At 45.0% G+C, this 56,836-nt stretch carries 55 protein-coding genes and 1 riboswitch; of the genes, 38 read left to right on the top strand and 17 right to left on the bottom strand.

Annotated elements, in window-relative coordinates; all coding sequences use genetic code 11:
* Nucleotides 1-311: 311 nt before the first annotated feature.
* Genes AB4133_RS14630 through hemC form a run of 4 tightly spaced genes read right to left on the bottom strand, consistent with a single transcriptional unit; the run spans nt 312 to nt 4,408 of the window.
* Complete coding sequence (locus AB4133_RS14630) at nt 312-1,493, bottom strand: heme biosynthesis protein HemY (RefSeq protein ID WP_017063752.1); 1,182 nt, start codon at nt 1,491-1,493, stop codon at nt 312-314.
* Nucleotides 1,493-2,719 (bottom strand): uroporphyrinogen-III C-methyltransferase, encoded by a 1,227-nt coding sequence (locus AB4133_RS14625; protein WP_372224871.1) that lies wholly within the window; start codon nt 2,717-2,719, stop codon nt 1,493-1,495. Before AB4133_RS14625 ends, AB4133_RS14630 begins: the two co-directional genes overlap by 1 nt.
* A 19-nt stretch (nt 2,720-2,738) precedes the next feature.
* Nucleotides 2,739-3,467 (bottom strand): uroporphyrinogen-III synthase, encoded by a 729-nt coding sequence (locus AB4133_RS14620; protein ID WP_017061007.1) that lies wholly within the window; start codon nt 3,465-3,467, stop codon nt 2,739-2,741.
* A gap of 2 nt (nt 3,468-3,469) precedes the next feature.
* Complete coding sequence (gene hemC / locus AB4133_RS14615) at nt 3,470-4,408, bottom strand: hydroxymethylbilane synthase (protein ID WP_017061008.1); 939 nt, start codon at nt 4,406-4,408, stop codon at nt 3,470-3,472.
* Between the two features lie 344 nt (nt 4,409-4,752).
* Here hemC and AB4133_RS14610 point away from each other — a divergent pair, with 344 nt between their 5' ends.
* The gene (locus AB4133_RS14610; RefSeq protein WP_017066755.1) at nt 4,753-7,281 is read left to right on the top strand and encodes a class I adenylate cyclase; all 2,529 of its coding nucleotides are present in this window, start codon (nt 4,753-4,755) and stop codon (nt 7,279-7,281) included.
* Between the two features lie 71 nt (nt 7,282-7,352).
* On the opposite strand, the gene cyaY is transcribed toward AB4133_RS14610, so the two are convergent.
* On the bottom strand, nt 7,353-7,667 hold the full coding sequence (cyaY, locus tag AB4133_RS14605) for an iron donor protein CyaY (RefSeq protein WP_017061010.1): 315 nt from the start codon (nt 7,665-7,667) through the stop codon (nt 7,353-7,355).
* 75 nt (nt 7,668-7,742) lie between these two features.
* Between cyaY and lptM the strand changes: the two genes are divergently transcribed.
* From lptM to AB4133_RS14565, 8 genes are all read left to right on the top strand, one after another.
* Nucleotides 7,743-7,859: an LPS translocon maturation chaperone LptM gene (gene lptM, locus AB4133_RS22090; protein ID WP_017063757.1), complete on the top strand. Its 117-nt coding sequence runs from the start codon at nt 7,743-7,745 to the stop codon at nt 7,857-7,859.
* Nucleotides 7,860-7,901: 42 nt separating this feature from the next.
* A complete protein-coding gene (gene lysA / locus AB4133_RS14595) occupies nt 7,902-9,155 on the top strand; it encodes a diaminopimelate decarboxylase (protein WP_372224869.1) in 1,254 nt (417 codons plus the stop codon).
* 11 nt (nt 9,156-9,166) lie between these two features.
* A complete protein-coding gene (gene dapF, locus AB4133_RS14590) occupies nt 9,167-9,997 on the top strand; it encodes a diaminopimelate epimerase (protein ID WP_017061013.1) in 831 nt (276 codons plus the stop codon).
* 44 nt (nt 9,998-10,041) lie between these two features.
* On the top strand, nt 10,042-10,740 hold the full coding sequence (locus AB4133_RS14585; RefSeq protein ID WP_017061014.1) for a DUF484 family protein: 699 nt from the start codon (nt 10,042-10,044) through the stop codon (nt 10,738-10,740).
* Entirely contained in the window at nt 10,709-11,641 is a 933-nt protein-coding gene (gene xerC, locus AB4133_RS14580; protein ID WP_372224867.1) for a tyrosine recombinase XerC, read from the top strand. Before AB4133_RS14585 ends, xerC begins: the two co-directional genes overlap by 32 nt.
* A gap of 15 nt (nt 11,642-11,656) precedes the next feature.
* Entirely contained in the window at nt 11,657-12,373 is a 717-nt protein-coding gene (yigB, locus tag AB4133_RS14575; RefSeq protein ID WP_017068593.1) for a 5-amino-6-(5-phospho-D-ribitylamino)uracil phosphatase YigB, read from the top strand.
* A gap of 168 nt (nt 12,374-12,541) precedes the next feature.
* Nucleotides 12,542-15,040 (top strand): EAL domain-containing protein, encoded by a 2,499-nt coding sequence (locus tag AB4133_RS14570; RefSeq protein WP_017071799.1) that lies wholly within the window; start codon nt 12,542-12,544, stop codon nt 15,038-15,040.
* A 192-nt stretch (nt 15,041-15,232) separates the two neighbouring features.
* Nucleotides 15,233-17,713, top strand: a complete 2,481-nt coding sequence (locus tag AB4133_RS14565) for an EAL domain-containing protein (RefSeq protein WP_372224865.1) — start codon at nt 15,233-15,235, stop codon at nt 17,711-17,713.
* Nucleotides 17,714-17,858: 145 nt separating this feature from the next.
* On the opposite strand, the gene AB4133_RS14560 is transcribed toward AB4133_RS14565, so the two are convergent.
* Both AB4133_RS14560 and AB4133_RS14555 read right to left on the bottom strand, forming a co-directional pair.
* A complete protein-coding gene (locus AB4133_RS14560) occupies nt 17,859-18,455 on the bottom strand; it encodes a tRNA-uridine aminocarboxypropyltransferase (RefSeq protein ID WP_372224864.1) in 597 nt (198 codons plus the stop codon).
* Nucleotides 18,456-18,457: 2 nt separating this feature from the next.
* On the bottom strand, nt 18,458-20,002 hold the full coding sequence (locus tag AB4133_RS14555; RefSeq protein WP_136974434.1) for a COG3650 family protein: 1,545 nt from the start codon (nt 20,000-20,002) through the stop codon (nt 18,458-18,460).
* Between the two features lie 39 nt (nt 20,003-20,041).
* Here AB4133_RS14555 and AB4133_RS14550 point away from each other — a divergent pair, with 39 nt between their 5' ends.
* A complete protein-coding gene (locus tag AB4133_RS14550; protein WP_372224862.1) occupies nt 20,042-20,509 on the top strand; it encodes an EVE domain-containing protein in 468 nt (155 codons plus the stop codon).
* An 87-nt stretch (nt 20,510-20,596) separates the two neighbouring features.
* On the opposite strand, the gene AB4133_RS14545 is transcribed toward AB4133_RS14550, so the two are convergent.
* Nucleotides 20,597-21,424, bottom strand: coding sequence for a Cof-type HAD-IIB family hydrolase (locus AB4133_RS14545; protein ID WP_372224860.1), 828 nt, complete (start codon nt 21,422-21,424; stop codon nt 20,597-20,599).
* A 182-nt stretch (nt 21,425-21,606) separates the two neighbouring features.
* On the bottom strand, nt 21,607-22,587 hold the full coding sequence (locus AB4133_RS14540; protein WP_017063762.1) for an alpha/beta fold hydrolase: 981 nt from the start codon (nt 22,585-22,587) through the stop codon (nt 21,607-21,609).
* Nucleotides 22,588-22,668: 81 nt separating this feature from the next.
* Here AB4133_RS14540 and rhtB point away from each other — a divergent pair, with 81 nt between their 5' ends.
* From rhtB to AB4133_RS14505, 7 genes are all read left to right on the top strand, one after another.
* Nucleotides 22,669-23,286 carry a homoserine/homoserine lactone efflux protein gene (gene rhtB / locus AB4133_RS14535; RefSeq protein ID WP_017061024.1) on the top strand — a complete coding sequence of 206 codons (618 nt, stop codon included), beginning with the start codon at nt 22,669-22,671 and terminating at the stop codon, nt 23,284-23,286.
* Nucleotides 23,287-23,331: 45 nt separating this feature from the next.
* Nucleotides 23,332-24,552 carry an EAL and HDOD domain-containing protein gene (locus tag AB4133_RS14530; protein WP_136974439.1) on the top strand — a complete coding sequence of 407 codons (1,221 nt, stop codon included), beginning with the start codon at nt 23,332-23,334 and terminating at the stop codon, nt 24,550-24,552.
* A gap of 99 nt (nt 24,553-24,651) precedes the next feature.
* Nucleotides 24,652-24,993, top strand: coding sequence for a metalloregulator ArsR/SmtB family transcription factor (locus AB4133_RS14525; RefSeq protein ID WP_017063763.1), 342 nt, complete (start codon nt 24,652-24,654; stop codon nt 24,991-24,993).
* A 173-nt stretch (nt 24,994-25,166) separates the two neighbouring features.
* Nucleotides 25,167-26,168 carry an ArsJ-associated glyceraldehyde-3-phosphate dehydrogenase gene (locus AB4133_RS14520; protein ID WP_372224857.1) on the top strand — a complete coding sequence of 334 codons (1,002 nt, stop codon included), beginning with the start codon at nt 25,167-25,169 and terminating at the stop codon, nt 26,166-26,168.
* A 21-nt stretch (nt 26,169-26,189) separates the two neighbouring features.
* Complete coding sequence (locus AB4133_RS14515; RefSeq protein WP_017061028.1) at nt 26,190-26,681, top strand: cyclin-dependent kinase inhibitor 3 family protein; 492 nt, start codon at nt 26,190-26,192, stop codon at nt 26,679-26,681.
* Between the two features lie 96 nt (nt 26,682-26,777).
* The gene (gene arsJ, locus AB4133_RS14510; RefSeq protein WP_372224855.1) at nt 26,778-27,998 is read left to right on the top strand and encodes an organoarsenical effux MFS transporter ArsJ; all 1,221 of its coding nucleotides are present in this window, start codon (nt 26,778-26,780) and stop codon (nt 27,996-27,998) included.
* A 169-nt stretch (nt 27,999-28,167) separates the two neighbouring features.
* Entirely contained in the window at nt 28,168-29,181 is a 1,014-nt protein-coding gene (locus AB4133_RS14505) for an acyltransferase (RefSeq protein ID WP_017061031.1), read from the top strand.
* Nucleotides 29,182-29,241: 60 nt separating this feature from the next.
* Here AB4133_RS14505 and AB4133_RS14500 read toward each other — a convergent pair whose 3' ends face one another.
* Nucleotides 29,242-29,571, bottom strand: coding sequence for a DUF2500 domain-containing protein (locus AB4133_RS14500; protein ID WP_017061032.1), 330 nt, complete (start codon nt 29,569-29,571; stop codon nt 29,242-29,244).
* Nucleotides 29,572-29,815: 244 nt separating this feature from the next.
* Here AB4133_RS14500 and AB4133_RS14495 point away from each other — a divergent pair, with 244 nt between their 5' ends.
* The 4 genes from AB4133_RS14495 to AB4133_RS14480 all read left to right on the top strand — a co-directional run bounded on the left by AB4133_RS14495 (nt 29,816) and on the right by AB4133_RS14480 (nt 32,872).
* Nucleotides 29,816-30,190: a hypothetical protein gene (locus AB4133_RS14495; protein WP_004736595.1), complete on the top strand. Its 375-nt coding sequence runs from the start codon at nt 29,816-29,818 to the stop codon at nt 30,188-30,190.
* 927 nt (nt 30,191-31,117) lie between these two features.
* Nucleotides 31,118-31,738: a lysoplasmalogenase gene (locus AB4133_RS14490; RefSeq protein ID WP_017061033.1), complete on the top strand. Its 621-nt coding sequence runs from the start codon at nt 31,118-31,120 to the stop codon at nt 31,736-31,738.
* 90 nt (nt 31,739-31,828) lie between these two features.
* Nucleotides 31,829-32,065 carry a YecH family metal-binding protein gene (locus AB4133_RS14485; RefSeq protein ID WP_017066763.1) on the top strand — a complete coding sequence of 79 codons (237 nt, stop codon included), beginning with the start codon at nt 31,829-31,831 and terminating at the stop codon, nt 32,063-32,065.
* Between the two features lie 222 nt (nt 32,066-32,287).
* On the top strand, nt 32,288-32,872 hold the full coding sequence (locus AB4133_RS14480) for a YhgN family NAAT transporter (RefSeq protein WP_017063768.1): 585 nt from the start codon (nt 32,288-32,290) through the stop codon (nt 32,870-32,872).
* Between the two features lie 117 nt (nt 32,873-32,989).
* On the opposite strand, the gene AB4133_RS14475 is transcribed toward AB4133_RS14480, so the two are convergent.
* Both AB4133_RS14475 and rsmD read right to left on the bottom strand, forming a co-directional pair.
* Complete coding sequence (locus tag AB4133_RS14475) at nt 32,990-33,256, bottom strand: DUF1145 domain-containing protein (protein ID WP_016784000.1); 267 nt, start codon at nt 33,254-33,256, stop codon at nt 32,990-32,992.
* Nucleotides 33,257-33,266: 10 nt separating this feature from the next.
* Nucleotides 33,267-33,869 (bottom strand): 16S rRNA (guanine(966)-N(2))-methyltransferase RsmD, encoded by a 603-nt coding sequence (gene rsmD / locus AB4133_RS14470; RefSeq protein WP_017066764.1) that lies wholly within the window; start codon nt 33,867-33,869, stop codon nt 33,267-33,269.
* A gap of 230 nt (nt 33,870-34,099) precedes the next feature.
* Here rsmD and ftsY point away from each other — a divergent pair, with 230 nt between their 5' ends.
* From ftsY to glpG, 6 genes are all read left to right on the top strand, one after another.
* The gene (gene ftsY / locus AB4133_RS14465) at nt 34,100-35,344 is read left to right on the top strand and encodes a signal recognition particle-docking protein FtsY (protein ID WP_102321184.1); all 1,245 of its coding nucleotides are present in this window, start codon (nt 34,100-34,102) and stop codon (nt 35,342-35,344) included.
* A 78-nt stretch (nt 35,345-35,422) separates the two neighbouring features.
* The gene (gene ftsE / locus AB4133_RS14460; RefSeq protein ID WP_004736585.1) at nt 35,423-36,100 is read left to right on the top strand and encodes a cell division ATP-binding protein FtsE; all 678 of its coding nucleotides are present in this window, start codon (nt 35,423-35,425) and stop codon (nt 36,098-36,100) included.
* A complete protein-coding gene (ftsX, locus tag AB4133_RS14455) occupies nt 36,087-37,055 on the top strand; it encodes a permease-like cell division protein FtsX (protein ID WP_372175573.1) in 969 nt (322 codons plus the stop codon). Before ftsE ends, ftsX begins: the two co-directional genes overlap by 14 nt.
* 177 nt (nt 37,056-37,232) lie before the next feature.
* A complete protein-coding gene (gene rpoH / locus AB4133_RS14450) occupies nt 37,233-38,090 on the top strand; it encodes an RNA polymerase sigma factor RpoH (protein WP_017055518.1) in 858 nt (285 codons plus the stop codon).
* Between the two features lie 440 nt (nt 38,091-38,530).
* Complete coding sequence (glpE, locus tag AB4133_RS14445) at nt 38,531-38,851, top strand: thiosulfate sulfurtransferase GlpE (RefSeq protein ID WP_017061039.1); 321 nt, start codon at nt 38,531-38,533, stop codon at nt 38,849-38,851.
* A 58-nt stretch (nt 38,852-38,909) separates the two neighbouring features.
* Nucleotides 38,910-39,752 (top strand): rhomboid family intramembrane serine protease GlpG, encoded by an 843-nt coding sequence (gene glpG, locus AB4133_RS14440; protein WP_017063770.1) that lies wholly within the window; start codon nt 38,910-38,912, stop codon nt 39,750-39,752.
* Nucleotides 39,753-39,839: 87 nt separating this feature from the next.
* Here glpG and AB4133_RS14435 read toward each other — a convergent pair whose 3' ends face one another.
* The gene (locus tag AB4133_RS14435; protein ID WP_017063771.1) at nt 39,840-40,247 is read right to left on the bottom strand and encodes a flagellar basal body-associated protein FliL; all 408 of its coding nucleotides are present in this window, start codon (nt 40,245-40,247) and stop codon (nt 39,840-39,842) included.
* 162 nt (nt 40,248-40,409) lie between these two features.
* On the opposite strand from AB4133_RS14435, the gene AB4133_RS14430 reads away from it, so the two are divergent.
* Both AB4133_RS14430 and ubiA read left to right on the top strand, forming a co-directional pair.
* The gene (locus tag AB4133_RS14430) at nt 40,410-40,952 is read left to right on the top strand and encodes a chorismate lyase (protein WP_170963311.1); all 543 of its coding nucleotides are present in this window, start codon (nt 40,410-40,412) and stop codon (nt 40,950-40,952) included.
* Nucleotides 40,953-41,807 (top strand): 4-hydroxybenzoate octaprenyltransferase, encoded by an 855-nt coding sequence (gene ubiA / locus AB4133_RS14425; RefSeq protein WP_017061043.1) that lies wholly within the window; start codon nt 40,953-40,955, stop codon nt 41,805-41,807.
* Between the two features lie 103 nt (nt 41,808-41,910).
* Here the strand turns inward: ubiA and plsB are convergent, their stop codons facing one another.
* Nucleotides 41,911-44,334: a glycerol-3-phosphate 1-O-acyltransferase PlsB gene (gene plsB / locus AB4133_RS14420; protein WP_372224852.1), complete on the bottom strand. Its 2,424-nt coding sequence runs from the start codon at nt 44,332-44,334 to the stop codon at nt 41,911-41,913.
* 220 nt (nt 44,335-44,554) lie between these two features.
* Here plsB and AB4133_RS14415 point away from each other — a divergent pair, with 220 nt between their 5' ends.
* The 4 genes from AB4133_RS14415 (at nt 44,555) to dinF (ending at nt 48,081) form a co-directional block, all read left to right on the top strand.
* Entirely contained in the window at nt 44,555-44,917 is a 363-nt protein-coding gene (locus tag AB4133_RS14415; protein ID WP_017061045.1) for a diacylglycerol kinase, read from the top strand.
* A 94-nt stretch (nt 44,918-45,011) separates the two neighbouring features.
* Complete coding sequence (lexA, locus tag AB4133_RS14410; RefSeq protein WP_019820514.1) at nt 45,012-45,632, top strand: transcriptional repressor LexA; 621 nt, start codon at nt 45,012-45,014, stop codon at nt 45,630-45,632.
* A 97-nt stretch (nt 45,633-45,729) separates the two neighbouring features.
* Complete coding sequence (locus tag AB4133_RS14405) at nt 45,730-46,608, top strand: class I SAM-dependent methyltransferase (RefSeq protein WP_136977766.1); 879 nt, start codon at nt 45,730-45,732, stop codon at nt 46,606-46,608.
* A gap of 117 nt (nt 46,609-46,725) precedes the next feature.
* Nucleotides 46,726-48,081 (top strand): MATE family efflux transporter DinF, encoded by a 1,356-nt coding sequence (gene dinF / locus AB4133_RS14400; RefSeq protein ID WP_017067882.1) that lies wholly within the window; start codon nt 46,726-46,728, stop codon nt 48,079-48,081.
* A 183-nt stretch (nt 48,082-48,264) separates the two neighbouring features.
* On the opposite strand, the gene sthA is transcribed toward dinF, so the two are convergent.
* Complete coding sequence (sthA, locus tag AB4133_RS14395; protein ID WP_017061048.1) at nt 48,265-49,665, bottom strand: Si-specific NAD(P)(+) transhydrogenase; 1,401 nt, start codon at nt 49,663-49,665, stop codon at nt 48,265-48,267.
* Nucleotides 49,666-49,992: 327 nt separating this feature from the next.
* Here sthA and fabR point away from each other — a divergent pair, with 327 nt between their 5' ends.
* Together fabR and AB4133_RS14385 are read left to right on the top strand one after the other, a co-directional pair.
* The gene (gene fabR / locus AB4133_RS14390; RefSeq protein WP_010438693.1) at nt 49,993-50,634 is read left to right on the top strand and encodes an HTH-type transcriptional repressor FabR; all 642 of its coding nucleotides are present in this window, start codon (nt 49,993-49,995) and stop codon (nt 50,632-50,634) included.
* On the top strand, nt 50,634-51,005 hold the full coding sequence (locus AB4133_RS14385) for a YijD family membrane protein (protein ID WP_017061049.1): 372 nt from the start codon (nt 50,634-50,636) through the stop codon (nt 51,003-51,005). The genes fabR and AB4133_RS14385 overlap by 1 nt, the downstream gene beginning before the upstream one ends.
* A gap of 80 nt (nt 51,006-51,085) precedes the next feature.
* Here AB4133_RS14385 and trmA read toward each other — a convergent pair whose 3' ends face one another.
* Entirely contained in the window at nt 51,086-52,195 is a 1,110-nt protein-coding gene (trmA, locus tag AB4133_RS14380) for a tRNA (uridine(54)-C5)-methyltransferase TrmA (protein ID WP_372098468.1), read from the bottom strand.
* A gap of 154 nt (nt 52,196-52,349) precedes the next feature.
* Nucleotides 52,350-52,554, top strand: a riboswitch (cobalamin riboswitch).
* Nucleotides 52,555-52,593: 39 nt separating this feature from the next.
* Here trmA and btuB point away from each other — a divergent pair.
* Genes btuB through murI form a run of 3 tightly spaced genes read left to right on the top strand, consistent with a single transcriptional unit; the run spans nt 52,594 to nt 55,992 of the window.
* Nucleotides 52,594-54,411, top strand: a complete 1,818-nt coding sequence (btuB, locus tag AB4133_RS14375) for a TonB-dependent vitamin B12 receptor (protein WP_017070283.1) — start codon at nt 52,594-52,596, stop codon at nt 54,409-54,411.
* Nucleotides 54,412-54,459: 48 nt separating this feature from the next.
* On the top strand, nt 54,460-55,125 hold the full coding sequence (locus AB4133_RS14370) for an ATPase (protein WP_017061052.1): 666 nt from the start codon (nt 54,460-54,462) through the stop codon (nt 55,123-55,125).
* A 60-nt stretch (nt 55,126-55,185) separates the two neighbouring features.
* Nucleotides 55,186-55,992 carry a glutamate racemase gene (murI, locus tag AB4133_RS14365; protein WP_017061053.1) on the top strand — a complete coding sequence of 269 codons (807 nt, stop codon included), beginning with the start codon at nt 55,186-55,188 and terminating at the stop codon, nt 55,990-55,992.
* Here the strand turns inward: murI and AB4133_RS14360 are convergent.
* Nucleotides 55,955-56,407 (bottom strand): RNA-binding protein, encoded by a 453-nt coding sequence (locus AB4133_RS14360; RefSeq protein ID WP_017061054.1) that lies wholly within the window; start codon nt 56,405-56,407, stop codon nt 55,955-55,957. The two genes, murI and AB4133_RS14360, sit on opposite strands and share 38 nt — an antisense overlap.
* Nucleotides 56,408-56,836: the final 429 nt, after the last annotated feature.

The raw sequence follows: 56,836 nt of genomic DNA, 5'->3' as shown, positions 1-56,836 counted from the left end.
AACGCCTTCTTTCAAGGTGAGACTCATTTAATCTTGGGCTTAAAGGTGTCACTTTTCTCTATGGCTCTTCCTGAGTCTCTTCTCTGGGGTTGTTTATAAGAATGGTAAAACTACGTACAGACATAATTAAAGTCGTTCTCCGTCTGTTTGAGAGGCCCGATTGAGCAATTTCATGATTAGTTGGTTTGGTAGCATTGGATGGGTAGGGTTCGAGGCGTTTGGTTTATAGGTATTGTAGAAGTTATCTAGGGTTAAATAGCAGATACAAAAAAGCCGATGCTAGACATCGGCTTAGTTTGAGTCGCTTAGAGTTAAGCGGGTTGAACTAGAGCGAGCGCTTTACGAGAAACCTCGTGAGCTGCTTTCGTTAAGTTTTGCTTCTCTAGGGCGTCAGATAGATATCCGTAATCTGAAACATTTGAGCGAAGTGCTAGGGCTTTTTCGAAGTGGCTTTGTGCTTCCGCCCACTTCTGCTCTCTTAAGTAGAACTGAGCCAGAGCGCTGTGTGCTTCGGCATTACCACTGTCTTTACTGATTGCACGTTCTAGCATGACCACTACTGGGTGGTGATCGGCTAGATTCAACTCTGGAAGCAACATGTAGAGCTCATTTGAACCACTCTTCGCAATGTTCTCTTTGATCACTGTGAACGCTTCTGAGTCAGCTTTGCGAGCGATCAGTTGCTTCACAAAGCAAGATACAAGGTGCGAACTTTGTTTCTGCTTTCTTGAAAGCTTGTTCCAATGGCTGATTAAACCTTCGCTACCTTGTTGTTGAGCTACATCATGAAGTAATCCACATTGTGCTTTCTGTTCTAATTCACGTTGCTCATCAGCTGTTAGAAGTTTGTTCTTAACTAATTTAGGCGTTAACTCTAGCAATGGCTGCCATAACTTCAGTTGCAAGTAAGTGGCTTTTAACAGGCCAAGTACAGCAGTGTTATTAGGGTATGTGCCTTTTAGGGTAGAAAGTGTATCGAATGCAGCTTCGTAGTTTGACTCGCTGATTTGCTGTTTAGCTTTAGTTAGCTCAACCGCCAGTAGAGAGTCGTCCTGTTGGCTAGCAAGCTCGATGTACTTATCACGCTCACTCGTATTACCTTGTTCGTGCGCCGCTTGAGAAGCGACTAAATAACAAAGTAGAGGCATGTCGTGATGGTTAGCCCAACGTGTTACCTTCTTCTCAGCGCCTTTCCAGTCACCTTCAAGCAGCTTGATGATGCCTTCATTGGTATAACGACGAGAGCGTTTCAATTTACGAACACTGAACCAATTCCAAGTTGTCGAGCTCGCGTACATAAGCTTTTTAAATAGGTACTCTAAGCCGAATAGAGCCGCTAGAAGAGCGATGACGAAGATAACCAGTGTTGTCACGCTCATCTCAATGGTCTTATTCGCAATTGAGATCAGAACGTAGCCTTGTTGACCAGAGAACTGAGTACCAACAATTAACCCAGCACCTAGAACGAGAAAAAGAAAAATCCAACGAATCATTATTTTTCCTCCGTGGTCATAACGGTGACTTCACGACGTAGGCGCTCACGTATCACATCTGACAACTCATTTTGAGACTCAAGCTTTACAGGGTATTTCACAGAGATGTTCTGTTCACTTAGCTGTTTAATCGCTTTCTCAAATTCAATCACTGAGTTGTTATCTTGGTTTAGATACGCTTTCGACCACTCGCTAGCGGTATTAAGAGCTGCGCTATAGAGTTCACCTTGTTCTTTGTAGACGGCGCGAATCGCGGTTTCTAATTTACCTTTGATGTTTTCACGCAGGTAGAAGTGTTGTTCAGGAGAGAGTAGAGGGATAACTTCGCCATCACGACTACGGAAGGTAATGAAGTTTTCTGAGAAGTCTTTCATCGACGTCATCAGGTTGTTCTTCCAATCATTAATATCTTGCGATACCGCTTTTTTCTCAACAACCGCAGCTTCCGGAAGAATCGCATTGGCAAGCGGCAGTGTATCGACTTGCTGTTGCAAGCTTGTGATACGCAGAACTAAGCCGTCACGGTCGATCAGAGGAATAGTGCGAAGCTTGGTAATGTCATTGGTCATTGATTGACGCAGTGACACTAAGCTCGGGTCATTCAGTGCTGCGATACGTTGATCGGCGCTTTCCATTAACTTGGTTGCGCTAACGGCATCATGCTCGAGGAACAGTTTACGTCCTGCTAGTTTCACAAGGTAATCGGCTTCGGCAAGTAACCAGTCATTCGGGCGGCGACCTTTCACGTCAGCCACTGCTAACTGCAGGCTTTGAATGCTCTTCTGCTGTTGAGATTGCACGACCTGAGTTTTCTCCACCGCGTGTGAGGCTTCTTGGATAGTCTCTTGCTTGATGGTTTGTAGGTCTTTATTTACCGCAGATTGGGTATTTTGAAGTTGTGCTTGAAGAGCGGCTATTTGAGCCGAGTATTCAGCGCTCTTTTGCTGCATTTGAAATGCGATACCGCCACTGAAGATAATTGAAATAGCGATCGCAATAGCGCCTAGTTTGACACCGCGCTTACCTTGCTTTTCTGCTTTCTCTATTTGCTCTTTATGCTCAGCTTGAGGCTGCTCATTTTTAGCGGTATTTGAAGCAGAGGCATCAAGCTTCTGTTCAGGTTGTTTTGTCTCTGTAGAGTCAGCTTTTTCGTTTTCAACAACTACTGGCTGAGTATCTTGTTTCTTTTCAGGTTCAATATGCTCATTATTTTTTTTGCTTGTCATGCTTATTTCCTGTTTCTAGCTAGGGCCGGAGAGCAGCCAGTAATATTTGGTTCGTAGCACTGTGAGTATTGGTCACATTCGAGAAGCCGAGTTGTTGTGCTCGTTCTACAATGCGCTGGCTTGGGACAAATAGATGTCTTGTTGAAAGCCAAGCCAAATACTCATCAGGGGTAATTGAGCAGAGATACTCCAATTGTTCCTGACTAGTGATGACAACTTTGGACGTTTTTTTGTTTATCCATGTTTGATAGGTATTGTGGTCGCTAATAGGAATATATTCTCTACGGTAGGTCTCACAATAAGAGACTTGTGCACCTCGATTGAGTAGAGAATCCCTAATGAGCTCACGCCCACCATTGCCACGTAGTATCAAAATGGACTTATTTTCTACGCCATTAAGTTCAGTAAGTTTAAGAAGATGTTCACTATCACTAACTTGAGGATAGTTTACTTTTTGTTTACAGACTTTGCTTAAAACGTGCGCAGTTTTTTGACCAACGCCAAGATAAAGCGGCGAAGTAGGCCAAATGGATGAGGTTTTTGAAAGGATGCTTTGGGCAGCCGCCACGGCGTGGTGACTGACTGCAATAATGATATCGCTGTTATTAAGCTGGGTGCTTAAATCCGCAGAGTTGGGATTATCCACGATACGAATCAGCGGATGATGGATTGCTTGAACCCCTTCATCCGCTAGTTGTTGGCAAAGCGATTGTCCCTCTGAACCGGGACGAGTCACCAACACTGTCATGATTATTCTTGGTCAACGTAGAGCTTGGTTAAGATTTCTCTCGCGCCATCATCCAGCAATTGATTTGCCAGAGTCACGCCAAGTGCTTCTGCATCTTTGCGAGGGCCAGAGATCTCACCACGAACCATCTTAGAACCGTCCGGTTCACCAACTAATGCACGTAGCCAGATGTTTTCGCCATCTAATAATGAGTAGCTGCCGATAGGAACCTGACAGCCACCTTCTAGGGTAAGGTTCATTGCACGTTCGCACAGTACACGATCAGCCGTGTCTTTATGATTCAGTGGTTCAAGGAGTTTAATCAGACGCTCGTCATCAAGGCGACACTCAATACCAACAGCGCCTTGGCCAACAGCAGGGAGAGACTGCTCTGGTTCGATGAAGCTACGAATACGCTCTTCTAGCTCTAGACGTTTAAGACCTGCAGCAGCCAGTACGATCGCATCGTATTGACCATCATCGAGTTTACCTAGACGAGTACCAACGTTGCCGCGCAGCTCTTTGATGATCAGATCTGGGCGGTATTCTAACAGTTGGCATTGGCGACGCAGACTGCACGTACCCACGACAGCACCTTGTGGGAGTTCGTCGATGTTGTTGTAAGTGTTTGATACGAAAGCGTCACGCGGATCTTCGCGCTCACAAATTGTTACCAGACCTAGACCTTCAGGGAAGTCGACAGGTACATCTTTCATTGAGTGAACCGCTAGGTCAGCACGACCTTCTAGCATGGCTACTTCAAGTTCTTTAACGAACAGTCCTTTACCACCCACTTTAGCAAGCGGAGTGTCTAGGATGATGTCACCTTTGGTCACCATAGTTACCAACTCAACCTCTAAACCAGGGTGAGCAGCTTGCAGTGCATCCCTTACAAAGTATGCCTGCCAAAGGGCAAGAGGGCTTTTTCTGGTCGCGATACGGATTGGTGCTGAATTTGTCATGGTGTTTCCGATATAGGTTCTGTAATAGCCTAATCCTACCATTATGAGGCGAGAATTCTTACTGTTTGATCATTCCATACTTTGATAGCTGAGAGATTTTCATGAGTTCACCAAAATAGTGTGATTAGTATCTCATTTGAAACATGGGCTATTATTAGAAATAGTCAATAAAGAGGACACTACGGCGCCGTGAGTTTAACTTTCTGTCATCAAGGAATTGACCAGTATGACGGGTTCCTTTGCTTTACCATTAAGGGTAAAAGTGTTAAATTGATCACGTTTTGTTGCTCCTTTCGTTCAGTAACTAAACAGAACTGCACTTAACCTCAAACCAAGGACTTACCTTGCAGGCTTACACTCAAACTTTGATTCAACGATTAGACAATCTAAATCAGCAGCGCATTGATCGTGCGTTGGCGTTGATGAATGTGCAAGGCCAGCGAGTATTCAACCTTATTCCCGCACTGCTTCACTTCAATCACCCGATGATGCCTGGTTATTATGACCAACAAGTTCCTTTTGGAATTCGTAGCTTCACGCTTAATGAATTCCAAAAGCAATTTGTCTCTGATACCGAATTAACGCTGGGTGGCAAACTCACCGAGACGGATGAACCAGCAATCCTTGGCTTGTACACCATGGGTAGTACTTCTTCTATTGGTCAAAGCACTTCAAGTGATCTTGATATCTGGGTGTGTGTTTCCCCGGATATGGATGGCGCCTCTCGCGATAGCCTAACCAACAAGTGTCTCTTGATTACCGATTGGGCTGAAACCTTGGGAGTAGAAGCGAACTTCTTCTTGATGGATGAAGAGCGTTTCCGTTCGAACCATTCAGAAGAGATGACCGGCGATAACTGTGGTTCTTCACAGCACTTATTATTGCTTGATGAGTTTTATCGCTCTGCGGTTCGTTTGGCTGGTCAGCGTTTGTTGTGGCAAATCATTCCGCCAGAAATGGAAGAGTGTTACGACGAGTATGTTCAAGGTTTGTGTCAGGATGGCTATCTTGATTGCTCGCAGTGGATCGATTTCGGCAAGCTGAATCGCATTCCCGCTGAAGAGTACTTTGGTTCAAACCTGTGGCAGCTCTATAAGAGTATCGACTCACCGTATAAATCGGTTTTGAAGGCGATCCTGTTAGAAGCCTATTCATGGGAATACCCAAACACCCAACTGCTGAGTATTGATACCAAGCGTCGCTTCTTCGCGGATGAACCGGATCTGTATGGCATGGATAGTTACTATCTGATGCTTGAGAAGGTAACGCGCTACCTAGAGCGTATTAACGACCATACTCGATTGGACTTGGTGAGGCGCTGTTTTTATCTTAAGACCCACGAGAAGTTGTCACGAGATGCGGGCATTGGCTCCGTTGCGTGGCGTCGTGAAGCCTTAACCGAGATGACTAAATCTTGGAATTGGGGACATGAAACCATTGCTGAGCTCGATAACCGCCGTAACTGGAAGGTTGAGCAGGTTAAAGTGGTGCACCATGCACTGCTTGATGCCTTGATGCTGAGCTATCGTAATCTGATTCAATTTGCGCGTCGTAACGACATCACTTCGGCAATCAGTCCACAAGATATCAGCATCTTGGCACGTAAGCTTTACGCTGCGTTTGAGGTATTGCCAGGTAAAGTGACACTGCTGAACCCACAAATCTCTCCGGATCTGCATGAACCCGACTTGAGCTTCATCGAAGTTCGTCAGGGTCAGTCGAATAAAGCAGGTTGGTACTTGTATAAGCAGCCACTGGTTGCACACCGCATTCTTGGTCAGCCTTCTCTAGAGCACCATGAGTACTTGAGTAAGTTGGTAGCATGGTCGTTTTTTAATGGCTTGATTACCGAGTCGACACGTTTGCACTCTGTGGTACGTGACGCTCACATCGATATCGATAAGTTCTATCAAATGGTGAGCGACCTGCGTAATACGTTTTCTTTGCGTAAGCGTCGCCCAAGTATGCAAGCACTGGCGAGCCCGTGTGAGATAAGCCAGCTAGCGATGTTCATCAACTTTGAAAATGACCCGACGTCTGAATTAAGTGGTCGTGCATTAAAAGTGGACCTCAAGAACGCCGATATCTTCAGCTTTGGTGAGGAAGGTAAGAGCTTAGTCGGCAGTGTCGACTTAGTTTATCGTAACTCTTGGCATGAAGTACGTACGCTGCATTTCCAAGGTGATACGGCAATGCTGGATGCGCTGAAGACGGTGCTTGGCAAAATGCACCAAGATGCTTTACCGCCAGAATCGGTTGATGTGTTCTGTTACAGCAAAAACCTGCGTGGTGTGATGCGTAACATGGTGTATCAACTGCTTGCTGAGTGTATCGATTTACGATTGAAACCGATTGAACCCGAGAAGCGCCGCCGCTTTAAGGCTATTCGTTTAGCTAATAAGATGTTTGGTCTGTTCTTCGAACGTCGTGGTGTGTCGGTACAGATGTTGGAAAACTCGGTCGATTTCTACCGTAGCATCTCAACCAATAAGCTCAAAGGCTCACCTTTACTGATGCTCGATAAAGAGCAAGAGTATCAGCTACCAGAAGTGGTGGATGGTTTTGCGAGTGAGGGCTTGATTCAGTTCTTTTTCGAAGATACCGACAAAGGCTTCAATATTTATGTATTGGACGAGTCGAACCAAGTTGAGGTCTACCACCAGTACAGCGGTGAAAAAGATGAGATGATCGCGAGCGTGAATTCTTTCTACACATCGGTAAAAGATGAGTCGAAGATGTCGTCTAAGTTGATTAACTTTAACCTACCTCAGTACTACCAAATCGTTCATCCTGAAGAAGGCAATTCTTACGTTGTGCCTTATCGTAACGATGCAACTTTAGCTTCTCGGAGCTCAAAGATAGTCAACATCTAGTCTTACTAAGCCCGATTGATATTGAAAAAGGAGTGATTGATTCACTCCTTTTTAGTTTTGCTTACAAATGATTAGACCCAATCGATCGCTTCACCTGCGTGCTTCACGCATTCTTCTTTAACCATCTCAAACAGCTCCATGCCCGTCTTTGAACATGTCCACTTGTCGTCAACTAGCTTAAAGTGAAAGCCACCAGATTTAGACGCTAACCAGATTTCTTTCATTGGTTCTTGGCGGTTAATGATGATTTGGCTGCGGTTCTCAAACTCTAGCGTCATCACGTTACCAGTCACTTCGTAATCAATATCTGCCTCTGATTCATCGATAGCTTCTTCGATGTTTTGCATCTGTATATCGACCAGCTGATGAAATTCAGTCTCGTTCATCCTTTCTATCCTATTGCTTTTCCTGAGTGTGGTGCGATTATAGGGGGCATTGAGTTAATAATCACGATATGCAAAATGAAAAAATTAATTGCTGCTCTATTTATGATGTCCGTTATTGGACTTTCTGGTTGTGGTCAAACGGGTCCTTTGTACGATCCTGATGAAGTTCAGCAAACCGAACAATCACAATAAGTGAAAACACGCAGAAATCGTTATTTATAAGGGATAAGAACTTTGGATTACTTCAACTATCAGGAAGATGGCCAGCTTTGGGCTGAGGACGTCGCACTTTCACAACTAGCAGAGCAATATGGTACACCGCTGTATGTATATTCTCGTGCAACATTAGAACGCCACTGGAATGCGTTTGATTCATCGGTTGGTGAGCATCCGCACTTGGTGTGTTATGCCGTTAAAGCTAACTCAAACCTTGGCGTGTTGAATACTTTGGCTCGTTTGGGCTCTGGCTTCGATATCGTTTCTGGCGGTGAGCTAGAGCGTGTGGTTGCTGCCGGTGGCGATCCAGCAAAAGTTGTATTCTCTGGTGTCGGTAAAACAGCCGCTGAAATGAAGCGTGCGCTTGAGTTGAACATTAAGTGTTTCAACGTAGAGTCTGAACCAGAACTAGAGCGACTGAATAAAGTAGCTGGTGAGCTTGGTGTTAAAGCGCCGATTTCACTGCGTATCAACCCAGACGTTGATGCGAACACTCACCCTTATATCTCTACTGGTCTGCGTGATAACAAGTTTGGTATCGCTTTCGACCGTGCTCCTGCTGTTTATGAGTTTGCAAAAACACTCGATAACTTGTCTATCCATGGTATTGATTGCCACATTGGTTCTCAGTTAACGGATATCGAACCTTTCATCGATGCAACCGATCGCCTACTTGCGCTGATCGACCAGCTACGTGCTAACGGTATCAACATCAAACACCTTGATGTCGGTGGCGGCTTGGGTGTGGTTTATCGTGATGAATTACCACCACAGCCTTCTGACTACGCGAAAGCTTTATTGGCTCGCCTAGACAATCATTCTGATCTAGAGCTGATTTTCGAGCCTGGAAGAGCGATTGCTGCTAACGCTGGTGTATTATTAACGAAAGTCGAGTTCCTCAAGCCAACAGAGCACAAGAACTTTGCCATCATCGATGCAGCAATGAACGACCTAATGCGCCCAGCACTTTATCAAGCTTGGCAGGATATTGTTCCTGTTAGCCCTCGTCAGGGTGAAGCTGTGACTTACGATTTGGTTGGCCCAATCTGTGAGACAGGCGATTTCCTAGGTAAAGATCGTGACCTTGTTCTTAAAGAAGGTGATCTGCTAGCAGTTCGCTCAGCGGGTGCTTATGGCTTCGCGATGTCATCTAACTACAACACTCGTTCGCGTGCGGCTGAAGTGATGGTGGATGGCGATAAAACTCACTTGGTTCGTCAGCGTGAAGAGCTTACGAGTCTGTGGGAACTTGAAAACATTCTTCCGGAGTAATTTTAAGCGTTATGCACTTCCACTTTTCTAAAATGCATGGTTTGGGCAATGATTTCATGGTCGTGGACTGCATTACTCAAAATATTTTCTTTTCTCCAGATTTGATCCGTCGTTTGGCGGATCGTCACACTGGTGTGGGCTTTGATCAGCTACTTGTGGTTGAGGCTCCCTATGATCCAGAAACTGATTTCCATTACCGCATATTCAATGCGGATGGCAGTGAAGTGGAGCAGTGTGGCAATGGTGCACGTTGTTTTGCACGATTCGTTCGCATGAAAGGCTTAACGAATAAGTACAGCATCAACGTGAGTACCAAGAAAGGTAAAATGGTTCTCAAGATTGAAGAGAATGACCTGATCACGGTGAACATGGGCATTCCTGAGTTCGAACCCGGCAAGATTCCATTCAAGGCCAAGCAGCCAGAGAAGACGTATATCCTAAGAACGGATGTACACACCTTATTCTGTGGTGCGGTAAGCATGGGTAACCCACATGTGGTTACCGTGGTTGATGACGTCGACACGGCTGATGTGGACACCTTAGGCCCACTACTTGAATCACATGAACGTTTCCCTGAGCGTGTTAATGCTGGCTTTATGCAGGTCGTTAACCGTGAAGAAGTTCGTCTACGTGTTTACGAACGCGGCGCGGGTGAAACTCAGGCATGTGGCAGCGGAGCGTGTGGCGCAGTTGCAGTGGGTATCACTCAAGGCTTACTGGCTGAGAATGTGAAGGTTCGTCTACCAGGCGGTGACTTACACATTAGCTGGCAAGGCCCGGGTAAACCTCTGTTTATGACCGGCCCTGCAACGCATGTGTTTGATGGTCAACTTTCTTGCTAATAACGACCCAAAACAAATATATTCATAAAAATAAAGGATAGGTTTTGTCTTACGTTGAAGCCGACGCACTCACCGCAGAAGTGGTCGCGGAATATTTACGTGATAACCCAGATTTTTTCCAAGACCGAAAAGATTTGGTTGATCGCCTTGCTATCAATAACGTTGAGCAGGGCGCTGTTTCTCTGGTTGAGGTTCAGCTTAAACGCCAACGTCATCGAATCGAAGAGCTTGAAGAAGAGATCACTGGCTTGATGTCGTTGGCAGCAAATAACGATAAAACCTTCTATGAGTTTATGGATCTGCAAGCGCAAGTGCTGAAATGCAGTGACTTCATGCAGGTGATAAAAGCCGTTGAACAAAAAGCGTTAGATCTTGGGCTTAAGGCTCATGTTCGTATTCTTTCGCAATCTGGCTTTTATCAGTTGAGTGCTGAGGGTTACTCTAAGTTTTCGCTTAACCATTTCAATGGCAAAGATGCTTATCTTGGACGCTTGAGAAAAGCCGACAGACACGATTTGTTTGGTGATTATCCAGTTCCAGAGCTAGGCTCTTATGTAGTACTACCGCTTGCTAAGCAGTCTCCATTGGGTTTGCTCGCCTTTTCTAGTGAAGATGGCGGACATTTCCAACCCCATATGGATACGCTCTTTTTACGCCATTTAGCACTTGTTGTCGCTCATTTGGCGGACACCTTACCTTGGCAGATAAATAATGAGCCTAGAGCCCAAAATACCTCTTCCTAACAGCCTTCAAAAGCCACTTTCTCGCTTCTATGAATATCTCCGAAGCGAGAAGGGACTCAGCCTACACACCCAACGTAATTACAAACAACAACTTGAAACCATGGCCGGTCATTTAGTCACTCTAGGGCTAAAGGATTGGGGTCAAGTCGATGCGGCGTGGGTCAGACAACTGGCCAGTAAAGGCATGCGTGAGGGAATGAAAGCGAGCAGCATTGCAACGCGCTTATCGTCACTGCGCAGCTTCTTTGATTTCCTTGTGTTGCGTGGCGAAATGACCGCCAATCCAGCCAAAGGTGTCTCTGCACCTCGCAAACAACGCCCTTTGCCTAAAAACCTCGATGTTGATGAAGTGGGTCAACTGCTTGATGTGAATGAGGACGATCCATTGTCGATTCGTGATCGAGCGATGATGGAGGTGATGTATGGTGCTGGATTACGACTGGCAGAACTGGTCGGCATCAATCTGAAAGATGTGTTGGGTCGACAAGGCGAAATCCGAGTGATTGGTAAAGGCGACAAAGAACGCAAAGCGCCTTTTTCTGGTTTAGCTAAAGAGTGGGTCGATAAATGGCTCAAAGTTCGTGGTGAATTGGCTTCACCGGGTGAAACCTCGCTGTTTGTCTCTAAGCTCGGGACTCGTATCTCTCACCGCAGCGTGCAAAAGCGCATGGAAGAGTGGGGCAAGAAGCAATCTGTCGCGAGCCACATCAGCCCGCATAAACTGCGTCACTCCTTTGCAACGCATGTGCTGGAATCGAGCCAAAATCTTCGTGCTGTGCAAGAGTTGCTTGGCCATGAAAACATCTCGACGACCCAAGTGTATACCCACTTAGATTTCCAACACTTAGCACAAGCTTATGATCAGGCTCACCCGAGAGCTCGTAAGAAGAATAAAGATTAGATTAAAGGGTTTACTATGCGAATTTATCGAGGGTTAAAGCCCATCAAAGCCATGACCTTTGACTTGGATGACACCCTGTATGACAACTGGCCTGTGATCATGAAGGTTGAGAAAGAGATGGCACAGTGGCTTTATCAAAAGCACCCAGTGTCGGCTTCTTTATCGCTTGAAGAGTGGCAGGGCATTAAGCAGCAAGTCGCATCTGAAAACCCAGCTTTGAAACATGATGTCACCGTGTGGCGTGAAACTCAGATTAAGAGTGGTTTGCTGCAATTGGGTTACTCTCTGCAGCAAGCAGAGCAAGCGGCTCGAGAGGGCATTGAGCATGCCTTGTGGTTGCGTAATCAAGTCGATGTCCCTCAAGAAACGCATCGAGTGATGACTGAACTTAGCCAACGTATTCCTCTGGTTGCGATTACCAATGGCAATGTCGATCCACACAAAATTGGCTTAGGGCTGTACTTTCAATTAATCCTTAAAGCTGGCCCTGATGGCAGAGCAAAACCCTATCCAGATATGTTTGAAAAAGCTCAGCAACACCTAGGTTGTGACGCTGAGAATATTCTTCATGTTGGCGATCACCTCAAAACGGATGTCTATGGAGCCAAGCAAAATGGCTTCCAAGCGTGCTGGTTTAATGACACTGGTTCCAATTTATACCGCTCCCCGAAGGCGAGTGTGCTCCCTGATGTTGAAATAGACCAACTTAGCGATCTTATGCGACTAATTTAATGGCTCGGTAAGCTTATTGTGTCGCATTTATGCTATTGAATTGTTACATTAGTCGCCTATAAAAGCCTGATTAGGCTAGGATAATTGGCGACTACTTTTTATCGATTCATTTCAGTCATAGCAGTGGTTGCGGGTTGTTACTTCACTCGATTTTGAACAAGGGTTGGCATGCAAACATTTACATTTCTCGCAAATACTGAGGCGTTATTTAGAGCTCAATTTGATCAGCGAGAATGGTGTGACAGCAAACAGTACCTTATTCAAATTTTCTCAGCTCAATCTTCAGATCTAGCTCGTCAAATCGCGGGTGTTGCCCTCAATCGTTTAAATAATGCGACGCTAATTGGCCAGAGTGCTCGTCATGTTATCTGTGATAATTGCCTTGAAAGTGCATGCACCTTAGTCATCATCAGTGAGTTCAACGAAACCCATCTAACCTCTGCGGTCCAGCCTTTTTCCGGCAATCCAAATCAAGACAGCCAAGACTTAGCTTTTCAGCTGCGCCTTACAGAAGAAACCAAAACGGTCATCAGCTTGTGCGATCAGGTTGAAGGGCGTGATTATCCTATTTATAGCGCTTTTGAAAATTTGCCTTACGCCTTGCCGATAGCTGGTGGACTGTGCCATGAGAATGAATTTGGCCGTTGGGTTATGTATAACGAGCAAACCTACCAGCACGCCTGTGTTGCTGTGGCTCTGACTAACCCAAGATTGAAGGTTTGGTCGGACGCGTACTCTGAGTGGAACCCGATTGGGATGAAGCTACGAGTCACACACGCAATCGGAAATCGCTTATACGCATTGAACGACAAGCCGGCTATTGAAGTATTCAAACATTACCTTGCGGATGGCAAAGACCTTCCTTTTAGTCAACTGATGAGCTTTCCACTTTATCGAGAACTTGGCAGAAAGAAGGGTATCTCGACGCCGCTACGTATTAATGATGATGGCAGTATTGAGTTTGATAGCCCTTGGCATGTCGGTGAAGAGGCGCAGTTTTGTTATAACCACCCATCGCTCACTGCAGAAAAGGTGCACCACGGTGCCGAGATGCTAGCCATGCATCAGCCTGAATCGGTGATCATTTATAACTGCGTATCTCGACTTGAATTTATCGACAGTAAACTTGAGCTCAAGCCATTTGAAGGGATAGTGAATACATGTGGTGCCTACTGCATGGGGGAGCTATACCGTAATGAAGACCGCCAAGAGATACTGCACCACAGCTTGACTTATATCGCTATGCGCGAGTCTGACGAGATTAAAGAGTTTCATTGCGAAGACTTTCAGTGTGGCTCAACCGTGTCGCCATTGCTTAACCTAGTCAGAAATGCAGTCGCTGATCTCGACAGTATGAATACTCAGATGGAAAAGAAACTCCATCAACAAGCGCGTCGCTTAACCGAAAGCTATCGCATTGACTCGCGTACTGGTTTGCCGAACCGTATCGTACTGAAAGAGCGCCTCAATACGATTCTGTTCAGTGAACATCTGCTGACCTTAAAGCTAACCAACTTCCATCAGGTTAACGAGAAGTATGGTTATCAAGTGGGGGATCAGCTGCTACTCGATCTGTCTAATCACTTTATCGAGCGATTACAGCTTCGGGTGGTTAAAGAGCCTCGCGTGAAGGTAGAGCTATTCAGTATTGGTGTTGGAGAGTGGGCGATTATCTTCAATGCTAGTGTTGGTAGTACGAAAATAAAAGAAGGTTTCGTTGAGTTCGCCGATGACATCGAACACATAAATTTTGAGCCATATGGTTTGGCTGATATTGATTACCTGTCAGTTTCTCTGTGTGGCGGCTTTGCTAGTCGTTGTGACTTCTTAACCGACAGTGGTGACCAGATCTTATTGAAAGCGATCGAAGCTCGACGCTATGGAGTACGTAACAATACCCACATCACCAATGCTAAAGACATTCAGGTGAGTGAAGAAGATCGCAAAGAGCAACTAGGCTGGCTGAGCTGTGTAAGTCGTGCGATTTTAGATCAGAACATCATCACTTATTCCCAGCCAATTGTGGAGTCGGTTACGCACGAAATGATTGGCCAAGAGTGTTTGGTCAGAATCATGGAGTCGGACGGTACTATTGTGCCACCAGGAAAGTTCTTACCTATCATTGCTGACACCCATCTTTACACGCGCCTTAGTCGACACATGATTAAGAGCACTATTGGCTATATGGCGGATAAGCAGAGCTCATTTTCTATCAATCTATCCCCACAAGATTTGTTGAGCGATAAGACGCTCGAGGTCCTTGAGGCTGCGATCAGTGGTATGAACGATCCTACTCGACTTGGTTTAGAAGTTCTCGAGTCTGAACAGATTAAAGATTATGGCCGCATGATTGAGGTGTGTGATCACTTCCGTGCTCTCGGGGCGAGAATCATTGTTGATGACTTTGGCTCTGGTTACTCCAACATCGAGGAAATCATTAAGCTTGAGCCACAGATCATTAAGCTCGACGGTAGCTTGATTCGTAATATCGACAAAGATCAAAAACAAAGAAACATAGCCTCTCAGTTGATTCGTTTGTGCCAAGTGTTCAATGCCAAAACGGTCGCTGAATTTGTCCATAACCAACAGGTTTGTGAGATAGCAGAGCAAATGGGTGTCGATTATCTGCAGGGTTACTACTTCGGTGAGCCTAAGCGACTGTTTTAGCAGTTAAAGCTTCCCGCATTGTGTAACGACTGGCTATAAAAGTACTGCGCCGCCATTAATGACTGCTTTTTGGCGGAATGAATGATGTCTAACTAAGGTCACATTATTCATAACGCGATCGCAAGTATTCCGTGCAAGCCTTATCTATAATAAGCACAATAATAAATCATTAACGTAACGATTAATGTGAATATGCAGTCGACTTCTCTCCTGATACAAGACATTGAGCAAACCCAACGTGAATTGGAAAAGATAGATTTTCATCAACATGAAAGCCTACTGATTCAGGTGTTTTCGTCTTTCGAGAAAGGTTCTGTTTTGGCTGCCTGCCAAGTGATTCAATCGACTTTTCCCAATGCCAAATTGATTGGTTGCAGTGCTAACCACTACATTAGTCAAGGTGTCATCCTGCACCAAGGTCTTTATCTGATTGTTACCCGCTTTGACGCGACGTCTTACTCTTGTGGTGTTGTCGAATATAGCGAACAACCATTGCTCGATAGCCACGCTATGTGGCAACAGCTTGAGTGCAATGATAATACTCAAAGCATCATCTGTTTCGCAGACCGCTTGCAGATAAATAACCGAGATCTATTTTCAGCGTTTGAGCAGTCGATGTATTCATTACCGATCTGTGGCGGTGCATCGACCATCACAGATAATGGGCGATGGGTGATGTTAGACGGCATTTGCTATGAAAATGCCTATGTGATGTTGGCGCTGCACAGTGTTGAGCTCTCCATCGCTAAGGGTTACTACACTGAATGGAATCCGATTGGTCGAACTTTTCGAGTGACAGGTGCTCAAGAGAACCGGTTGTTGGAACTGGATGGGATGCCTGTTCGCGAACTCTACAATCGTTACCTCGCTGATGGCCTCGAAGTGCCTTTTGAGCAACTGCATAACTTTCCCTTGATGGTCGGTGACCCGAAAGAGCAAAACATTCACTTACCGCTCAAGGTAACGGAAAGTGGAGAGATAGAATTCAGCGGCCTGTTCCAAGTGGGCGATGAGGTCCGGTTTTGTTATGACCATCCATCACTGACCTTAGAGCAGATACGACTGGGCGTGCAGCAGATCGCCTCTCATAGGCCAGAACAGTTCTTCATTTACAACTGCACCTCTCGCATCGACTTTATCGATGGCAACCAAGAGGTAGAGGTTTTCCAAAAATTGGCCGACAGCTATGGCGTTTACTGCATGGGAGAACTTTATCAAGAGAATAGCCAACAGCGAATCTTGCACCATAGCCTCACTTACCTTGCGCTTAGAGAGGGTGAGGGTAAGGCAGTATTGCCATTAGAGACACAACCCGCTACCAATATATCCCCTCTGTTTTCATTGATCCGAAATGCACTGCTTGATGTCGATGATATAAATAACAGTATGGCGAGTAAGATTCAGCAGCAAGCCACTGCATTGACGGCAAGCTATCGAATTGATCACCGTACAGGTTTACCCAATCGAAGTGTGCTGCGTGAGAAACTGTCGAAAATGAGCAGTGACAGCCACTTGTTAGCTTTGAAGGTCACGACCTTTGGTCAGATCAATGAGAAGTATGGCTATCGAGTGGGTGACAAGCTTCTGCATGATTTGAGTGAGTACTTTCAAAAGGCGCTGTGGCAGTTCTTTGATGAGGGCTGTCAGCTCTACAGTATCGGTATTGGTGAGTGGGCGGTGGTGTTTGATAGTTGGGCGAGCCAAGAACATATTCATCAGCGATTCTCGGAATTTGCCGATCAAACCGAGCATGTGAATTTTGAGCCTACCGGTTTACCCGATATTGATTACTTGTCGGTGTCTATCTGTGCGGGTATCGCCAGCCGTCGAGATTTCCCGACTACCTCTATTGATGACTTATTGTTGAAGGCGATTGATGCGAGGCGCAGCGCTGTCAGCCAGAACAAGCACCTAGTGAGCGCCAAGGCACTCATTCAATTGGAGAAGCATCGCCAAGAGCAACTTGGTTGGCTGTCGTGCGTGAGTCGCGCGGTGCTTAATCAGAATATTGTGGCGTGCTCTCAGCCCATAGTTTCAGCACACAGTCATCAGGTAGAGAGCTACGAGTGTTTGGTTCGAATTGAAGAGGACGGTCAGTTAATTGCACCGGGTAAGTTCTTGCCAATCATTGAAGGAACCCATCTCTATACACGCCTCAGTCGTCAGATGATAACGCGCACCTTCGATTTTATGAGTCAGCGAACCGATTCGTTCTCAATTAATTTAGCGCCACAAGATTTCAGCAATGAGAAAACCATTCTTCACCTTGAACAAGCGATCAAGAAAATCAGTCACCCACAGCGTATTGGCTTGGAGGTGTTAGAAACGGAACAAATTCAGGATTACGGTCGCTTGATTGAGGTGTGTAATCACTTCCGCGATCTTGGTGTGAATATTATTGTTGATGACTTTGGTTCGGGCTATTCGAACATTGATGAGATATTGAAGCTAGAACCACAGGTGATCAAGCTTGATGGCAGTTTGATTCGCAATATTGATAAAGATAAAAAGCAGCGCAAGATCGCTCAGCAGTTGGTGAGCTTATGCCAGATTCTGAATGCTAAGACGGTGGCGGAGTTCGTTCATAATGAGCAGGTGTGCCGTATTGCTGAAGACATGGGGATCGATTACTTGCAAGGGTATTACTTTGGTCAACCTCAGCGTTTGTTTTGATGGAGCGAGCGTTTCACGTGAAACACTGGTTGGCTCAATAACGAAAATACGATGTAAAAAGGGTGAGCTTATGGCTCACCCTTTTTGTTTTTAGTGTCTGTCTCGTCCCGAAATGTGTTTTTACCTTCCCGCGCGCCTGCTTGGTCTATTTGAGGGCGTGGCCACACTTGTCGGCGTGGAACACTTTTAGATAATGCTGGTAGTAGTCATCAATGAGCTTGGCAGATTCACTTTCACCTAAAGATTTGAGTAACTCAATACCCACTTCACAAGTACACAAGTGGCCACTGTCTTGGTTGCGGCGCAAGGTGTATGAAGATTCGCTGGTAATATCGAGGTGAACTTGCGGAACGGCTTGTAACCACGAGCTCTTGTTAAGCATCTTCTTCGCTTCTTGCCATGTGCCATCCAAGATGATGAATAGCGGCTTATGGCTCTGGGCTTGGGTCATTACAGCTTGCTGGCACTCGACACTTTGATCACTTGGGAATAAAAGAAACGGTTGTCGTGTTTCATCGTCAAGCAGTGCGATGAGCTCCGCTGGTGGTGTTTTCCTTTGCCATACAACGGACTGACACTGATCAAGGGATTGCTGAAGCAGCTTCCCTGTATTGGTATCGCGTGACAGTTCATTCTCATGAGTGAGCAGTACAAGATCGATTTGGCTTGCGACACTAGGTATCAGGTGACAAATACATTGGTGAGTGAAGCTACAACCATGGCAAGCTTGTTGGTTACTCATGTTTACAACTTAACTCCACTTTGTGCGGGTGAGATACCATCAGCAAACAAAACCACGTCGCTGATATCAGCATCATCTGCAACTGGAGCGACACTTGGGTTTAGCGGGTAGCTGACACCAGAGTATGAAAGTGTGTGTTTCGCCGGTGTTGCACCGCCGCCACTGACATTGAAGATCAGATCCTGCCAGCCGTGGTTTTGCGATTTACCTAAGCGTATGTCGCCCTTAACCAGTGTCACTCGGCTATTGAAGCGCCAGTTATCTTGATGGTTTTCGAAAATTAGCAGTGTACAGCCACCAGAACCACACCAATCGAGTTGGGCGAACAGCTCTTCTTTACCGTCGCCGTTGAGGTCGTAGGTTAACCAGCGGTATTTAGTGTCGTCAGGTGAGCTGTTGTTGATCTTAAAGTATTCGCGGATCGCTTGGTCGACTTTTGGATCAAGTTGATCGCTGGAGTTCACCTGCTTTGCGGTTAGATCAACGTTAGTGGTGGTGTTTACTTGTGCTTGCGCACTCTTAGCTTCGAATAGCACCAGACCGCCATTGGCAATCGGATACACCACGTTGCCCACTTTCTCTTTTTCAGCGATTAGCTTGCCATTATCGAGTGTGAAGATGCGCTCGGAGATCAAATATTGTTGCTGGTGGCGAGTCATAACCACTTGTACCTGATTTTGGTTCAGTTGCTGCCAGAAGCCTTGTTCAACAATAGAAGGGTCTCCATTGCTGTATGAATAAGTCGTGATAGCACTGTGGTCATTGTTGAGTTCAAGGTTGATAGAGAACCCTGAGTTTTGCGTTGAGCTAGCGAAGTAGAGTCCGCTCCAGTCCAGCGTTGGATCTTGGTTAGAGACCGTCGCACAGCCATTGTAGTTACTGTCATTGAGGTTAAGCTTGGCATGCCATCCATAGATAGAATCGCTCATGCCGTCGCTACAGCTCTCTTTCGTAAGGTTGAGTTTGCCTTGTGCAGCTTTACCTTCTAATTGGTAGTCACGGCTGCTCGATGTGGTGCGGCTTGATTCAATATCGAGGGTCTGTGGCTGTTCGCCCATCTTGGTGTATTTCAGTTGGTCTTTATCGAAGGTTGCTGACCAGAAGGGTTCATTACCAAATACTCGTGTTGAGCGCAGCGGTTGGACGCAGCGATCTGGGTTCTCTGCGGTTAGGATGTTCACTTGGTCAACCACGAAACGCGCTGTGAAATCTGCGTTATAACCCGTTTGGCTCGGCACGGTTAGGTGACCAATCAGCTCGCCATATAAGGCTTGGTAAGGTCTCGTTGAGAGCCCTTGTGCTTCTAACGCTAACTCTGGAGATAAGTCTAACCAGTATTGTTGTTGGCTACCGCAAGGAGTGAAGGTTCGACTTTCGTGACCAACCACCACCTGACCACGCATGATGAAGGTTTGCGGTTGAATGCTCTGTGGCTCATCCAAGGTTGCTGGGGGCAGTTCCGGCTGTTGCGGCGTATCAGGTGCCGTAACGCAGCCTTGTAGAGCGAACGCGACTAGCCATGTCACTGGGTTTTTCATTACCTTCATGTTATATCTTCCTCGGAGCAACCGTTAATTGGATTTATTATGGCATATTGGTTATTTAAAACAGAACCCGACACCTTCTCTATTCAGACTCTTAGAGAACAAAAAACCTCTTGTTGGGAGGGTGTACGCAACTATCAGGCTCGAAACATGATGCGTGATGACGTCAAGCTTGGCGATCTGGTGATGATATACCACTCATCATGTAAAAAAGTTGGCGTAGCGGGGATCGCTAAAGTAACCAGAGAAGCCTACCCAGACCACTTTCAGTTCGACCCTGAGAGTGATTACTACGATCCTAAGTCTTCACCCGATAACCCACGCTGGATCATGGTGGATGTCGAGTTTGTGCGAGTGACTGAGCGCTTGATTCCTTTGGTTACGCTTAAAGCCATGCCTGAACTCTCCGAAATGCCCTTGGTGAAACGCGGTAATCGCTTATCGATCATGCCGGTTACCGAACAAGAGTGGCAGGCAATCTTAAGCAAAGAAGTGTTAGGTTCTCGATAGCGTTAGAGAGAGCTTTTTACGTAAGGTTCAAAAAAGGCAGCCAGTTGGCTGCCTTTTTATTTATTCAGATCTGTTCAACGAGCGAGATTAGAGCAGATGCTTTTCTAGGTAGTGAGCAACGGCATCGTCTGCGTTACTGCCAATCACTTCATTGTCAGGTAGTGCTTTCATCACTTTCTCATGTGATGTACCCATGATTAGACCTTTACCCGCCATAGCCAGCATTTCAGCGTCGTTCATGCCATCACCAAAGGCAACACAGTTATCCAGAGTCAGGTTTAGTGATTTTGCAACAGCGTCTAGAGCGTGGCCTTTAGAGACTTCAGCTGCCATCACTTCCAGACACCAAGGTGTAGAGAAGGCGATGTTCAGTTTGTCGCCAAAAGCATCTCTTAGCTTTTGTTCAAACGTGACGAGATATTCGTGGTCTTGTTCTGGATGTGTGAAGAAGACTTTCGCGATGCCTTCGCTTGGTGCGTTTTCAGCTTCAAAGCGCTTGTAGCTAAAGCCAGACTCACTGTGGAATTTAGCCAACATTTCATCTTCACGGTCTAGTAACCAATCTTCATTCTGGTACATGTGAATAAAGAGGTTTGGATCTTGGCGCACAATATCAATAACCGGTTGAACGAGCTCTTGAGGTACGTTTTGGCTATACATTAGCTGATAATTCTGGTCGTGTACGCGAGCACCGTTTGAAGTGATCATGTACGCCGGAATCCCTGCGATTTGACGAATCCCAGCTACATCGACGTGGTGACGACCCGTTGCGAAGATGAAGGTATAACCTTGGTCGTGTAATTTCTTAAGCGTTAGCTTGGTAAAGTCGCTTAGCTGATGGTTGGGAGCCAAAAGCGTACCATCTAAATCAGAAGCAACAATTTTCACGGAATCTTTTAGTGCAGAAATACTCATTTAACCCTCATTGCAAAATGCTTAACCAATATTGACGCTAGCCAGCGCTAGAATCGTTTTAACTACAATATCTCTAGGTAGAAATTGTATGCCAAATTCATGCAAGAAAAGAGGGCAAAGCTCACTTACTTCTCTTCCTCTTTAGCGCTTATTTTCTTGGTAGGTTGCTTAGCCTATTAGCTCTAGGCGAAAAACTGATTGATCGCATCCAGTGTTTGATTGCGATATTCATCCTGCTCAAACAACACCTCATGCCTAGAACCCTCAATCAACTTAAACTGACAATCAGAGTTGGTTTTCTTCAGCTTAGAGATGAACTTTACTTGAGCACTGTTACTGACAATCTTTTCATCCCCAGCTTGAATCAATAGCAGAGGGATCTTGATTTGACGAGTTTGTTGAATTGCTTGCTTGGCGGCCATTAACCCTTGCCACACCCAACGCGTGCTTGGTCCACCCACCTGCAAAGATGGAGACTCGTCATATAAGCGACGGAACCACTGATAGCGAACCTTACTGTGGCTCAGTAAGTTGTTTTCAAAAGGCTTCGAATAATATGCTTGCTGGCCCGGCGCGTAAGTTGGCTTGGCATAAAAAGCGGTAAGCACTTGTCCAACGATCATCGCGATAGGTTTCAGGTACCACTCGGTATTGATACCAAACATCGGAGCGCACAGAGTCACCTTATCAAACGGGTGGTCTGGATGGGTTTGTAGGTAGCGAGTGGCTATGGTGCTGCCCATTGAGTGTGCGAGCAGGTAGCGATTGGAATACTTACTGAGATCAAAACTGGCAATGACGTCAGACATGTCAGATGCATAATCATCAAACTCATGAATGTGACCAATGTCAGAGTCTGTTACCATACGTTCAGACTGGCCTTGACCTTGGTGGTCAAATGAATAAACGTCATAGCCTTGTTGATAAAAATCATAAAAGATTTCTTGGTATTTTTGGCAGCATTCGATACGGCCATTTGAAATCACAATAGCTTTGCTGTGCTTTTCTGAGGTGAGGCTGCACCAGTACAGTTTCTTTTTACCAGACGATGTTAAAAACCCCTCTTTTCTTTGTTGCCAAAGAGCGTTGATCGGGTGTTTAATCGCATGATCGAACTGAGGTTCTTGAGTGTAAGGGAAGGTGGCTTCGCTGTGGTTTTCCATGGGAAATTACCTGAACTGATGCGTGTGAGAGCTTTATTGCTACTAATGTTGTTAGATTAAAGAACTAGTAAGGAAATGCAAATGGATACTCATGTTTGGCTTGCTTATGTTGTCACAGCGATTTTGTTTAGCTTGGCTCCGGGCTCGGGTACCGTTAACTCAATCAGTAATGGGCTTAGCTATGGCACTAAAAAGTCACTCGCATCAATTGTTGGCTTACAGCTTGGTCTTGCGTTTCACATTATGCTGGTGGGCGCGGGTATCGGTGCACTCGTTGCTAAGTCTGCGTTGGCGTTCACCATCATTAAGTGGGTCGGCGTGGTGTACTTACTTTGGTTAGGTATTCAAAAGTGGCGTGATAGCTCGAGCCTAGTAGCATCTGAAGAAAGCTCTACTCTGTCGAGTGGCAAACTGCTGAGAAACGCTGTGCTTATCAACCTAACTAACCCGAAATCAATCGTGTTTTTGGTGGCTTTGTTTCCTCAGTTTATTGACCCTACACAACCTCAAGCACCTCAGTTATTAGTGCTAGGTGTGACGACAGTATTCATTGATAGCGTTGTTATGTTGGGTTACACCTCATTAGCGTCACAAATGGGACGTTTTATTCGCTCTGATCGCATAATGGGTAAGATAAATAAAATATTTGGTGGTATGTTCATGGGCTGCGGTGCTTTGCTAGCTGCCGCGAAAGCTTAGATTAAGCGACTGAGTTATAGTTAAACCAATCAGAGTTATCAAGAAATGACCGCTACATACGTTGCTCGACAACCTATCTTAAATCGCAAGAGGAATACACTCGGCTATGAGTTGTTATTTCGCGATGGAGAAAAGAATGCGTACCCAGCGCATATTGAGTCTAATCGAGCAACGTATCGTCTGATTGTTGAGAACTTCTTGTCTGTTGGTCTTAACCCTTCTATTCCATCTTCACGCTGCTTTATCAACTTCCCTTATCAAAGTTTGATTCGTCGACTGCCCTTAAGTTTGCCGAAAGATAAGGTGGTGGTAGAGATTCTGGAAACCTGTAAACCAACAGATGAATTGTTGGAAGCGGTTAAAGACCTTTACCAAGCGGGTTACATGATTGCCCTAGATGATTTTACTTCGACCCCAGAATGGGAACGTTTCCTTAAATACACGCATATCGTAAAGCTCGATATTATGCAGATGGGTTTGGATGAAGCGTGTGATTTGGTTAGGGCGCATCAAGGGAAAAAGTTTAGCTTTTTGGCGGAGCGCGTTGAGACCGAACAAGAATTCCAGCAAGCCAAAGAGGCTGGCTTTAAGTTTTTCCAAGGTTACTTTTTCAATAAACCGGAAATCATCAAGAGTAAATACATTAGCCCTGAGCAAGTGATTGCTATGGAGCTGTTTCAAGAAGTGTGTAAGCCCGATGTGGACTTTCAACGGGTGGAGAGCATTGTCGCGAAAGATGTGGCGCTCTCATATAAGCTGCTGCGTTTTGTGAATACTATGTCGCCGCGCCTTGAAGTGACCATCTCTTCTTTTCGTCAGGCTTTGGTGTATCTAGGTCAAGAGAAACTGAAAATGTTTGTGTCGTTAGCCGTCGCCTCTTATGTCTCTGATAAAAAGCCGAAAGAGCTGTATGGATTGTCCCTACAGCGTGCTCAGTTTTGTCAGCGTATGTCTCGCTATCAGGCATTTGAAGGGTATAGAGAACAGGCCTTTATGATTGGCTTATTCTCCTTGTTGGGTGCTCTGTTGGACTTGTCGTTAGAGAACTTAGTCGAGCAGTTGCCGCTGTGTAAAAGTATCAAGGTTGCTCTATTACGTAGAGAAGGGCCTTACGGTACCTTGCTCGCACTTGAAGAGAGCTTTGAGCATGCCGATTGGCAACAGATTGATGAGCACTGCGCTGATTTAGGGCTTAGCGTGGATCAGGTGAAAACTGAACTTACAGAAGCGCGTCGCTGGAGTCACACAGTGACCAACAAGCTGTAGTGTTGCTTTATTAAACTTTTATGACAATTGAAACGCACGCCTTGACGTGCGTTTTTTTATATCTAAGATATGTGCATATCCATATATGAGTATGTTTTTATGCTTCCTCACCAATTTTTTAAATTACTGTCCGATGAAACGCGAGTGCGTTGCTTAATGTTGATAGTTCGCAATGAGTGCTTATCGGTTGGTGAGTTGACTCAGGCATTGCAAGAAAGTCAGCCAAAGGTTTCACGCCATCTTGCGCAGCTGCGTTCAAACGGTGTTTTGATTGATGTTCGCCAGGGGCAGTGGGTGTTTTACCGCCTGTCACAAGATTTACCAGGTTGGATGCTAAAGTTAATTGACGACCTTATTGCATCGAACTGTTTGAAAACTGAATACCAGCAAGATATTGAGCGCTTAGAGTCGATGAACTCACGCCCAGTATGTTGCGTTTAAATACATTAAAACTTAATGCCGAAATAGTTGTAGTTGCAGCTAGGCGACAAGTGAACTTATCCCTATGAGCATAGTGGCTCTATGTAATTAGGGCGGCCGGCGCTCCGGTAAGTGAACGTAGTCAACAACGCTGCGGCTTCAAATATGAAGGCAATTAACTGAGAGAACAGAAAATGACAGTCAAAGTAGGTATTAATGGTTTTGGTCGTATCGGCCGTCTAGCACTTCGCGCAGCATTCGATTGGGATGAGCTAGAATTTGTTCAAATTAACGATGTTGCTGGCGACACAACAACACTGGCCCACCTTCTAGAATTTGATTCAGTTCAAGGTCGCTTTCACCACGAAGTAACTGCAGAAGGCGATGAGATGATCATTAATGGCCAGCGCATCAAGACCACACAAGAGCGCGACATCGATGCGATCGACTGGTCTGGTTGTGATGTGGTTATCGAAGCGACAGGTGTTCACCGTAAGACCTCTTTCCTAAACAAATACCTAGAGCAGGGCGTGAAACGTGTTGTGGTATCGGCGCCAGTGAAAGAAGAAGGCATCGCAAACATCGTTGTTGGTGTGAATGACAATATCTTCGACCCTGCGGTACACAAAATCGTAACGGCAGCGTCTTGTACAACGAACTGTATCGCGCCAGTGGTTAAGGTGATCAACGAGAAGCTTGGTATCGAGAACGCAGCCTTCACCACTATTCACGATTTAACTAACACGCAAACTATTCTTGATGCGCCGCACAAAGACTTACGCCGCGCACGTGCATGTGGCATGAGTCTTATCCCAACAACGACGGGCAGCGCCAAAGCGATTGTTGAGATCTTCCCTGAGCTAGAAAACCGCATCAACGGCCACGCAGTTCGTGTACCGCTAGCGAACGCTTCTCTGACAGACATCATCTTCGAAGTGAAGCAAGACACCACGGCAGAAGAAGTTAACGCGATGCTGAAAGAAGCGTCTCAGAATGAACTAAAAGGTATTCTTGGCTTTGAAGAGCGTCCACTGGTTTCTATCGATTACAAAGGCGACCAACGCTCAACAATCGTGGATGCACTATCAACGATGTTGGTCGGTAAGCGCATGGTTAAGATCTACGCTTGGTACGACAATGAGATGGGTTACGCAACACGTACCGCTGAGCTTGTTCATACCGTTGGCCTTGCTTAATAAGAATCTGGAGAAGATATAATGATACATCCAACATGGCAACTAGACCTAGAGCAAGGTGCGCTAGTGCTTACTCCGTGCCCAGGCACAAAAGAAGCAACGCTTGATGCATCACTGGCTCAGCTAAAAGAGCAAGGCGTTGAAGCTATCGTGACAGCACTTGATGACCATGAGCTTGCAAGCAAAGACGTGGCGGCACTTGGTGAAAAAACACGTGCGTTAGGTATGCAATGGTTCCAGATCGAAATTGAAGACGACTGTGCACCGGGTGCTGGTTTTGCTGCGAAGTGGCAAGCAGCTAGCCCTGAGCTACATAACATCGTCGATAACGGCGGCAAGGTTGCAATGCATTGTATGGGCGGCTCTGGTCGCACTGGTTTGTTCGCAGCTCACCTACTGTTAGAAAAAGGCTGGGATTTGAGCAAGGTAGTTCAAGAGGTGCAGGCACTGCGTCCAGGTGCCTTCACTAAACCTATCCAGGTTGAATACATTAATGGCGTAGCGAATAGCTAATAGTCATCAGTGTTAGACAGGGAGCTTTTGGTATCTGGAGTGTTGAACTTATCATGATCCAAAAGCTCTTTTTGTTTAGATTGCAGAGATAGCGTTATGTTTTCAAATCTAAGTAAGAGCGTTCGCCAATACATGTTGGTGACTTTTAACTACTGGAACTTCACCATTACTGATGGTGCACTTCGCATGTTGGTGGTTCTGTATTTTTACGACCTTGGCTACAGTTCGTTAGAAATCGCCTCACTGTTCCTTTTCTATGAATTCTTTGGTGTGTTGACTAACCTAATCGGTGGCTGGTTAGGGGCGCGTCTTGGCCTCAATAAGACCATGAACATTGGGTTAGGCATGCAAGTCGTCGCCTTGGGTATGCTCGCGGTGCCAACGGCAATGCTGACCATTCCTTGGGTCATGGCGGCGCAAGCCTTGTCTGGTATCGCTAAAGACCTCAATAAGATGAGTGCCAAGAGCTCAATTAAGACTCTGGTTCCTGATGAACAACAAGGCGCGCTTTATAAGTGGATTGCGATTCTGACCGGATCTAAGAATGCGCTTAAAGGGGCAGGCTTCTTTATTGGTGGTTTACTGCTTTCAACGATTGGCTTCCAATACGCCGTGCTCGCGATGGCAGCCGTGTTGGCATTGGTCTTCGTTGGCAGTGTGTTGAGCTTAGAAGCGGACATGGGCAAAGCGAAAACCAAGCCTAAGTTCAAACAGATCTTCTCTAAGTCTGAATCCATCAACATCCTATCCGCAGCACGTATGTTCCTGTTTGGCGCTCGTGATGTGTGGTTTGTGATTGCTTTGCCGATTTACCTAGGCAGTGTGTTTGGTTGGGATCACTCATGGGTTGGCGGTTTCTTAGCTGCTTGGACTATCGCTTATGGCTTTGTACAGGGCATAGCGCCGAAGATTACTGGTAAAGCTCAAGGTAAGGTGCCAGATGGCCATGCCGCGCTGTTATGGGCTGGTGCGCTGGCTATAGTGACCGCTGCTATCGCTTATGCGGTACAGATTGGCTGGCAACCCGAGTTAGTTATTATCGGTGGCTTGATGGTGTTTGGTGTTATCTTTGCGGTGAACTCATCACTTCACTCATATTTGATTGTGAGTTATGCGAAAGGCGATGGCGTTTCTCTTGATGTCGGTTTCTACTACATGGCAAACGCGATGGGCCGTTTGATTGGCACGATATTGTCGGGCTTGGTATTCCAAATGGCAGGTTTGTCTGCGTGTCTGTGGGTTTCCTTCGCATTCTTGGCGATAACGACGGTGATCTCTCTGCGTTTACCGAAAGTGCCGCAAATTTCAGCGGCATAAGCTTCAGCCACATGAGCCTCATTTGTGAGAGCTCAAGTCGCAGAAGCTAGAGTCGTATGAGCTAAATTCGCGATAAGTATCTCCTTTAACACTAAGCTGACTTGGTATTTATTCCGGTCAGCTTTTTTATTGCTATAGTAGAATGATTGAATATTAATCAGGCATTTACATGAAGCAGCGAATTCTCTTTTTTGATTTAGCACGATGTGTCGCGGCCGTAGCGGTTATCGCGATTCATGTTTTGGCGCCTTATCGCAATGAGTTGGGCACTATTCCTTTCGGTGAATGGCTTACTGCCATTACGGTAAACGGTTTCAGCCGCTGGGCAGTACCTGTGTTCATTTTGATTACTGGCGCACTGATGCTCAGTGATCAGCGCCCGTTTGACGCCAAATACTACCTCAAGCGTCGTTTGGGCAAGGTACTGATACCTTTCATTGTCTGGTCGCTTTTCTATACCTATCTGTCGGGCTGGTCGGCAATGGGCTTTGATGCCGACGTCAGTTGGGACGTGTTGCTTAATAGCTACCATCATTACACCTATTACCACCTTGGTTTCTTCTATTACTTCATCCCACTCTATTTTGTGATTCCGTTCTTGCAGATCATGGTTAGAAAGTACGGTGATAGATCGGTCTATGCCTTTACGGCGGTATGGTTGTTCACAACATTGCTGTTCTTACTGAAAATCGATGGCCCTTGGAGTCACGAATTGTGGTTGTACACCGGTTACTTACCATTGGGTTACTTGCTGTATAAGATTGTGCCACTTAACAAGATGACCGTTGGCGTGAGTGTGTTACTGGGTGGGCTAGCGTTACTAACCACGGTTTACATGGTGGTTGATGCAAGCTTGGTAGCAGAAGAGTACACGGTAGGGCGCTGGCTATCTTACAAAACGTTGAATACCGTATTAGCCGCGAGCATGGTGTTCATGGTATGCCGTTACTATGGTGAAGGCCTGTCTGAGAAGAGTAACCAAGTGGTTGGCTTTATCAGTAAGCACAGCTTAGGTATTTACCTGCTGCACCCGATTTTCTTGTGGCCGATGAAAGAGTTTGGTTGGTACCAAGGACATCCGGCATGGGTTATTCCATTATGGATTGTGATCAGCGGAGCTGGCGCATTATGGATGAGCTGGTTGGTGTCTAAGTCAGAGAAAACGCGTTGGTTATTGCCTTAGCGGTGATTGCTAAGGCTTTCTGATGGATTGCTTAGGGACGACAGTTGAAGCGGCTGACGTTTAGCGCTTCAACGCAAAGTGTAAGAACTTATCGCCTTGGTAGGTTAAGGTTCCTTTGTCGCCAGGGTTAAGGGCGTGGAAATAGTGGATGCCGACTTGGAATTCTCGCTTCGGACCAACCACACCACGTTGAACGTAAATCCAGTACTCTTGATCTTCTTGGCCCGGTTCTGCGTCAGGAAGGTCGATCGATTGTTTGTCTAACACCGTGACATTCACTTTCTTCTCTGGCGCATTTTCACCTTGCGAGTGTTTTCGATAGAAACCAATAAATACCCAAGCCGCTAGAGCAGCGAGAGCAAAGATGGCAAAAAAGAGTGAATTAGGCATATAACCTCCATGTAGTCGTGATGGTTATTCTAGTCTTTCAGGCAATAGGGATATGTGTTTAAAGCCGTTATTCGTGAACTGTTGTAAGCCAAGCTGATTATTTTTCGGCAGACATCACATTTAATGGTCAGTTTGGGATAAAGCATTGTTATTTATTGTCTCTTTCTCTCGTAAATAACAGTGATTTTGTATAAGAATAGGGAAATGCTCGACTAGAATTATAGTGTGGAGTGGGAGGGCTAAGATGACCGATATTGAAAAAGTGGTGACAAGAACTCGCAATATAGAGAAATTATTGAGGCTTCAATATCATGCCGAAGGCGAAGGATTGCATGAGCTTGTAACAAGCTGTGAAGAAAGGCTACCGCACGATATGGTGAGCAAGCTGCGCTATATCGCAACGTGTCGTAATAAGGTAGTCAATGAACATGAGGCTAAGTTGGAAGACCAACATAAGTTCATCATGATGTGTAACGACTGTGAGAAGGAGCTGACTCCACGTAGTGGTCGTTTTATCTGGCGAGTTGCGATCTTACTGATGATGGCAATGACTTTAGCTGCCGCAGGTTTCTATTATGCGAACTGGGATGTGCTAACACTGCATCTGTTTTCGAAGTGAAAAAATTGAACAAAAAAAGGGACGCTCATGGCGTCCCTTTTTTTATCTGTAACTTGCTTAGTACATCATCGGTAGTGTCATTAGACCTACAACTACCGCGATCATTACAAGTCCTTGTCTTTGCGAAGATGAAATCATAACACTACTCCTAAATTTGGTTGTCTCTCGCTATGTTTTAAAGAATAGCACTACTTATGGCCTTAGATCAAGAATTACTTTCGAAAGCTTTAAAAGTAGTAGAAAACTATGAGTTTTTGGCTTGTTTGGCAGTGTTTAACTGTGTTTTATGGTGTGTTCTTAATTTGTTCGTTGTGATTTATGTTTGTTCTAATTTGATTTAACTTGTTGTTTTGTAATGGTTGTTTTGTGTAATTTATATTGTTAAAGGTTGTTAAACTGTATTAATAGAGGTTGGTGGTGGCTAGGTTGGTTTTGGTTGGTTTTTTAAGTTTTCGGCTTGGTTTTTGTGGCGATTTTTACCGGAGGCTTGAAATAACTTGACAAAACTGGGCGTTAAAAAAGAAAACTGGCTACTTTACAAGTCTAGGCTTGGTTGGCGTTTTTATTTTCCTATTAATCTTGAGTTTGTTTATTTAAGTTATTGTTATTATTTACTTTAAATGTGGTTATTTTAATTTTTTAAGTGTGGTATTTTACGGAATTAGGCCGGTTTTGGTGGGGTCGATAGGTTAGAATTGGCCAAAATTCAAGTATGGCGACTCTAATGCCAGTTTGAATGGGTTTTATGATGATTCGTTCTAGTTTTAAACGAATGGCCATTGTCATGGTGGTAATTGTTACGACTTCAATCTAAAGAGACTCTTTTTAGTGGAAGCGTAATCAAGATCCAATTTTGAGGGGCTGAGGCTTTACATCAACACTCGTGTGCCTAGACTGGCGACGATTTAAAGCAATAGGGCAAGTGGTATGTGGAGTTGGTTAGCGGTTTCCTTATCTGGTATCGGAGCAATAGCAGGAACGAAACATGGACATATCGGTCAGGCCTTATCGTATAAGGTATTTACCTTTGTATTATTAGCGACAATTGCTTTAACTCAGTCGGTTGTGGCTGACTTTACCTATTGGATAGTTGCGGGGTTGGCTATCTCTGCGATCGCAGATGTGCTTCATACTCTCACTCAAAAACGCCCTCTGCATTTTGTCTGCTTCTTATTGGCTCAACTCTGTTACAGCAAAGCTTTTTGGTTACAGCTATCAGGTGAAATGGTTTGGTGGTTGTTCGCGCTGTTATTGGCAGCTTGCGTTGTTGCTTTCTTTTTACTGCTGCCACGCTTAGACAAACTCGTTTTTCCCGTGGTCATCATGGGCATTGTGCTTATTCAGTTAGCATGGGCTTCTGGTGAGGTTTGGCTGCTGGATCCTCAGTTATCACACGCGGTCGGTTTTGCTGGCTGTAGCGTGCTGCTCCTTTCGGCCTTAGCTTATGCGCTAAACAGTTACCGCAGCCCAATCAAGGGCGCTTACTTTTGGGTAACGGGCAGTTACTTTCTCGCACACGCATTCATCGTCGCATCGATTACTATTTAGGGTAGAGCTCTCTCAAGCCTGAGCTACATCAAAACGGCGTTGCTAAAACTCGGTACTCTACGTGTAATTCATTAAACATGAGATTGAGTTATGACGACTGAAATTCACGCACACAACGTTTTAAACCTGCTTAGTGAAAAGCCACTGACTCGCGAAGAGCTAACATTAGCGCTTGCTCAAACCTATGGCGAAGAAGCTCGCTTCCATACTTGTAAGCTCAATGGTCTGGATTTAGATAGCCTGTTGAAGTTTTTCTTGAAGATGGAAAAGGTTGTCGTTGTCGATGACAAGCTTTGCACTAATCGCGAACGTGTGTGTAACCACTAATTCCCAGAGATTTGGTTTTTAGAGCCTTTTGGCTTTTATCGATAAGAAGAGTGGATGCGACGTTTCGGCTTCACTCTTTAAATTCTCTTTTTCCTTTTTCCTTTCTATTTGCTCTCGCAAAATTCCCTTCTAATTACATAAGTTAATCCTTTTATTACTGCGTTCGAAAATCAATGTTGAGGCTGCTATACTCCGCGCACTTACGCTTTTCGAGACAAACTTATGGAAATTTTATCTGCAGCAACCATGCTGTTTCTTATTATGGACCCGCTTGGCAATCTACCAATCGTGCTCTCTATCCTTAAGCATATTGATCCGAAGCGTCGCCGTATTGTTCTTGTTCGTGAACTGATGTTTGCGCTGGTTATCCTGCTGTTGTTCTTGTTTGCTGGTCAAAGCATCATGAACTTCCTGCACGTGCAGCCTGAAACCTTGAGTATCTCTGGCGGTATTATTCTATTCATCATCGCGATTAAGATGATTTTCCCAAGTGCGGGTAGTATTACTGGCCTCGCGGCGGGTGAAGAACCGTTTATTGTGCCGATGGCGATCCCAATGATTGCTGGCCCTTCAGTGATTGCGGCATTGATTCTGTTGTCGACACAGCACCCTGACAATATGTTAGAGCTTTCAGGCGCAGTGATGCTGGCTTGGGGTGCTACCTTCTTTATTCTGATGTTTAATGGCTTCTTCCTGCGAGTGCTGGGAGAGAGAGGGCTTAAAGCCATCGAACGCTTGATGGGCTTGTTGTTGGTTATGCTGTCGACGCAAATGTTCCTCGATGGTGTGAAAGGCTACATGGGCTAACATCAATATCATTGCTGAATAAAAAAACGCCGCTTAAATGAGCGGCGTTTTTGTCTCTACTGTTTCTGTCATGATGTTTTCTGTAGCTAAGCGTTTTATATCTGGGCTTAAGCTCGATTACATCATGTGTTTGCGTCGGATATCGAGTAAGGCGAAGACACCGAAAATCAATATTGACCACTTCTCCCAACGTGACATCTCGATCTTATCGCCGAATGCACCGATGAAAATCAGCATCTGCAGGCCGTGCATGAAGAACAAGAATGCGGTCATGATATAAAGCGCAATCGCAGCATTACCCGGAAACGGGTAGAAAATATTTACGATTAAGATAAACCAAACAAAGGCGATGGCTGCTTTTGCTAGTGGAAGCAAGAACTTCATTCAATAACTCCTATTCTTCAGTGATTCGATTGAACAGTCGGTAGCTTGACTGTCCGGTGGTCTTGTCGCGATGCAATTCCCAGTTCTCTGGCATAGCTTCGAGTTTCAGTTCTTTCTCTGTCTCGACGTAAATGATGGCATTGTCTGCAAGCCAACCGTTACTCTCAAGCAGTTGTACTGTTTCTGCCAGTAAGCCTTGACGAAATGGTGGATCAAGGAAAACCATATCGTAAGGCGTGCCCGGTTTCTTAAGGAAAGAGATAGCATCAGTATTCACGACATTAATGTTGTCTGCCTTGAGCTCTTTCGCGTTATCAGAAAGCTGTTTAGCCGCCTTTTGATTCATTTCGAGCAGTGTCACCATTTTGGCTTGGCGAGAAGCTGCTTCAAAACCTAGACCGCCAGAACCGGCAAATACATCCAAGCAAGTTGAATGTGGGATATCTTGAGCCACCCAGTTAAAGAGTGTTTCTTTTACTCGGTCAATGGTTGGGCGTAATCCTTCTAAATCATGAACAGGCAGCTTTCTACCTCTCCATGAGCCACTAATAATTCGAACAAAGCCTCCGGATGGCTTTTTTTGTGATGTGTTTTGCTGGCGACGTCTTACCATAGATTTTTTGACCGCTAATAAAGTGATACTATACCGAGCCCAATTTAAGTGGGTTCGTGTATTAAATAAATTTGCAATGACAAAGTGTATCAAGCTAAAAGCAAACTTATCACTGCTTTGTCATTTTTCTTTACTATTCGTTTGTACAAGCTTGTATTGTATAACAATAGCAAAGAGTCGACGTGTATTAAGTCAATACAGCTAATTAGTAGATCTAGGAAACTCCTCTGATGACGGAAAAAAAGAAGCGCGGATTATTATCGTGGCTTGGTTTTGGTGAAGAAGAACAAAGCCCAAAAACTCAGAATGAAGCGAACGTAGAAAGCGTTGAAGATCAAACTGAAGTTGAATCACAAGTTGAGGCTGAACAGGTCGCGCCTGAAGCTGAACAAGTTAAGCCAACTGAATCTGAGCAAGCGCTTGAAGAAGCTCAACAAGAGCAGCAACCTGTCGCAGCAGAAGCAGAAGCAGAAGCAGAAGCAGAAGCAGAAGCAGAACAGGAAGAAGTGGCAGTTCCTCAAGCTAAGGTTGAAGAAGTACAAGAGAAGCCGACAGAAAGCTTCTTTGCTCGTCTTAAGCGCAGCCTAAGCCGCACTAAAGCAAACATCGGTGCTGGTTTCTTTGGTCTGTTCAAAGGCAAGCAAATCGATGAAGACCTGTTTGAAGAGCTAGAAGAGCAACTTCTGATTGCTGACGTGGGTATGAATACCACGGTTAAGATCATTGAAAACCTGACAGAAAAAGCATCTCGCAATGACCTAAAAGACGGTGAAGCGCTTTATGGTCTGCTCAAAGAAGAGATGGCAGACATCTTAAGCCAAGTGGAACAGCCACTGGTTGTTGATACCACTAAAACACCTTACGTTATCTTAATGGTGGGTGTGAACGGTGTAGGTAAGACAACTACGATCGGTAAGCTGGCGAAACAATTCCAAAATGAAGGCAAGAAAGTGATGCTAGCAGCGGGTGATACCTTCCGTGCTGCAGCCGTTGAACAGCTTCAGGTTTGGGGTCAGCGTAACGATGTGCCAGTTATCGCTCAACACACTGGTGCGGACAGTGCGTCTGTTATCTACGATGCGATTGAAGCAGCGAAGGCTCGTGGTGTTGATGTTGTGATTGCTGATACAGCCGGTCGTTTGCAGAACAAGAGCAACCTGATGGAAGAGCTACGCAAGATCGTTCGTGTAATGAAGAAGATTGATGACTCTGCGCCACACGAAATCATGCTAACGCTCGATGCAGGTACAGGTCAGAACGCTATCAGCCAAGCGAAGTTGTTCAGTGAAGTGGCTCCAGTTACGGGTATTACACTGACTAAGCTAGATGGTACGGCGAAAGGTGGTGTAATTTTCTCAATTGCTGACCAGTTCCAGATTCCAATCCGCTACATTGGTGTGGGTGAAGGTATTGATGACCTGCGTCCATTTGAATCTAAAGACTTCATTGAAGCACTATTTAGCCGCGAAGAGTAACGCGAGTAGCAAAGTGGTTTATCCTTAATCTGCTACCGTTTTTAAATTTGATATTAGTGATCGTAAGAGGAATTTTCGGTGATCAAATTTCAGCAAGTGAGTAAAGCCTACCGAGGTGGAAGACAAGCGCTCCAAAAAGTGGACTTTCACCTGAAACGTGGAGAGATGGCTTTTTTGGGTGGGCACTCTGGGGCTGGTAAAAGTACCTTGCTGAAGTTGATCTGCGCGATAGAGCGTCCAACTGATGGACGTGTCTGGTTCAACGATCACGATATCACTCGTATCCCAGCCAAAGACATTCCTTTCTTACGCCGTAATATTGGGATTGTTTTTCAAGACCATCGCCTGCTGATGGACCGTTCGATTTTCGATAACGTCGCTCTGCCTATGCGTATTGAATCTATTTCTGAAAACGAAATAAAACGCCGAGTCAGTGCTGCGTTGGATAAAACCGGTTTATTAGATAAAGCCCGTTGTTTGCCAAGCCAACTTTCTGGTGGTGAACAACAACGCGTGGGTATTGCTCGCGCCGTGGTTAACCGTCCAACTCTGCTTTTAGCCGATGAGCCTACCGGTAATCTAGACCCTGAATTATCTAACCGTGTGTTGCGATTATTTGAAGAATTCAACCGCGCAGGTGTGACGATCATCCTAGCGACGCACGATATCGGGTTAGTGAACACTCGCCCTCAGTACCGCCATCTTGAATTAAACCAAGGATTTTTGAGTGAGGTTGAAGACTATGGCCGCGAATAAGCGCATCAAAAAACCTCAATCTAATCGAGCAGCAAACCGCGCTTCAAGCGACGGCTTCTTTGTTGTTCACTGGAAACAAGCCAAGTCATCGTTCTCGCAAATGTGGCAGCGCCCGTTAGGCAACTTACTGACCCTTGCGGTGATCTCTATGGCGTTGGCGATGCCAGCTTGTTTGTACCTATTAGGTAAAAATGTAGGGGAAGTGGCGCAAGATGTCACTAGCCCGTCACAAATAAGTGCTTATGTAGAGGATGGTATTCCTGAGCCACGAGTAATGGTGCTTAAGGATGAAATCGAAAGTTGGGATCAAGTTGAGCTGGTGGAGTACATTTCTCCGCAGCAAGGGCTTGCAGACCTCAGCCAGTATTCTGGTTTTGAAGACGCCCTAACCATTCTCGACGATTATTCACTGCCAGGTGTGCTGGTGATTACGCCAAGCGTACACAGCGATCCCTTAATTAAAGAGCTGGCAGGCACAGTTAAACAACAAGAATTAGTGACCGATGTTCGCCTAGACGAAGATTGGTTAGCGCGATTAGATGCGATCAAAGCATTAGCGGCTGTCATCGTGATTACCTTAACGGTATTGATGCTGGGCGCGGTATTTCTGATTATCGGCAATACACTACGATTTAATGTGTTGGCGCATAAAGAAGAGATTCAAACCATGAAGCTGATTGGTGCGACCGACAGCTACATTCTTCGACCATACCTTTATGCTGGGATGTGGTTTGGCGTTTTAGGTTCGATTAGCGCTTGGGTAATGACGGCATTGATTACCGTATTGCTGAACAGCGCGGTGGATGACTTGGCTCAGCTATACGACAGCCACTTCCGTTTAATTGGCCTGAGTTGGGATGAATCTTTACTGCTTTTGATCGTCGGAACTCTGCTTGGTAGTGTGGCTGCAAAGCTTTCTGCACAGCGTCACCTAAAAGAAATTGAACCAGTTTAGGTGAATAGAGTCATATTTAGACGAAAAATAGGCACTTCTTAACCAGTTTTTGCCTTGTATAGACGAATTGATTATGCATAATTACTTCCCCCTCCTTGAAACCTGTTCATTTTAGGTTCAAGATTGTAGGGTTTTAATAGATGTATTACTCCAGATCAGAGATTGATGAGGAACCGAATGGCAAACCAAGCGTATCAAATGGCTTTAGTCACACAAGATAGTTTAGATAGCTATATCCGCTCAGCGAACAGCTACCCTATGCTGACTCCTGAAGAGGAACGTGGACTTGCAGAGCGATTACATTACAAAGGTGAGATCGACGCTGCGAAAGGCTTGATCCTTTCCCACCTAAGATTCGTGGTGCACGTTGCAAGAGGCTACTCTGGCTACGGGCTACCAATGGCTGATCTCGTCCAAGAAGGTAACATCGGCTTGATGAAGGCTGTTAAGCGCTTCAATCCAGAAGTTGGTGTTCGTCTCGTCTCGTTTGCTGTTCACTGGATCAAAGCTGAAATCCATGAATACGTTCTACGTAACTGGCGTATCGTTAAAATTGCGACCACTAAGGCACAGCGTAAACTGTTCTTTAACCTTCGTAAGTCTAAAAAGCGTTTGGGTTGGTTCAATAACGGTGAAGTTGAGACGGTTGCTCGTGAACTGGGTGTTGAGCCTTCAGAAGTTCGTGAGATGGAATCTCGCTTAGCAGCACAAGATGCGACGTTTGAAGCGCCTATGGACGATGACGATGGCGGTTCTGCTTACACTGCTCCAGTTTACTACCTAGAAGACAAGGCGTCAGACGTTGCTGAGACGGTTGAAGCGGCTAACTGGGAGTCACACACCAATAATCGCCTAGGGCTAGCACTAGCAAGCTTAGACGAGCGTAGCCAACACATTGTTCGCTCACGTTGGTTAGACGACAACAAGGCAACCCTGCAAGACTTAGCGGATACCTACAGTATCTCAGCTGAGCGTGTTCGCCAGTTAGAAAAGAATGCGATGAAGAAATTGAAACAAGCCGTTGGTGATTTCTAATAGCATCTAGTTTCTATTAGCTTCTACTTTCTAGTAGAGCTAACAAATAGCTGAATTTTGAAAAGGCCGAGATCGAGAGATCTCGGCCTTTTTGTTTTGGATCGATTTCTCAACTTTTGCGATCGAAATTTGCAAAATGATTTTGTGGATAACTCTGTGAGAAGTTTATTCGTCAGCTATCTAAAAGCAGTGTGTAGTAAGGCTTTGACGGGGTTTTTCGAGTGGGGATATGTTTCAGTTAACCCACAGTTAGATCAGGATCATTACTACATGTTGTGGATCTATTTTTGAAAAGACACTTTATTCACGCAATTCACAGATTTATCCACAAATGGTGTAAAAGTGATCGCTGGTGGATAACCTTATTAAGTGGATGTGAATGTTAGCCTTGGGATAGGTTACAATGGCAGCAAAGTAAATCAGTATAAAAAGAGAAAGTCATGGACCAGTTTAAACATATCGATGTTAAAGGCGCTCAAGCCCTCATCGAACAAGGCGAAGCTCGACTTGTCGATATACGTGACCCGCAGTCTTTTGCGGTTGCCCACCCAAAAACAGCCTACCACCTGACTAACGATACGATGGTGTCATTCATGGATGAGGTTGAGTTCGAACAACCTATCTTAGTGATGTGCTACCACGGCATCAGTAGCCAAGGTGCGGCACAATATTTAGTGAACCAAGGCTTTGAAGAGGTATATAGTGTTGATGGTGGTTTCGAAGCTTGGCATCGTGCTGAACTTCCAGTGATCGCAGGTTAATGACTTTCATCACCTGAACCGCCTCAAGCATCCCTCATAGAATGAATAGGAAGTAACAATGATTAGATTGATGGTGTTAGACAATCCACGTCTTGCTCAAGCATTTATTGATTATATGGCCTCTCGTCAGATCCCTATTCAGATGTCTCCAGAGGGAGAAGGGCGTTTTGCTCTTTGGCTTCTTGATGGCCAATTTCAGGTTGAAACCGAAGCTGAGCTGAATCGTTTTCTGGCTGAGCCCAATCATAAGCGCTATCAAGCTGCATCTTGGGACATGGCAGAGACCAGAAAGAGCAACTTCCATTACCACACGCCAAGCTTCATGGGCATGATCAAAGCCAAAGCAGGCCCAGTGACACTAAGCCTGATGTTGGTGTGTGTGGTGATTTTTGCGCTGCAACAGATCGGTTTTGGCCAAGCTATTTTCAATGCCCTACATTTCCCAGCGGTGGATGGACAGCAATGGCAGCTGTGGCGTTGGTTGAGTCATGCCGTTCTACATTTCTCTGTTATGCACATCGCATTTAATATTTTGTGGTGGTGGCAGCTAGGTGGAGACATTGAGAAGAAACTTGGCAGCCTCAAGCTACTTCAGATCTTTGCTGTCTCTTCTGCGCTTTCAGGTGCTGGGCAGTATTGGGTTGAAGGGGCGAACTTCGGTGGTTTGTCTGGTGTTGTGTATGCCTTGGTTGGTTACTTATGGGTGGTTGGTGCGAAGGCGCCACAACTTGGTTTAGGTATCCCAAGACAGATTGTCGGCTTTATGTTGGTGTGGTTGGTGCTTGGGTACATGCAGCCATTTATGGCTATCGCCAATACGGCGCATTTAGCTGGTCTAGCCGCTGGTGTGATTATTGGCTTTATCGATGCGATGAAAGCACCAAGCTCGGCAAGAAGCTAATTCATATCTTCTAATGAGTAGCCAAACGATAGAGACAAAAAAAGCGGCCAGATGAGCCGCTTTTTTATTGGGATTCGTTTTACATCATTACTGATAAAGGTATTTGGTAAACAGTAAGTCAGCAATCAGGGTTTTACCTGTCTCTGGAAGCAAAATCTTGTTGAGGTGTTCAACTAAGGATTTTCTTAAGTCTTCACGGCCAGATAGAGATTTAATGGTTTCTTCGTTTTGTTTGCCAAGCAATTCAATCACCGCATCGCGAATCAGTGGTTGGTGATGCTCAATAGCGGCCAAGTCGCTACTATTTGCCACCATGATGTCGAGGCGAACCTGAATGTAGCCCAGTTTTTTACCTTTAGTGTAAAAATTGGTGGTCAGGTCTGGCTCTAGCGTGAAGTAGGCGAGTTTAGCTGCCGACTCCTCTTCCGCGAAACTTGATGCTGAAAAGAGTAGGGTAATCGCAAGAAATATTTGGGCTACATAACGTTTGTGCATATTTGTGACTTTTCTTTAGTTTATTCGCGATATTCGAAACGCATTAGTCTTGTTACAATGAGCGGTCTAAATCTAAATACGTTTACAATTCGAAGAACGCTTTAATTTTGTTCGAAAGTTGAAGCTTTATTGTACGTGTAAAGTCACCTATTGAATACTAGTATGAATCAGCCAATATCGCTGTATCTTAATTCGTTAATGAATGTAGATTGGCAAAGTACAGAAACATTTGATTTTCCTAATGAAACCACCAAAGAGTGGTTGATGGAGCAAGGTTCTCTTTCCCGCAAGTTGGGGAAGTGCTGTCAGCACCTGTCTGTTGAGTTGCTTCATAATCAAGTTGTAGAACGCTCAATGCTGCAACAAGACGAGGAACATCTTTTATCATCGTTTGATTGCTTACTGCGTAAAGTGATTTTAAAGGGTGATGACGAACCGTGGGTGTTAGGTCGAACCTTGATTCCCCGAGTCACATTAGAAGATCATCAGCACTCAGACCTTTCTCAACAAGGTAATGTCCCGCTTGGATTGACCGTTTTCAGTGCTGAGAACGTGGGGCGAGATGCGCTGCAAGTCGGTTGGGTTATCGCAGGCGATGAGCGATTACTCGCGCGTCGTTCTCGATTATGGATGAACCATAAACCGATGCTTGTGGCAGAACTGTTTTTACCAACATCACCCATTTACTCTAAGGAGAGTGTGTAAATGCTTGCCACCAAAGCGAAGGCGTATTGGCAATTAACGCGAATGAATCGCCCGATTGGTACCCTATTACTCCTTTGGCCGACCTTGTGGTCACTGATTATCGCCGCACAAGGTATGCCTGATTTTGATGTCTTGGTTGTTTTTGTACTCGGCGTGGTGTTGATGCGTTCAGCTGGCTGTGTGATCAATGACTTTGCGGACCGTAAAGTAGATGGTCATGTTAAACGTACCAAGCAGCGTCCATTACCCTCAGGTTTGGTTTCCAGTAAGGAAGCGATTCTGCTCTTTTTAGTGCTAGCCGTAGTTTCATTCTTGCTGGTACTCACCATGAATCCACTGACCATTAAGCTCTCATTTATTGGTGTGGGTCTGGCGTTCATTTACCCTTTCATGAAGCGTTTTACGCATCTTCCACAGTTGTTTCTTGGCTTAGCGTTTAGTTGGGCGATACCAATGGCTTGGGCGGCACAAACCAATGAACTGCCAAGCATTGTGTGGTTTGTCTTCGTGATTAACGCGTTGTGGACGATTGCTTACGACACGCAATATGCGATGGTTGACCGAGATGATGACTTGAAGATTGGTATTAAATCGACGGCTATTTTATTTGGTCGCTTCGATAAACTGATTGTTGGCTCTTTGCAACTCGTCACCCTAGCGATGCTGATTGCGTTAGGCATGCATTACCAACTAGGAGATACCTTCTATTGGGCACTGTTGGTAGCGGGAAGCTTATTTGTGTATCAACAACACCTGATGCGCCACCGTGATCGAGACCTTTGTTTCCAAGCCTTTCTAAACAACAACTATGTTGGAATGGCAGTGACAGCGGGCTTGTTCATTACCTTCTGGTAAGCATCCGCTTTTCGAGTTAACGAATGCTAAAGAAAAAGGCACCCATTGGGTGCCTTTTTTGATCGCGTTTGGCCTCGCTATTCAAGAGACACCAAGCTGATGATTACTCCGCTTGGTGGATACTCTCTTGAATCGTCAAACGTACTTCAGGGTAAAGCATTGAGTAGAGAAGCTTAGCGAATTGCTCAGTCTTGTCTAAATCACAGTTACCATCGTTATCCAGATATTGCTGTTGTTTCAGAGTTGCGAACATCGACGCAAACACGCCTTTATCGAAGAACTCTGGTGCATTGATGCCTTGCAGACGACCAAGTCGCTGTGCAATGTCTTGGCTCTTCTGTTCAAGATCGGATTTATCCAGATCAGGGTTCTCTGCTAACAGGTTCAAAGCAATAGAGTAGCGTTGTAGCGTTTCTGAAATCGTACGACCTAACAGCATCAGTGCTTGGCTGTTTGATTGGTTGATGGTGACTTCATTATCAGAAACCACAAGCATACCTTGGTTAACCAGCTCTTCAATGATGTTAGAAACCACGCCTTCAAGCTTGTCTTCGTCGTAGCTTAGGAACAGCTCTTTCTTCAAGAACGGGTAGATAGCAGCAACGTTCTCTTGGATCGCGTCAATTGATAAACCGCGTTGACGAATAGTCATCTGTGCAATTAACGATGGCAGAGCAAACAAGTGAATGATGTTGTTTCGGTAGTAGGTCATCAGAATTGACTGGTGACGGTCTAGCGAAATGATGTCGCCCATTGAGTCTGATTCAATCAAGAACTTGTTCAGTGATTCAGCATGTTTTACTAAATCTTCAGCGCTGTCTTTTGGCACAGTGAACGTTGCCGAATATGGAACATTCTTAAGCAGAGACAGGTAGCAATTGATCTGAGAAACCAAAGAGTCACGAGACAATGCGCGCTGTCTTGAGGCCAATAGCGCGGTTGCACAAAGGGTCAATGCGTTGGTCGCCGCGGCATCGTTAATGTGCGTCATCATTTTGGTCGCCAGGTCATTAACCACTGGATTCATCCATTGTGGTTTACTGGTGCCCATTGGGTCGATGTCTTTGGTCCACTCAGGTGAGTGTTCATTCAGGTATTGGTTCAGTTGAATCGGCTCACCGAAGTTCACGTAGCCTTTACCAAAGTTACGTAGCTTACGAATGGTACGAATCACTAAGCTCGCGTTTTCTTTCTCTTTACGCTTGCCACGAAGTTCTTTCGCGTAAGTCGCCACTTCCATCACGTGTTCATAACCAATGTACACAGGGACCAAAGTAACAGGACGGTTCATACCACGTAGCATTGCCTGAATGGTCATCGCTAGCATGCCCGTTTTTGCCTGCAATAGACGACCTGTACGAGAACGACCACCTTCACTGAAGTACTCTACTGAGTAACCTTTAGCGAACAATTCCGCTAGGTATTCACGGAAAATCGTCGAGTACAGCTTGTTGCCTTTGAAGCTACGACGAATAAAGAATGCACCACCATGACGGAAAATAGGACCGGCAGGGAAGAAGTTGAGGTTGATACCCGCCGCGATATGCGGAGGCACCATGCCTTCGTGGTAAAGCACATAAGAAAGCAACAAGTAATCCATGTGGCTACGGTGACAAGGCACATAAACAATCTCGTGACCATCTTGAGCCAATTTACGAACCGTTGAAGCGTTGCTGATATGCAGGCCTTGGTAAAGCTTATTCCACAACCAACCCAGAATCTTCTCACCACGCTTGATCAGCGAGTAAGAGAAGTTTGCAGCAATCTCGTCCATGATGTCTTGGGCTTCTTTGCTCGCTTTCTCGATCGAGATGTTCTTTGCTTGTGCTTCGTCTTCAATTGCTTTCTTGATCGCTTCTGATTTGAGTAGGCGATCAAACAGCGCTTGGCGGCTTGGAAGGTTAGGGCCTGATGCAGCAAGTTTTTGGCGAGAGAAGTGGATACGCGCTACACGCGCCAGTTTGTGCGCGATGGTGCTGTCGGTACCGTGTGAGTTTGCCATGTAGCGAAGAGATACCACAGGACTAAAGCGAACTAGACAGTCACGACCTGCGAGCAATACCGCTTTTGATTTTTCTAAGCCATTCATTGCTTGTAGGTAAGGTTTCTGGTTAGTCTCTTTACCTGGTTTGCGCCCCCACAAAACGGTAGCAGGGATAACTTGAACATCGAGTTCAGAGTCGTCGGCGTGCAGTGAAAGCAATTCAGAGAACACTTCAATTGAAGAGCTTGGTACATAATCATCGTCTTGCAGCAGAGTTTTGCGAGAAGAGATGAAAACGTAGCGTTGCAGTGATTTGCCGTTGATTTCAAGCTTGCTCAACGGATCAGGTAGGCCTAATTCAAGTGCATGTTTTTGCAATGTAAGAATGTCGACACTTGAGCGAAACGGTAAGGCGTATACAATCGGTTTGCTCAAATCAATGTTCAAATCCTCAACAGGGTTTGAAGGAATTGATGTGCCCTTTACCAATACGGATAAAGGTAGCTTCATTAATGAACGTGAAAAAGATTGTCCAGAAGACATATAGGTTCACTGCCTCAATAGTTATTTCAATGTGCTGAAGCGTATCTCTATTTCTCTGATAAAAAGGATAAATCCTATGAGTGAAATAGGGATAAGCCTAGGCGTAAATTTAATCGATGCAAGAATACCAGAAACTGGTCTAACCTTTTAATGGAAATAGTCATATTGCCGTTAAGTTTGTGGAAAATCATTCATCGACTGATTGAGTATAGGGTTAAAAATGACCAAAAAATCAAACACCGGATTCAAACGCATCATCAAAGCAGCAGGCTTTTCATGGCAAGGCATTACGAGTTCGTTTAAAAATGAGGCTGCATTTCGACAGGAAGTGTTCATGGCGGTCGTGCTTATTCCGTTGGCATTTTACCTAGATGTAAGCCAAGTTGAACGAATCTTAATGATCTCATCGGTGGTATTGGTGATGGTTGTCGAGCTAATCAATACCGCGATTGAAGCGGTTGTCGACCGAATCGGCAGTGAACATCATGAGCTTTCTGGGATGGCTAAAGATGTCGGTTCGGCAGCAGTTTTCATCTGTTTGGCACTCGCAGGTTATGTGTGGCTAGAGATCCTGTTTTTGTAATTTGCTAAAAATGAACTAAAAACAACCAATTGCTTTGCTTTTGTTCAGTTACTGGATATACTCACAGTCAACTGTATAAAAAGACAGGTGAATCATGAAGCCGTTAACGCCCCGCCAGCAACAAGTCTTTGACCTTATCAAAGGTAAGATCGAAGATTCCGGTATGCCACCGACACGTGCAGAAATCGCGCGTGAACTAGGCTTCCGTTCTGCTAATGCTGCAGAAGAACATTTGAAAGCTCTTGCTCGTAAAGAAGCGATTGAGATTATCCCGGGTGCGTCTCGCGGTATTCGTATTTTGCTTGAAGATGCAGCAAACGAAGAGCAAGGTTTACCATTAATCGGTCAGGTTGCCGCTGGTGAGCCTATCTTGGCTCAAGAGCATGTAGAAATGCATTACCAAGTTGATCCAGGCATGTTTAAACCACAAGCTGACTTCTTACTTCGTGTAAATGGCGAAAGTATGAAAGACATCGGTATTATGGATGGTGATTTATTAGCTGTTCATAAAACACAAGATGTACGCGATGGTCAGGTTGTAGTGGCTCGTGTCGATGATGATGTAACGGTAAAACGCCTAGAACGTAAAGGTTCAACGGTTCTGTTACATGCTGAAAATGAAGAGTTTTCTCCAATCCATGTCGATCTAGAATCTCAACACTTGTCTATTGAAGGGCTTGCGGTTGGTATTATTCGCAACACCGACTGGATGTAGTCAGTACAAATAGCTTATTGATATTTATTCTCAATAACTTGTCATTGTAATTGATATTCATTATCATCTTCTTTGTCGAGATACAAGGAAGATGATGATGCCAAACCCAACCAAACCTCAAATGAAGCCGCTTACTCGTAAGCCGCGCTCCTCTGTTCAAAAGGCTTCTTCTGAACAAGGGTCTGTACATCAAGAATTCCAAGTTCCGACCAACCTCGTTCAACATCTTTGGTTTCGTAGTCGTGAAAGCCTAGCCGATGATGGTCTCGTTTATGACCCCATCGCAGCTCAAGCCTGCAAGCGTTGCCAGCTCGCACCTGAATGTCTTACTGGCGAGCTAGACCAACAACAACTTCTCTACGCAACACTGACTCAACTTTGTGACTCTCAAGTTCAGCAATTTCTATCTCACAACCCAGATGCTTGGATCATCAATGTTGGAGCAGGGCTCGATACCCGCTTCTACCGTTTAGATAATGGACGCTGCCATTGGGTTGAGCTGGATGTCACGGAAAACCTTGTGTGGCGCCAACGTCTGTTCCACAAAAATGAACGCTATCGTTTGGAGTGTGGTTCTGTCGATGACCTGACTTGGTTGGATGAACTCAATATTCCAGAACAAGCCTCGGTGATGGTGGTGTGTGAACATGCTCTGCTGGATTGCAATGAACAGCAGACGGCGAACTTCATTCAGTCTTTGAGTCGCTACTTTACTCATGCACATGCGTGTTTAGTCTTAGCTGGAGATAAAAGCTCAAGTACGTTGGGGCAAAAACTTGGTTCAGGAAAGTATGCGCATGGCCTATCTTCTCCAATAGACAGTGTTCTCAATTGGTTGCCATGGGCACAATGGGTAAAAGCGTTTTCTCCCCTAGACCAACAATGCAATCGTTGGAAATTGTGGCAGCGGCTTCTTTGTAAGATCTCTCAGGTCAAAAAGCGTTTAACGCCGCAGTTAGTGCTCGTTAAGTGGTAACCCTAGTGGTTCTGTATTTCGAGTAACTGAGTACATAGCCGGTATAAGTAAAATTCCACAACATAGTGAAAGCCCACCCACTAGGTTAAACTATCGCCTCTAATCTAAGAGGTGATCGTGAAGCTATTTAATCCCCAAACTATTTTTCAAACGCTATCCAATCAGGCGATGCACAAAAAAGTGCTGCTGCTCGCGATCCCGATGGTTCTCTCTAATATTACTGTTCCACTGCTGGGCTTAGTCGATGCGGCGGTTATCGGTCACCTCGAGCACTCTTGGTATTTAGGTGGTGTGGCGCTGGGCGGCACAATGATCAGCGTGACCTTTTGGTTGCTTGGTTTCCTGCGCATGTCGACAACAGGGCTAGCCGCACAATCTTATGGTGCGAATGATGGCAAGCAACTTGGTTTAGTCTTTGTGCAAGGCGTGACCATGGCCTTAGGGTTTGCTGGTGTCTTTTTGCTTTTACACAGTCTAGTCGCCGATTTAGTTTTCTCATTGAGTAGCGCCAGTGATCAAGTTAAGCACTATGGTCAGCAATATTTCTCAATCCGCGCTTGGAGTGCGCCTGCTGCGCTAACTAACTTTGTGATTCTAGGTTGGTTACTCGGGACTCAAAATGCCAAAGCGCCCATGTGGATGGTCATCATCACCAATATCACCAATATCGTTTTGGATATCGTTTTTGTTATCGGCTTAGGATGGCAAGTGGAAGGTGCAGCATTGGCATCTGTAATGGCTGATTATGCCGGTCTAACATTTGGCTTGATTTGTGTTTACCGAATCTGGGCGAAGAAGCAGTTACCATCGCCATGGGATCTGCTTAAGAAAACCAGCCAAGGTTTGAGTCGTTTCGTGAAATTGAATCGCGATATCTTTCTTCGTTCATTGTATCTACAAGCGACTTTCACTTTCATGACTTTCCAAGGTGCAAGCTTTGGCGATGATGTTGTTGCGGCCAATGCAGTGTTGATGAGTTTCTTGATGATCATCTCTTATGGGATGGATGGCTTTGCCTACGCAATGGAAGCGATGGTCGGTAAGGCGATAGGCGCGAAAGACAAAGATGAACTGAACCAGTCATTGATTGGTACTTTTTTCTGGAGCTTTAATATTTGTTTGGTACTGACCATAGCGTTCGCACTCGCTGGCTCGAGTTTGATTAATATGATCACTACCATTCCTGACGTGAAGAACCAAGCCGAGGTGTATTTACCGTGGTTAGTCGCAATGCCATTGGTGTCTATGTGGTGCTTCTTGTTGGATGGTATTTTTGTTGGAGCAACCAAGGGCAAGGATATGCGCAATAGTATGTTTGTTGCGACCTGTAGTTTCTTCGCGATTTTCTATTTAGCATCAGGTTTAGAGAACCATGCACTGTGGTTAGCGATGCTGAGCTTTATGGCAATGCGCGGAATTGGTCTTGGTGTGTTGTTTGTTTCTCAGTGGAAGAAAGGGGAGTTTCTCGCTTAGCTCTGAGGGCTCTGTTTGTGGAGAGTAAATGAGGCTGTACAGGTAAAGGGGTATTTAGAACATCATGATCTAATTACTATCAATGCCTTAATATTCAGTGTTTTAAATAAAAACAGCAAGCGCGTGGCTTGCTGTTTATGTATTTGGCCTATGGGTGGTCAAATACTCCTATTGGTTCTTTATCTAGAATAAACGGTTAAGCCCGTTGAGTGCTGCAACACGATAAGCTTCCGCCATCGTTGGATAGTTAAAGGTTGTATTCACAAAGTACTCGATGGTATTTGCTTCACCTTTCTGTTCCATGATCGCTTGTCCGATATGGATGATTTCAGCGGCACGCTCACCAAACACGTGGATACCTAAAATCTCTTTGGTTTCGCGATGGAACAGAATCTTCAAGCTACCAATGTCTTTACCCGCAATTTGAGCACGAGCTAGGTGTTTGAATGAAGAACGTCCTACTTCATACGGTACTTTAGCTGCGGTAAGTTCTTGCTCGGTTTTACCAACAGAACTGATCTCCGGGATGGTGTAGATGCCGGTTGGAATGTCTTCGATAAGGTGGCGTTCAGCTTCACCTTTCACAATTGCTTGAGCCACAAATCGACCTTGGTCATAAGCCGCGCTTGCTAGGCTAGGGTAGCCAATCACATCACCGACAGCGTAAACATGGTCAACATTGGTTTGGTAATTGGTATTTACTGAGACTTGCCCACGCGAGTCCGCTTCTAAGCCAACAGCACCAAGGTTCAGTTTATCGGTATTACCCGTTCGGCCATTGGCATACAGTAGGCAATCAGCGCGCATCTTTTTACCTGACTCTAGGTGAATGATCACGCCATCATCAGTGCCTTCAATTTTCTCAAAGGTTTCATCGTTGCGAATCACGACACCGCTGTTCCAGAAGTGATAAGAAAGTGCATCTGAGGTTTCATTGTCTAGGAATGACAACAGACGGTCACGAGTATTGATAAGATCGGTTTTTACACCCAAACCGCGGAAAATCGACGCGTATTCACAACCAATAACGCCAGCACCATAGATGATGATGTGTTGCGGGTCGTGTTTAAGAGAAAGAATCGAGTCACTGTCGTAGATACGTTCATGCAGGAAGTCGACGTTATCTGGTTGGTAAGGGCGAGAGCCTGTCGCGATAACAAATTTGTCTGCACTGTAATGTTCTTCAGTGCCATCGCTTTGCATTACCGAGACAGTGTTGGTATCGATAAAACGTGCAGTACCAAAGACCAACGTGCACTGGTTGCGGTCGTAGAAGCCTTGGCGTAATCGAGTCTGCTTGTCGATAACCGATTTGGCATGCCCCAAAATGTTAGAAAACGTTGAGTGTATGCTTTTGTTGTTCTGACAAAACAGCGGATTACTGTTGAATTCGATAATACGACTTACGGCATGACGCAGTGCTTTTGAAGGAATTGTTCCCCAGTGAGTACAACCACCACCAACGCTGCTCTCTTTCTCAATGATTGCAACGTTCAACCCGGCTTTGGTTAATCCCATCGCTGCCCCTTCTCCTCCGGGGCCACTACCAATTACGATTACATCAAAGTGGTTGGAGTGCGGCATAGATATCTTCCTTGTTATATTTGATTAACATTGCTTTAGCGAGATTTTAACCGATTCTGTTCTCGGGTACATGAAAAGGGCATCAGAGAGTCGGTGGGATCACGCAGTGTTATCGAAAAAATAATATTTGGTATGTCGTATGTCTCCAAATGACAGCGTGGATATTGAAATTTTTTCTTCGAACGTATTTACTTCGGTACGTGAACAAAGAGGTATGTTTAGTGTCTTATATAACCAGAGTGCCTTATATAAATAAGTGATTCGCGTTATATTGAATAGAGTATTAGACATGCCTGTTTAGGCTGTAAAAGAAGAAATTGATAAAGTATGAAACCAATGGGCATTCGCGCACAGCAAAAAGAAAAAACTCGTCGCAGCTTAATCGATGCAGCATTTAGCCAACTCAGCGCCGATCGTAGTTTTTCCAATCTAAGCTTGAGAGAAGTCGCTCGTGAGGCTGGAATAGCACCGACTTCCTTTTATCGTCACTTCAAAGACATGGATGAGCTTGGCTTAACCATGGTTGATGAAGGTGGCTTACTGCTGCGCCAGTTAATGCGTCAAGCTAGGCAACGCATAGTAAAAGAAGGCAGTGTGATTCGTACATCGGTTGAAACCTTTATGGAATTCATTGAAAGCAGCCCTAACGTATTCAGACTGTTATTGCGAGAGCGCTCAGGAACTTCATTTGAGTTTCGTGCAGCGGTAGCTCGTGAGATACAGCACTTCTCTGCTGAGTTAACCGAATATTTGATAACGACTGGCATGACACGAGACGAAGCTTTTACTCAAGCTGAAGCCTCCGTTATCTTGGTCTTCAACTCAGGGGCAGAAGCATTAGATTTAGATCGACGTCAGCGAGATGAACTGGCTGAACGCTTGATCATGCAATTGCGAATGATGGCCAAAGGGGCTTTTTGGTATCGTAAAGAACGTGAACGTAACCGATTAAAAGGCGGGATTGAATAATGTCGAATGAAAATAATACTGTAAACCGTGGTTCAGAAAGAAAGACACTCGTACTTGCTGTTATTGCCGGTGTGTGTGGTGATGCTCTGTTATCTTGGGTAACAATGAGCGAAGTGGGCTTCTCTATTTTCCCACTGATTGCTTTAGTCTTGGCTGTACAAGCACTTTACCAAGAGTACCTAACTAACCCAGTATCTGAAGATATTCCACTAGTAGGTTTGGCTTGTTTCTTTGTAGGTGCATTTGGCCACTCGGCTTTTGTGAAGGCACAACACCCTGATGCTGGCTCAAACTTCTTTGCGATTATTGTCGCGATGTTGCTTCTTGCATGGGTAGGTAAGAAACTCGGCTTTATCGGCAAAACTGCTTAAGCTGATTTAGAAATTAAAAAAACGAGCCAATGGGCTCGTTTTTTTGTATCTGCTGTTTGGCTTAGACCTGAAAGCGATACTTACGCTTTACGCTCTAGGAATACGCCAGCTTCCATGTGGTGCGTGTAAGGGAACTGGTCAAACAGAGCAAAACGAGTGATGTCGTGCGTTTCGCTTAGGATGTCTAGGTTCTCTTTCAATGTTTCAGGGTTACAAGAGATGTACATGATACGCTCGTAGCCTTGAACCATCTTACAAGTATCAACATCCATACCTGAACGCGGTGGATCAACAAAGATAGTGTTGCAGTTGTAGCTCTTAAGATCGATGTTCGCTTGCTGTAGACGACGGAACTCACGCTTGCCTTCCATTGCTACAGTAAAATCTTCTGCAGACATACGGATGATCTGAACATTTTCAATGTTGTTCGCAGCGATGTTGTATTGCGCAGATTCTACTGACGGTTTCGCCAGTTCAGTTGCCAGTACACGCTCGAAGTTTTGTGCTAGCGCTAATGAGAAGTTACCGTTACCACAGTAAAGCTCAAGTAAGTCGCCTTTGCTGTCTTGAGTACAATCGACAGCCCATTCCAACATTTTCTCTGCCACTTTGCCGTTGGGTTGAGTAAAGCTGTTCTCTACTTGTTGGTAGATGTAGCTATCACCATTCACATCTAGCTTTTCAATTACGTAGTCGCGGTCCAGTACGATTTTCATCTTACGCGCACGGCCAATCAGGTTTAGGTTAAAACCTTCATCGTTTAATTGCTGCTTAAGTGCTTTAGCATCTTGAATCCACTGTTCACCTAATTGACGGTGGTAAAGCAATGACACCAAAATTTCGCCGCTTAACGTAGAAAGGAAGTCTACTTGGAATAGCTTGTGGCGCAGAGAGTGGTTGTCCTTCATTGCATCTGTTAATAGAGGCATTAGGTCGTTGATAAGACGGCTAGCTGCTGGGAACTGGTCTACGCGGTATTTTTCTTTAGTCTCTTGATTGAACATGACGTAATACATATCGTCACCTTCATGCCACACGCGGAACTCAGCACGCATGCGGTAGTGTTGTTCTGGAGATTCATACACTTCCAGCTCAGGCACATTATATTCTGAGAACATTTCAGTAAGACGCTCTGTCTTTTCTGCCAGTTGTTCTTGGTAGCGTTGCGGGTTTACATCTAAATTCGCCATGGTTATGCCTTTTGCTGTCGTGCTTTTAAATCAAGAGCGCAGATTTTATTCAATCACAGGCGCTTGTCCAGTGTTGAGCGCCATTCAATGTAAATCGACCATGAAAACTATAGCTTATAACTATCTTAGACTAGACAAATGATTCAGAGGTCAATACTATCTCCGGCAAGCTGGTGCCATTTAGATGTATAGATGGCTGAAGAGGGAATCTGGTGTGAATCCAGAACTGACGCGCAGCGGTAAAAGAGAACGAGTATTCATCTGACACTGCAAATAGCTTTTTGTGGGAAGTCGAATATCAGGTAACCATAAGGTTGTGCTCTTGAGTCCGAATACCTGCCAGCGGCTAAACCATGACATGTGGTTTGGTAGGAATTTACGCGATTTAGGATCACAACATGAACAAATCCCTTTTAGCGGTTGCTGTAGCATCGCTGCTTTCACCTATCTCCAATTTACACGCCCAACAAGCATCTGCCGACGAAACCATGGTGGTTACGGCTAACCGTTTTGAGCAAAGCACGGAAAGTGTTGTCGCTCAAGTTGAAGTAGTAACACGCCAAGATATCGATCGAATTCAAGCTAAGTCTCTAACAGATGTGTTTAGACGATTGACGGGTATTCAGGTTTCACAAAATGGAGGCCGAGGACAGCAAGCTTCGATCTTTGTTCGTGGTGCTAACTCTGATCAAGTGCTTGTTCTCATTGATGGTATTCGTTTTGCGCGAGCTGCAAAGGGTGGTGTCGATTTTAGCCAGTTACCAATTACATTCGTTGACCGAGTGGAATACGTTCGAGGAGCTCGTGCCGCTATGTATGGCTCAGAAGCTATCGGCGGTGTTATCAACATTATTACTGTTGCAAACTCTGACAATGAAAAAACGGCAGTTAGTGCAGGTTTAGGAAGCTTAGATTACCAAGAGCTGAGCTTTGTTAGTGGTACTAAGGTCGGTGAAAATGGTCACTTGAACGTATCTGTTGGTTACGATTCCGATGAGGGATACAACGTTCATCCATTACCAGGTGTTAATGATGGTGATCGCCATGGTTTTGAATCACGCAATGCTCTAATTGGTTATGTTCATAATTTTGATCAGCAATGGAGTGGCTTCGCGAATTTCCGTATGTTTGAAACCATTTCTCAGTACGATGGTTCATTTGGTACAGACCATTCTTACAAAGAAGCTGAAGTTCAAAATTCGACCTTTGCTACTGGTGTTAAATATAGTGGCAGTGAACTTAAGTCTGATTTCTTAGTTAACTATCAGAATCAAGATAACTGGAACTACGAACAGTCTTTAGGCAAGAACTCAGCGTCAGCAACATCTGATGAGCTTGAACAGCTAAATGTTCAATGGGTGAATTCATACAAACTAACGTCGTCACTGACTCTTAGTGGTGGTGTAGATTGGCGTGATGAGGCTTATATTGTTAAGCCTTCGAATACTGAATACGACAGAACGAATGTTGCGTACTTCGCTGCATTAAACGCAGATGCGGATAAAGTGTTCGGAGAACTGAGTCTTCGTGTTGATGACAATGAGCAGTTTGGTACAGAAACTACTTACAACACAGGGTTAGGCTATCGTTATGCTGAGTGGCTTGTTGTAAAAGCAGCTTATGGCACATCCTTCAAAGCACCTAACTTGTATCAACTATATAGCTACTACGGTAATGCACAGTTAGAAGCTGAAAAGGCAGATTCATTTGAACTGACTTTTGGTGGCTTAATCAAGGATGTTGATTGGTCGATTACTGGCTATGACACGAACGTCGAAGACTTAATTGATTACAACTACGCGACAAGTAAGTACTACAATACCGATGGCGAAAGCCAATTACGTGGTGTGGAAATGGTCGTTGGATTTGATACTAGCTTTATTAACCACCAAGTGAGCGCTAATTTCCAAGACCCAGAAGATCAATCTGGTGAGCAACTGATACGCCGAGCTAAGAAGATTTACAAGTATAATGCAGTGGCTAGTTTCGATGATGTTGATGTTTCATTAGGTTTCCAATATGTAGGTGAGAGACCGGACTTCTCTGAAGATCTCGCAGCGTATAGCTTGTTTGATGTTTCAGTGAACTACTATGCGAATGAAAACCTTACTTTAAATGGTCGAGTGGATAACTTAACTGACGAAGAGTACGAGACTGCTGGTGGATACCCATCACCAGAGCGTACATATTACGTGAATGCTACTTACCAATTCTAATTATCACCTAAACCGCCTTCGGGCGGTTTTTTCTTATTGGGTATATCAATGAAAAAGAAAGTCGTCATAAGTTGGTCGTCAGGCAAAGACTCTACATTAACCCTAGAACGTCTACTTGAAAGCACCGAGTATGAAGTTGTTGCTCTCTATACTACGTATGTTGGTGATGAGGTTCCTTTCCAAGTCACGTCAATCGAGGTTGTCGGAATGCAGGCAACATTGTTCGGCTTGCCATTAATAACGATTGAGCTGCCGGAAGTCTTCCCAAGTAACGAGATCTATCAAAGTACGATTGTTACGGCGCTTAAAGGATCGGGTTTATCTATTGATGCCGTGGCATTCGGCGATATGTTTTGCAATGGTATTGCTGACTACCGAAGAAGTTATATAGAACCTGCGGGCTGGGAGTGTGTATTTCCTCTACTGGGAGAGAGTAGCCAAACTCTGGCTCAAGAAATCATAAATAGAGGAATCGAAACCTTTCTCGTCACAGTTGATAGCGATGCATTAGACATGAGCTATTGCGGGAAAGAATACACGCCTGAACTAATAGACAGTTTGCCAAGTCACGTCGACCCATGTGGAGAAGATGGTGAGTTCCATACCTTAGTCACGTCAGCGCCATGCTTTAAAGGTAAGCTTAAGATAGAGCTAGAAAATGTAGAGCAGGGTGAGCGCTTTGGGCATCAACGCTACCGAGCTTGCATTATGTAGAGTGATGATTGGCGAAAACTAGGTGAAGGGGTATCATTGCTGCGGAACTTATTACAGGTAATGGTTGTGTCGGAAAGCATACAAAAAAACATATTGGTCTTTGATTCTGGAGTTGGCGGTCTGTCTGTATATAAAGAGATAAGCCAGTTACTACCCAATCACAACTATATCTATGTATTCGATAACGAGGCTTACCCTTATGGTGAGCTCGATCAGCAAGTCCTCATTCAGCGAGTCCAAAGTATCGTCGCCAGTTTTGTGGCGAGTCACGCTATTGATATCGTGGTGATAGCTTGTAATACGGCCAGTACGATAGTCCTGCCGACACTTCGCGCTAATAACCTTATCCCTATTGTCGGCGTAGTCCCGGCAATCAAACCTGCTTCGTTACTGGCTAATAAAGCGGTTGGCCTTATTGCGACTCCCGCGACGATTACTCGTGAATACACACACGAGCTCATCAAAAACTTCTCGAGTAATAAAAGAGTAGAGCTGTTGGGTTCTACTCGGCTGGTGGATATGGCCGAAGATAAACTCAGAGGCGAGGAGATTAGCCTTGAAGAGTTACAGCAAATCCTTCAGCCGATGATTAACACAATTGATGTGGCTGTATTAGGATGTACTCATTTCCCATTGATCAAATCAGAGATTCAACAAGTACTAGGTGAAAGTGTAGTGCTGATAGATTCTGGTAAAGCGATAGCTAAGCGGGTTCAAGATTTGTTGGGTTTGGAAAGCGTTAATAAAGAAGGGGGAGTACGTGAAGTTTTTTGTAGTGCACTTCCTAAAAAAGAAAGTGCACTAAATAGTATGTTAAAGCAGTTAGGGTTTAGCTCAGTTCAGATTCGTCCGCTTCAGGATGTTTAGGATCATTTGCAACACGTACTTTTAAAGTGCGTTGCATGTAATCTTTATCGTTAAGTGCAGAGATTGCATGATTCACATCATTACTTGCCATAACAACAAATCCAAAGCCTCTTCTTTTACCAGTACGTTTGTCTTTCATTAAACGTACTGCAAATACTTCACCATGCTCTGAGAATAATTCACGTACATGTGATTCGTTCGCTTTGTATGGAAGGTTACCCACATAAAGTGTTTTGGTTGAAGCCTTAGGTTCTGAATCTGATTTTGAGTCGGTGCTTGAAAAGTTAACAACAAAAGCGGAAGCCAAGACACCAAGGATAAAGGTAATTGCAGGCGATATATCTACCTGAGAGAAAACAATGCCGCCTAATACAGCCAGTGCGACAATTAACAACATCGATTTTTTTGAGTTCATATCGGAATACTACATATTAATAAACGAAATAGACGCATCTACCATTAACAAAATAGACACATGAATCTTACGTTCATGGCTTCCATTTTTCCAATGTATTGCTGTGATACGTCTCAAATGTTTAGTTTTTATTCGAAAAATGCGGATCTGGTGGCTTTTTAGGCGAACAAAACTTTTATTTCAAAAAGCCCTTGTGCTCCATCTCAATCTCTCTATAATGCCGCCTCACCGACACGGAGTGAGACGAAAGTCACACAGCGAAATCGGTAGAGAAAAAGAGTTTGAAAATAACCCTTGACTCTCAAAGTGGTGCAGGTATAGTACGCACCCCTAGCGACTGAGATGTGAATCACAAAACGCTAGCGCTCTTTAACAATTTAAACCTATCAATCTGTGTGGGCACTCGTTGATGAATATCAAAACGTTTTA

This window comes from Vibrio sp. 10N.286.52.F8 (assembly GCF_041468745.1).
Classification (GTDB): Bacteria; Pseudomonadota; Gammaproteobacteria; order Enterobacterales; family Vibrionaceae; genus Vibrio; species Vibrio crassostreae_C.
This window is presented reverse-complemented; position numbering and strand designations above follow the sequence as displayed.

What these genes read in the sequence shown, in the direction of transcription:
- glpE (WP_017061039.1), top strand. Translation starts at nt 38,531, where the DNA reads ATGGACCAGTTTAAACATATCGATGTTAAAGGCGCTCAAGCCCTCATC.
- glpG (WP_017063770.1), top strand. Translation starts at nt 38,910, where the DNA reads ATGATTAGATTGATGGTGTTAGACAATCCACGTCTTGCTCAAGCATTT.
- AB4133_RS14530 (WP_136974439.1), top strand. Translation starts at nt 23,332, where the DNA reads ATGACCGCTACATACGTTGCTCGACAACCTATCTTAAATCGCAAGAGG.
- yigB (WP_017068593.1), top strand. Translation starts at nt 11,657, where the DNA reads ATGCGAATTTATCGAGGGTTAAAGCCCATCAAAGCCATGACCTTTGAC.
- ubiA (WP_017061043.1), top strand. Translation starts at nt 40,953, where the DNA reads ATGCTTGCCACCAAAGCGAAGGCGTATTGGCAATTAACGCGAATGAAT.
- ftsX (WP_372175573.1), top strand. Translation starts at nt 36,087, where the DNA reads ATGGCCGCGAATAAGCGCATCAAAAAACCTCAATCTAATCGAGCAGCA.
- ftsY (WP_102321184.1), top strand. Translation starts at nt 34,100, where the DNA reads ATGACGGAAAAAAAGAAGCGCGGATTATTATCGTGGCTTGGTTTTGGT.
- lptM (WP_017063757.1), top strand. Translation starts at nt 7,743, where the DNA reads ATGAAAAAATTAATTGCTGCTCTATTTATGATGTCCGTTATTGGACTT.
- AB4133_RS14485 (WP_017066763.1), top strand. Translation starts at nt 31,829, where the DNA reads ATGACGACTGAAATTCACGCACACAACGTTTTAAACCTGCTTAGTGAA.
- rsmD (WP_017066764.1), bottom strand. Translation starts at nt 33,869, where the DNA reads ATGGTAAGACGTCGCCAGCAAAACACATCACAAAAAAAGCCATCCGGA.
- AB4133_RS14490 (WP_017061033.1), top strand. Translation starts at nt 31,118, where the DNA reads ATGTGGAGTTGGTTAGCGGTTTCCTTATCTGGTATCGGAGCAATAGCA.
- AB4133_RS14560 (WP_372224864.1), bottom strand. Translation starts at nt 18,455, where the DNA reads ATGAGTAACCAACAAGCTTGCCATGGTTGTAGCTTCACTCACCAATGT.
- AB4133_RS14360 (WP_017061054.1), bottom strand. Translation starts at nt 56,407, where the DNA reads ATGAACTCAAAAAAATCGATGTTGTTAATTGTCGCACTGGCTGTATTA.
- AB4133_RS14545 (WP_372224860.1), bottom strand. Translation starts at nt 21,424, where the DNA reads ATGAGTATTTCTGCACTAAAAGATTCCGTGAAAATTGTTGCTTCTGAT.
- fabR (WP_010438693.1), top strand. Translation starts at nt 49,993, where the DNA reads ATGAAACCAATGGGCATTCGCGCACAGCAAAAAGAAAAAACTCGTCGC.
- AB4133_RS14565 (WP_372224865.1), top strand. Translation starts at nt 15,233, where the DNA reads ATGCAGTCGACTTCTCTCCTGATACAAGACATTGAGCAAACCCAACGT.
- AB4133_RS14525 (WP_017063763.1), top strand. Translation starts at nt 24,652, where the DNA reads ATGCTTCCTCACCAATTTTTTAAATTACTGTCCGATGAAACGCGAGTG.
- hemC (WP_017061008.1), bottom strand. Translation starts at nt 4,408, where the DNA reads ATGACAAATTCAGCACCAATCCGTATCGCGACCAGAAAAAGCCCTCTT.
- AB4133_RS14625 (WP_372224871.1), bottom strand. Translation starts at nt 2,719, where the DNA reads ATGACAAGCAAAAAAAATAATGAGCATATTGAACCTGAAAAGAAACAA.
- AB4133_RS14495 (WP_004736595.1), top strand. Translation starts at nt 29,816, where the DNA reads ATGACCGATATTGAAAAAGTGGTGACAAGAACTCGCAATATAGAGAAA.
- AB4133_RS14520 (WP_372224857.1), top strand. Translation starts at nt 25,167, where the DNA reads ATGACAGTCAAAGTAGGTATTAATGGTTTTGGTCGTATCGGCCGTCTA.
- AB4133_RS14405 (WP_136977766.1), top strand. Translation starts at nt 45,730, where the DNA reads ATGCCAAACCCAACCAAACCTCAAATGAAGCCGCTTACTCGTAAGCCG.
- AB4133_RS14570 (WP_017071799.1), top strand. Translation starts at nt 12,542, where the DNA reads ATGCAAACATTTACATTTCTCGCAAATACTGAGGCGTTATTTAGAGCT.
- plsB (WP_372224852.1), bottom strand. Translation starts at nt 44,334, where the DNA reads ATGTCTTCTGGACAATCTTTTTCACGTTCATTAATGAAGCTACCTTTA.
- AB4133_RS14475 (WP_016784000.1), bottom strand. Translation starts at nt 33,256, where the DNA reads ATGAAGTTCTTGCTTCCACTAGCAAAAGCAGCCATCGCCTTTGTTTGG.
- AB4133_RS14435 (WP_017063771.1), bottom strand. Translation starts at nt 40,247, where the DNA reads ATGCACAAACGTTATGTAGCCCAAATATTTCTTGCGATTACCCTACTC.
- AB4133_RS14515 (WP_017061028.1), top strand. Translation starts at nt 26,190, where the DNA reads ATGATACATCCAACATGGCAACTAGACCTAGAGCAAGGTGCGCTAGTG.
- rpoH (WP_017055518.1), top strand. Translation starts at nt 37,233, where the DNA reads ATGGCAAACCAAGCGTATCAAATGGCTTTAGTCACACAAGATAGTTTA.
- AB4133_RS14415 (WP_017061045.1), top strand. Translation starts at nt 44,555, where the DNA reads ATGACCAAAAAATCAAACACCGGATTCAAACGCATCATCAAAGCAGCA.
- lexA (WP_019820514.1), top strand. Translation starts at nt 45,012, where the DNA reads ATGAAGCCGTTAACGCCCCGCCAGCAACAAGTCTTTGACCTTATCAAA.
- AB4133_RS14500 (WP_017061032.1), bottom strand. Translation starts at nt 29,571, where the DNA reads ATGCCTAATTCACTCTTTTTTGCCATCTTTGCTCTCGCTGCTCTAGCG.
- arsJ (WP_372224855.1), top strand. Translation starts at nt 26,778, where the DNA reads ATGTTTTCAAATCTAAGTAAGAGCGTTCGCCAATACATGTTGGTGACT.
- btuB (WP_017070283.1), top strand. Translation starts at nt 52,594, where the DNA reads ATGAACAAATCCCTTTTAGCGGTTGCTGTAGCATCGCTGCTTTCACCT.
- murI (WP_017061053.1), top strand. Translation starts at nt 55,186, where the DNA reads ATGGTTGTGTCGGAAAGCATACAAAAAAACATATTGGTCTTTGATTCT.
- xerC (WP_372224867.1), top strand. Translation starts at nt 10,709, where the DNA reads ATGAGCCTAGAGCCCAAAATACCTCTTCCTAACAGCCTTCAAAAGCCA.
- dapF (WP_017061013.1), top strand. Translation starts at nt 9,167, where the DNA reads ATGCACTTCCACTTTTCTAAAATGCATGGTTTGGGCAATGATTTCATG.
- AB4133_RS14385 (WP_017061049.1), top strand. Translation starts at nt 50,634, where the DNA reads ATGTCGAATGAAAATAATACTGTAAACCGTGGTTCAGAAAGAAAGACA.
- AB4133_RS14550 (WP_372224862.1), top strand. Translation starts at nt 20,042, where the DNA reads ATGGCATATTGGTTATTTAAAACAGAACCCGACACCTTCTCTATTCAG.
- AB4133_RS14620 (WP_017061007.1), bottom strand. Translation starts at nt 3,467, where the DNA reads ATGACAGTGTTGGTGACTCGTCCCGGTTCAGAGGGACAATCGCTTTGC.
- rhtB (WP_017061024.1), top strand. Translation starts at nt 22,669, where the DNA reads ATGGATACTCATGTTTGGCTTGCTTATGTTGTCACAGCGATTTTGTTT.
- AB4133_RS14555 (WP_136974434.1), bottom strand. Translation starts at nt 20,002, where the DNA reads ATGAAGGTAATGAAAAACCCAGTGACATGGCTAGTCGCGTTCGCTCTA.
- AB4133_RS14540 (WP_017063762.1), bottom strand. Translation starts at nt 22,587, where the DNA reads ATGGAAAACCACAGCGAAGCCACCTTCCCTTACACTCAAGAACCTCAG.
- trmA (WP_372098468.1), bottom strand. Translation starts at nt 52,195, where the DNA reads ATGGCGAATTTAGATGTAAACCCGCAACGCTACCAAGAACAACTGGCA.
- AB4133_RS14505 (WP_017061031.1), top strand. Translation starts at nt 28,168, where the DNA reads ATGAAGCAGCGAATTCTCTTTTTTGATTTAGCACGATGTGTCGCGGCC.
- AB4133_RS14430 (WP_170963311.1), top strand. Translation starts at nt 40,410, where the DNA reads ATGAATCAGCCAATATCGCTGTATCTTAATTCGTTAATGAATGTAGAT.
- AB4133_RS14370 (WP_017061052.1), top strand. Translation starts at nt 54,460, where the DNA reads ATGAAAAAGAAAGTCGTCATAAGTTGGTCGTCAGGCAAAGACTCTACA.
- sthA (WP_017061048.1), bottom strand. Translation starts at nt 49,665, where the DNA reads ATGCCGCACTCCAACCACTTTGATGTAATCGTAATTGGTAGTGGCCCC.
- cyaY (WP_017061010.1), bottom strand. Translation starts at nt 7,667, where the DNA reads ATGAACGAGACTGAATTTCATCAGCTGGTCGATATACAGATGCAAAAC.
- AB4133_RS14630 (WP_017063752.1), bottom strand. Translation starts at nt 1,493, where the DNA reads ATGATTCGTTGGATTTTTCTTTTTCTCGTTCTAGGTGCTGGGTTAATT.
- AB4133_RS14480 (WP_017063768.1), top strand. Translation starts at nt 32,288, where the DNA reads ATGGAAATTTTATCTGCAGCAACCATGCTGTTTCTTATTATGGACCCG.